The 55945-nt window shown below is 64.5% G+C and carries 53 protein-coding genes and 4 pseudogenes; 36 read left to right on the top strand and 21 right to left on the bottom strand.

What is annotated here, in order from left to right; translation table 11 throughout:
• The first annotated feature begins 288 nt into the window (after positions 1 to 288).
• The 5 genes and pseudogenes from AC1DQ3_RS24160 to AC1DQ3_RS24140 all read left to right on the top strand — a co-directional run.
• On the top strand, positions 289 to 1083 hold the full coding sequence (locus AC1DQ3_RS24160; RefSeq protein ID WP_477122687.1) for a transporter substrate-binding domain-containing protein: 795 nt from the start codon (positions 289 to 291) through the stop codon (positions 1081 to 1083).
• Between the two features lie 128 nt (positions 1084 to 1211).
• A complete protein-coding gene (locus AC1DQ3_RS24155; protein WP_477122686.1) occupies positions 1212 to 1871 on the top strand; it encodes an amino acid ABC transporter permease in 660 nt (219 codons plus the stop codon).
• Between the two features lie 18 nt (positions 1872 to 1889).
• Positions 1890 to 2540, top strand: coding sequence for an amino acid ABC transporter permease (locus AC1DQ3_RS24150; protein WP_477122685.1), 651 nt, complete (start codon positions 1890 to 1892; stop codon positions 2538 to 2540).
• 13 nt (positions 2541 to 2553) lie between these two features.
• Complete coding sequence (locus AC1DQ3_RS24145; protein ID WP_477122684.1) at positions 2554 to 3318, top strand: amino acid ABC transporter ATP-binding protein; 765 nt, start codon at positions 2554 to 2556, stop codon at positions 3316 to 3318.
• Positions 3319 to 3459: 141 nt separating this feature from the next.
• Positions 3460 to 3924, top strand: a pseudogene (locus AC1DQ3_RS24140) (sodium:solute symporter family transporter); the annotation flags it as partial.
• Between the two features lie 158 nt (positions 3925 to 4082).
• Here the strand turns inward: AC1DQ3_RS24140 and AC1DQ3_RS24135 are convergent.
• Entirely contained in the window at positions 4083 to 5816 is a 1734-nt protein-coding gene (locus tag AC1DQ3_RS24135; protein WP_477122683.1) for a bifunctional protein-serine/threonine kinase/phosphatase, read from the bottom strand.
• 1 nt (position 5817) lies between these two features.
• Complete coding sequence (locus AC1DQ3_RS24130) at positions 5818 to 6630, bottom strand: formate/nitrite transporter family protein (RefSeq protein WP_477122682.1); 813 nt, start codon at positions 6628 to 6630, stop codon at positions 5818 to 5820.
• A 672-nt stretch (positions 6631 to 7302) separates the two neighbouring features.
• Here AC1DQ3_RS24130 and AC1DQ3_RS24125 point away from each other — a divergent pair.
• From AC1DQ3_RS24125 to AC1DQ3_RS24085, 9 genes and pseudogenes are all read left to right on the top strand, one after another.
• Positions 7303 to 7617: pseudogene (locus AC1DQ3_RS24125) on the top strand (IS630 family transposase); the annotation flags it as partial.
• 146 nt (positions 7618 to 7763) lie between these two features.
• Positions 7764 to 8585: a DNA-binding transcriptional regulator gene (locus AC1DQ3_RS24120; RefSeq protein ID WP_477122708.1), complete on the top strand. Its 822-nt coding sequence runs from the start codon at positions 7764 to 7766 to the stop codon at positions 8583 to 8585.
• A gap of 516 nt (positions 8586 to 9101) precedes the next feature.
• Complete coding sequence (locus AC1DQ3_RS24115; RefSeq protein WP_477122681.1) at positions 9102 to 10964, top strand: bifunctional 3-(3-hydroxy-phenyl)propionate/3-hydroxycinnamic acid hydroxylase; 1863 nt, start codon at positions 9102 to 9104, stop codon at positions 10962 to 10964.
• A 2-nt stretch (positions 10965 to 10966) separates the two neighbouring features.
• Entirely contained in the window at positions 10967 to 11926 is a 960-nt protein-coding gene (locus AC1DQ3_RS24110; protein ID WP_477122680.1) for a 3-carboxyethylcatechol 2,3-dioxygenase, read from the top strand.
• A gap of 20 nt (positions 11927 to 11946) precedes the next feature.
• The gene (mhpD, locus tag AC1DQ3_RS24105; protein ID WP_477122679.1) at positions 11947 to 12732 is read left to right on the top strand and encodes a 2-keto-4-pentenoate hydratase; all 786 of its coding nucleotides are present in this window, start codon (positions 11947 to 11949) and stop codon (positions 12730 to 12732) included.
• A 24-nt stretch (positions 12733 to 12756) separates the two neighbouring features.
• On the top strand, positions 12757 to 13743 hold the full coding sequence (locus AC1DQ3_RS24100) for an acetaldehyde dehydrogenase (acetylating) (RefSeq protein WP_477122678.1): 987 nt from the start codon (positions 12757 to 12759) through the stop codon (positions 13741 to 13743).
• A 2-nt stretch (positions 13744 to 13745) separates the two neighbouring features.
• On the top strand, positions 13746 to 14780 hold the full coding sequence (gene dmpG / locus AC1DQ3_RS24095; RefSeq protein WP_477122677.1) for a 4-hydroxy-2-oxovalerate aldolase: 1035 nt from the start codon (positions 13746 to 13748) through the stop codon (positions 14778 to 14780).
• A 115-nt stretch (positions 14781 to 14895) separates the two neighbouring features.
• Positions 14896 to 16179, top strand: coding sequence for a 3-(3-hydroxy-phenyl)propionate transporter MhpT (mhpT, locus tag AC1DQ3_RS24090; RefSeq protein WP_477122676.1), 1284 nt, complete (start codon positions 14896 to 14898; stop codon positions 16177 to 16179).
• A gap of 29 nt (positions 16180 to 16208) precedes the next feature.
• Positions 16209 to 17078, top strand: a complete 870-nt coding sequence (locus AC1DQ3_RS24085) for an alpha/beta fold hydrolase (protein WP_477122675.1) — start codon at positions 16209 to 16211, stop codon at positions 17076 to 17078.
• A 242-nt stretch (positions 17079 to 17320) separates the two neighbouring features.
• Here AC1DQ3_RS24085 and AC1DQ3_RS24080 read toward each other — a convergent pair whose 3' ends face one another.
• The 14 genes from AC1DQ3_RS24080 to AC1DQ3_RS24015 all read right to left on the bottom strand — a co-directional run bounded on the left by AC1DQ3_RS24080 (position 17321) and on the right by AC1DQ3_RS24015 (position 31002).
• Entirely contained in the window at positions 17321 to 18184 is an 864-nt protein-coding gene (locus AC1DQ3_RS24080; protein WP_477122674.1) for a fumarylacetoacetate hydrolase family protein, read from the bottom strand.
• Positions 18185 to 18368: 184 nt separating this feature from the next.
• The gene (locus AC1DQ3_RS24075) at positions 18369 to 18791 is read right to left on the bottom strand and encodes a PaaI family thioesterase (protein ID WP_477122673.1); all 423 of its coding nucleotides are present in this window, start codon (positions 18789 to 18791) and stop codon (positions 18369 to 18371) included.
• Between the two features lie 15 nt (positions 18792 to 18806).
• Positions 18807 to 19577, bottom strand: coding sequence for an enoyl-CoA hydratase/isomerase family protein (locus AC1DQ3_RS24070; RefSeq protein ID WP_477122672.1), 771 nt, complete (start codon positions 19575 to 19577; stop codon positions 18807 to 18809).
• Positions 19578 to 19592: 15 nt separating this feature from the next.
• Positions 19593 to 20255, bottom strand: coding sequence for a 4-carboxy-4-hydroxy-2-oxoadipate aldolase/oxaloacetate decarboxylase (locus AC1DQ3_RS24065; protein WP_477122671.1), 663 nt, complete (start codon positions 20253 to 20255; stop codon positions 19593 to 19595).
• A 2-nt stretch (positions 20256 to 20257) separates the two neighbouring features.
• Positions 20258 to 20920 carry an RraA family protein gene (locus AC1DQ3_RS24060; RefSeq protein WP_477122670.1) on the bottom strand — a complete coding sequence of 221 codons (663 nt, stop codon included), beginning with the start codon at positions 20918 to 20920 and terminating at the stop codon, positions 20258 to 20260.
• A gap of 5 nt (positions 20921 to 20925) precedes the next feature.
• On the bottom strand, positions 20926 to 21588 hold the full coding sequence (locus AC1DQ3_RS24055) for an RraA family protein (protein ID WP_477122669.1): 663 nt from the start codon (positions 21586 to 21588) through the stop codon (positions 20926 to 20928).
• 28 nt (positions 21589 to 21616) lie between these two features.
• The gene (locus AC1DQ3_RS24050) at positions 21617 to 22615 is read right to left on the bottom strand and encodes a DODA-type extradiol aromatic ring-opening family dioxygenase (RefSeq protein ID WP_477122668.1); all 999 of its coding nucleotides are present in this window, start codon (positions 22613 to 22615) and stop codon (positions 21617 to 21619) included.
• 13 nt (positions 22616 to 22628) lie between these two features.
• Positions 22629 to 23834 (bottom strand): CaiB/BaiF CoA transferase family protein, encoded by a 1206-nt coding sequence (locus tag AC1DQ3_RS24045; RefSeq protein WP_477122667.1) that lies wholly within the window; start codon positions 23832 to 23834, stop codon positions 22629 to 22631.
• Positions 23835 to 23860: 26 nt separating this feature from the next.
• Positions 23861 to 24307 (bottom strand): Zn-ribbon domain-containing OB-fold protein, encoded by a 447-nt coding sequence (locus AC1DQ3_RS24040; protein WP_477122666.1) that lies wholly within the window; start codon positions 24305 to 24307, stop codon positions 23861 to 23863.
• A gap of 2 nt (positions 24308 to 24309) precedes the next feature.
• Positions 24310 to 25473: a thiolase domain-containing protein gene (locus tag AC1DQ3_RS24035; protein ID WP_477122665.1), complete on the bottom strand. Its 1164-nt coding sequence runs from the start codon at positions 25471 to 25473 to the stop codon at positions 24310 to 24312.
• A gap of 43 nt (positions 25474 to 25516) precedes the next feature.
• Positions 25517 to 26494, bottom strand: a complete 978-nt coding sequence (locus AC1DQ3_RS24030; protein WP_477122664.1) for a Bug family tripartite tricarboxylate transporter substrate binding protein — start codon at positions 26492 to 26494, stop codon at positions 25517 to 25519.
• Positions 26495 to 26536: 42 nt separating this feature from the next.
• Positions 26537 to 27664 carry an acyl-CoA dehydrogenase family protein gene (locus tag AC1DQ3_RS24025; protein ID WP_477122663.1) on the bottom strand — a complete coding sequence of 376 codons (1128 nt, stop codon included), beginning with the start codon at positions 27662 to 27664 and terminating at the stop codon, positions 26537 to 26539.
• Positions 27665 to 27678: 14 nt separating this feature from the next.
• Positions 27679 to 28887: an acyl-CoA dehydrogenase family protein gene (locus AC1DQ3_RS24020; protein ID WP_477122662.1), complete on the bottom strand. Its 1209-nt coding sequence runs from the start codon at positions 28885 to 28887 to the stop codon at positions 27679 to 27681.
• Positions 28888 to 28896: 9 nt separating this feature from the next.
• The gene (locus AC1DQ3_RS24015; protein ID WP_477122661.1) at positions 28897 to 31002 is read right to left on the bottom strand and encodes an acetate--CoA ligase family protein; all 2106 of its coding nucleotides are present in this window, start codon (positions 31000 to 31002) and stop codon (positions 28897 to 28899) included.
• 552 nt (positions 31003 to 31554) lie between these two features.
• Between AC1DQ3_RS24015 and AC1DQ3_RS24010 the strand changes: the two genes are divergently transcribed.
• The 10 genes from AC1DQ3_RS24010 to AC1DQ3_RS23965 all read left to right on the top strand — a co-directional run bounded on the left by AC1DQ3_RS24010 (position 31555) and on the right by AC1DQ3_RS23965 (position 41753).
• Positions 31555 to 32262 (top strand): GntR family transcriptional regulator, encoded by a 708-nt coding sequence (locus AC1DQ3_RS24010; protein WP_477122660.1) that lies wholly within the window; start codon positions 31555 to 31557, stop codon positions 32260 to 32262.
• Between the two features lie 12 nt (positions 32263 to 32274).
• Complete coding sequence (locus AC1DQ3_RS24005) at positions 32275 to 32676, top strand: RidA family protein (RefSeq protein ID WP_477122659.1); 402 nt, start codon at positions 32275 to 32277, stop codon at positions 32674 to 32676.
• Between the two features lie 5 nt (positions 32677 to 32681).
• On the top strand, positions 32682 to 33686 hold the full coding sequence (locus AC1DQ3_RS24000) for an amidohydrolase family protein (protein ID WP_477122658.1): 1005 nt from the start codon (positions 32682 to 32684) through the stop codon (positions 33684 to 33686).
• 2 nt (positions 33687 to 33688) lie between these two features.
• Complete coding sequence (locus tag AC1DQ3_RS23995; RefSeq protein WP_477122657.1) at positions 33689 to 34927, top strand: Rieske 2Fe-2S domain-containing protein; 1239 nt, start codon at positions 33689 to 33691, stop codon at positions 34925 to 34927.
• A 37-nt stretch (positions 34928 to 34964) separates the two neighbouring features.
• Positions 34965 to 35948 (top strand): tripartite tricarboxylate transporter substrate-binding protein, encoded by a 984-nt coding sequence (locus AC1DQ3_RS23990; RefSeq protein ID WP_477122656.1) that lies wholly within the window; start codon positions 34965 to 34967, stop codon positions 35946 to 35948.
• Positions 35949 to 35973: 25 nt separating this feature from the next.
• On the top strand, positions 35974 to 37257 hold the full coding sequence (locus AC1DQ3_RS23985) for a Rieske 2Fe-2S domain-containing protein (protein ID WP_477122655.1): 1284 nt from the start codon (positions 35974 to 35976) through the stop codon (positions 37255 to 37257).
• Between the two features lie 50 nt (positions 37258 to 37307).
• Positions 37308 to 38276: a PDR/VanB family oxidoreductase gene (locus AC1DQ3_RS23980; protein WP_477122654.1), complete on the top strand. Its 969-nt coding sequence runs from the start codon at positions 37308 to 37310 to the stop codon at positions 38274 to 38276.
• Between the two features lie 51 nt (positions 38277 to 38327).
• Positions 38328 to 39125 (top strand): crotonase/enoyl-CoA hydratase family protein, encoded by a 798-nt coding sequence (locus AC1DQ3_RS23975; RefSeq protein ID WP_477122653.1) that lies wholly within the window; start codon positions 38328 to 38330, stop codon positions 39123 to 39125.
• An 8-nt stretch (positions 39126 to 39133) separates the two neighbouring features.
• Complete coding sequence (locus tag AC1DQ3_RS23970; RefSeq protein ID WP_477122652.1) at positions 39134 to 40501, top strand: 3-hydroxyacyl-CoA dehydrogenase; 1368 nt, start codon at positions 39134 to 39136, stop codon at positions 40499 to 40501.
• Positions 40502 to 40682: 181 nt separating this feature from the next.
• The gene (locus AC1DQ3_RS23965) at positions 40683 to 41753 is read left to right on the top strand and encodes a porin (RefSeq protein ID WP_477122707.1); all 1071 of its coding nucleotides are present in this window, start codon (positions 40683 to 40685) and stop codon (positions 41751 to 41753) included.
• A gap of 64 nt (positions 41754 to 41817) precedes the next feature.
• On the opposite strand, the gene AC1DQ3_RS23960 is transcribed toward AC1DQ3_RS23965, so the two are convergent.
• A complete protein-coding gene (locus AC1DQ3_RS23960) occupies positions 41818 to 42597 on the bottom strand; it encodes a GntR family transcriptional regulator (RefSeq protein ID WP_477122651.1) in 780 nt (259 codons plus the stop codon).
• Positions 42598 to 43144: 547 nt separating this feature from the next.
• Between AC1DQ3_RS23960 and AC1DQ3_RS23955 the strand changes: the two genes are divergently transcribed.
• The 5 genes from AC1DQ3_RS23955 (at position 43145) to AC1DQ3_RS23935 (ending at position 46582) form a co-directional block, all read left to right on the top strand.
• Positions 43145 to 44245 (top strand): saccharopine dehydrogenase family protein, encoded by a 1101-nt coding sequence (locus AC1DQ3_RS23955; RefSeq protein ID WP_477122650.1) that lies wholly within the window; start codon positions 43145 to 43147, stop codon positions 44243 to 44245.
• Positions 44242 to 44718 (top strand): DUF2269 family protein, encoded by a 477-nt coding sequence (locus tag AC1DQ3_RS23950; protein ID WP_477122649.1) that lies wholly within the window; start codon positions 44242 to 44244, stop codon positions 44716 to 44718. The genes AC1DQ3_RS23955 and AC1DQ3_RS23950 overlap by 4 nt, the downstream gene beginning before the upstream one ends.
• Before the next feature lie 449 nt (positions 44719 to 45167).
• Positions 45168 to 45767, top strand: a complete 600-nt coding sequence (gene wrbA, locus AC1DQ3_RS23945) for an NAD(P)H:quinone oxidoreductase (RefSeq protein ID WP_477122648.1) — start codon at positions 45168 to 45170, stop codon at positions 45765 to 45767.
• Positions 45768 to 45815: 48 nt separating this feature from the next.
• Complete coding sequence (locus AC1DQ3_RS23940) at positions 45816 to 46262, top strand: ester cyclase (RefSeq protein ID WP_477122647.1); 447 nt, start codon at positions 45816 to 45818, stop codon at positions 46260 to 46262.
• Positions 46259 to 46582 (top strand): hypothetical protein, encoded by a 324-nt coding sequence (locus AC1DQ3_RS23935; RefSeq protein WP_477122646.1) that lies wholly within the window; start codon positions 46259 to 46261, stop codon positions 46580 to 46582. The genes AC1DQ3_RS23940 and AC1DQ3_RS23935 overlap by 4 nt, the downstream gene beginning before the upstream one ends.
• 259 nt (positions 46583 to 46841) lie before the next feature.
• Here the strand turns inward: AC1DQ3_RS23935 and AC1DQ3_RS23930 are convergent, their stop codons facing one another.
• Positions 46842 to 47735, bottom strand: coding sequence for a pirin family protein (locus AC1DQ3_RS23930; RefSeq protein WP_477122645.1), 894 nt, complete (start codon positions 47733 to 47735; stop codon positions 46842 to 46844).
• A gap of 98 nt (positions 47736 to 47833) precedes the next feature.
• Between AC1DQ3_RS23930 and AC1DQ3_RS23925 the strand changes: the two genes are divergently transcribed.
• Entirely contained in the window at positions 47834 to 48739 is a 906-nt protein-coding gene (locus AC1DQ3_RS23925; RefSeq protein WP_477122644.1) for a LysR family transcriptional regulator, read from the top strand.
• Between the two features lie 304 nt (positions 48740 to 49043).
• On the opposite strand, the gene AC1DQ3_RS23920 is transcribed toward AC1DQ3_RS23925, so the two are convergent.
• Positions 49044 to 49607, bottom strand: a complete 564-nt coding sequence (locus AC1DQ3_RS23920) for a PadR family transcriptional regulator (RefSeq protein ID WP_477122643.1) — start codon at positions 49605 to 49607, stop codon at positions 49044 to 49046.
• A gap of 274 nt (positions 49608 to 49881) precedes the next feature.
• Between AC1DQ3_RS23920 and AC1DQ3_RS23915 the strand changes: the two genes are divergently transcribed.
• The 6 genes and pseudogenes from AC1DQ3_RS23915 to AC1DQ3_RS23890 all read left to right on the top strand — a co-directional run.
• The gene (locus tag AC1DQ3_RS23915) at positions 49882 to 50787 is read left to right on the top strand and encodes an NmrA family NAD(P)-binding protein (protein WP_477122642.1); all 906 of its coding nucleotides are present in this window, start codon (positions 49882 to 49884) and stop codon (positions 50785 to 50787) included.
• Positions 50788 to 50813: 26 nt separating this feature from the next.
• The gene (locus tag AC1DQ3_RS23910) at positions 50814 to 51170 is read left to right on the top strand and encodes a YciI family protein (protein WP_477122641.1); all 357 of its coding nucleotides are present in this window, start codon (positions 50814 to 50816) and stop codon (positions 51168 to 51170) included.
• A 204-nt stretch (positions 51171 to 51374) separates the two neighbouring features.
• The gene (locus AC1DQ3_RS23905) at positions 51375 to 52646 is read left to right on the top strand and encodes an MATE family efflux transporter (protein ID WP_477122640.1); all 1272 of its coding nucleotides are present in this window, start codon (positions 51375 to 51377) and stop codon (positions 52644 to 52646) included.
• Positions 52647 to 52790: 144 nt separating this feature from the next.
• Positions 52791 to 53000, top strand: coding sequence for a hypothetical protein (locus AC1DQ3_RS23900; protein ID WP_477122639.1), 210 nt, complete (start codon positions 52791 to 52793; stop codon positions 52998 to 53000).
• A gap of 89 nt (positions 53001 to 53089) precedes the next feature.
• Complete coding sequence (locus AC1DQ3_RS23895; RefSeq protein ID WP_477122638.1) at positions 53090 to 53548, top strand: hypothetical protein; 459 nt, start codon at positions 53090 to 53092, stop codon at positions 53546 to 53548.
• Positions 53549 to 53570: 22 nt separating this feature from the next.
• Positions 53571 to 53868: pseudogene (locus AC1DQ3_RS23890) on the top strand (MarR family winged helix-turn-helix transcriptional regulator); the annotation flags it as partial.
• A gap of 184 nt (positions 53869 to 54052) precedes the next feature.
• Here the strand turns inward: AC1DQ3_RS23890 and AC1DQ3_RS23885 are convergent.
• Together AC1DQ3_RS23885 and AC1DQ3_RS23880 are read right to left on the bottom strand one after the other, a co-directional pair.
• A pseudogene (locus AC1DQ3_RS23885) lies at positions 54053 to 54289 on the bottom strand (3-hydroxyacyl-CoA dehydrogenase); the annotation flags it as partial.
• Between the two features lie 130 nt (positions 54290 to 54419).
• On the bottom strand, positions 54420 to 55862 hold the full coding sequence (locus tag AC1DQ3_RS23880) for an MmgE/PrpD family protein (protein ID WP_477122637.1): 1443 nt from the start codon (positions 55860 to 55862) through the stop codon (positions 54420 to 54422).
• Between the last annotated feature and the right edge of the window lie 83 nt (positions 55863 to 55945).

Below are 55945 nucleotides of genomic sequence, written 5' to 3'. Positions count from 1 at the left end.
GTTCCGCTTGCCCGCACCAAAGTGGTCCGGGCCTGCACAATGATGAAACCATCATTTCATTGGTTTGGTGCCTATGAAACCGATGTTTCAGTATTGGCGGCCTTTCATGCAAGGGCAATGCCAAGTCAGTGGCGCTATCGGCGAGGCGTCCGCCAAGTGTTTGATTTCAAGGCAATGCCGTCGAAAGAATCCCATCGTATTTGCTCGCGCAGCCGGCATCGCCAACAGTGGCACGCAACTTGCTGTTCAGTCCCTCGTGTTCCCCGACCGACTGATAAAGGTGTTTTTATGAAACGCAGACAGTTCACCGCCATCGCCAGCCTGATCGCAGGCGCCGCACTCATCGCGATGGCACCCGCCAAAGCCGACGATTCGCTGAGCGCCGTGATGGGCAAGAAGTCGATTGCGATCGGCATCCCGACCGACTTCGCGCCGTATGGCTTCATGGGCACCGACCTGAAGCCGCAGGGCCTGGACGTGGCCGTGGCGCAGATGATCGCCGACAAGCTCGGCGTCAAGGCCGATCTCGTCCCGGTGAGCACGCCGAACCGCATCCCTTACCTGCAGACCAAGAAAATCGACCTGATCGTCTCGGCGCTCGGCAAGAACGCCGAGCGTGCCAAGGTGATCGATTTCACGATCGCGTATGCGCCCTTCTACCAAGCGGTGTTTGGTCCGAAGGCAATGAGCATCAAGAGCTTTGCCGATCTTGGCGGCAAGACCATCGCGGTCACGCGCGGCACCATCCAGGACGATGTGCTGCAGCAAGTGGCGCCGCCCACGCTGAAGATCCAGCGCTTTGAGGACGACAACTCCACCGTGGCCGCCTTCGTCTCGCAGCAAACGCAACTGCTGGCCACCGGCGCGGCCGTGGCTGCCGCGGCGATTGCGAAGAACCCCAAGGTAGAGGCCGAGTACAAACTGCTCCTCAAGGATTCGCCCAACTTCATCGGTGTGCGCAAGGGCGAAACCGCGCTGCTGGAGAAGGTCAACGAGATCCTGCGCAAGGCAAAGGCGGATGGCACGCTCAATGGCTACGCGCAGCGCTGGCTCGGCCGCGGCATGGGCGAATTGCCGGACTGATTGCAAACGGGTGAACGGGAAAGCGGATCGCATCGTTTCCGGCCCCGTGCACGAGCCCCATGTTACTGGCGCACTGGCCTGCCTCGCAGGTCAGTCGCCGAAGACAAAAAACTCTCTAGCTGCACTGCATGATCTCCTTCGACTTTGCGCCGGTTCTCTCGCAGTGGCCCATGCTGCTGCGTGGCCTGTTGCTGACGATTTTCCTGACGGTGTTCTCCGGGGTCCTCGGTACGCTCGTGGGCATCGGCTGCGCCTGGGCGCGCATCCATGGCACGGCGTGGCTGCGCGCACTGGTGGGCGGCTATGTAGAGGCAATCCGCAATACGCCGTACATCATCCAGCTGTTCTTTATCTTCTTCGGCCTGCCTTCGATTGGCGTGCGGATGCCGGCGGAAGTGGCGTGCGTGCTGTCGATGACGCTGAACCTCGGCGCCTATGCATGCGAGATCATCCGCGCCGGGCTGGAGTCCACGCCGCGCGGGCAGATCGAAGCCGCGCAGAGCCTGGCGCTCAACCGCTGGCAGATCTTTACGCGCGTGGTGCTGCCGCCTTCGCTGTCGCGCGTGTGGCCGGCGCTGGTGAGCCAGGTCATCATCGTGATGCTGGGCTCGGCGGTGTGCAGCCAGATTTCCACCGAAGAGCTTTCCTATGCGGCCAATATGATCGCCAGCCGCACGTTCCGCAACTTTGAAGCCTATATCGTTGCCACCTGTGTCTACCTGGGCCTGGCCGTGGTGCTACGCGAGATCCTGAACCGGGTCGGTCCGCACTTCATCTTTGGCCGCTGAGATCGGGAGGCATACACCATGGTCGATTTTTCCTTGTGGGACATTTTTCGCAATCTGCTGCTGGCGCTACGCTGGACAGTGGGGCTGTCACTGATCGCCTTCGCCGGTGGCGGCGTCGTTGGCATGCTGCTGCTGATTGCGCGCATTGCGCGCCTGCCTGGCGCCATGCGCGGCGTGGCGCTTTACGTGCAACTGTTCCAGGGCATTCCGCTGCTGATGCAGTTATTCCTGTTCTACTTCGGCCTGGCGTTGCTGGGCATCGAGACCTCGGCGCTGTTCGCGGCGGCATTGTGCCTCACGCTGTATGCCAGCGCCTATCTCACCGAGATCTGGCGCGGCTGCATCAACGCCATTCCCAAGGGCCAGTGGGAGGCCTCCGCCAGCCTGGCGATGAATCTGCGTGAGCAGCTTCAGCACGTGATCCTGCCGCAGGCCGCGCGCGTCGCGGTGGCGCCCACGGTGGGATTCCTGGTGCAGGTGATCAAGGGCACCGCGCTGGCCTCGGTGATCGGCTTCGTGGAAGTCACCAAGGCTGGCCAGATGATTTCCAACGCCACCTTCCAGCCCTTCCTGGCTTACGGCTGCGTCGCGCTGCTGTACTTCGCCCTGTGTTTCCCGCTGTCGTTGTGGAGCCGCCGCCTTGAGCGCCGCCTGCAGCCCAAGCATTGAGTCCCGTCAGCCCATGTCCAAGCAAACCGAAACCACCAAGCCCTTCTCCCTCGTCGATATCCAGGGCCTGCGCAAACGCTTCGGCGCCAACGAAGTGCTCAAGGGCATCGACCTGCAGATCGGGCGCCGCGAGGTGGTCTGCATCATCGGCCGCAGCGGCTCGGGCAAGAGCACCTTGCTCCGCTGCATCAACGGGCTGGAAAGCTTCGATGAAGGCGCGCTCAGCGTGGATGGCCAGGCACTGCGGCATGGCGACGCCCCCGCCATGCGCGACCTGCGCCAGAACGTTGGCATGATCTTCCAGAACTTCAACCTGTTCCCGCACCTGAGCGCCGGACAGAACGTGATGCTGGCGCCTACGCTGGTGAAGGACACACCCAAGTCCGAGGCCGGCAAGCGTGCACATGCACTGCTCGAGCGCGTGGGCCTTGGCGACAAGTTCCACAGCTTCCCCGACCAGCTATCCGGCGGACAACAGCAACGCGTGGCAATCGCACGCGCGCTGGCCATGGACCCGGCCGTGCTGCTGTGCGATGAAGTCACCTCAGCACTCGATCCGGAACTGGTCGGCGAAGTGCTGAGCGTGGTGGAAGGCCTTGCGGCGGAAGGCATGACCTTGATCATGGTCACGCATGAGATGAGCTTCGCCCGCAAGGTCAGCGACCGAGTGGTCTTCATGCATCATGGGAAGGTGCATGAGATGGGGTCGCCGGAGGAAGTCTTTGGGCAACCGAAGACGCCGGAACTGAAGCAGTTCCTTTCGGGCCTGCATGGTTGAGCACGTGCCGATCCAGTGCTGACCTGGTGCCGGTCACTGCGGGAAAATCATGGTTCAGTATGGGCAGTGCTTATTCTCCGCAGTGAACCATCAGGGTCCTGATCGACATCAAGAACTCCTGGAAAGCCGCGCAGGAATCTGGCCAGGCCAGAGGCTGAACTGCGTGTATCGCGTATCACGACCGTCATCCTCGGCCTGGTCGCGGTGGTCCTTGGCATTGTCTTCGAGAAGCAGAACATTGCGTTCATGGTGTCGCTTGCCTTCGCCATTGCTGCCTCGGCCAACTTCCCGGTATTGTTCATGTCGGTGCTGTGGAAGGGCTGCACCACGCGAGGCGCGACAGTAGGCGGCTTCATGGGACTGTTCTCGGCGGTGATTCTCACCATCCTGTCGCAGGCGGTCTAGGTCGACGTGTTCCACTACAAGAGCGCGCCATTCCCCTACACGTCCCCGGCATTGTTCTCGATGAGGATTGGCTTCCTTGGCATCTGGATCGTCTCTATCACCGATAAGTCGGCAAGGGCGCGCCTGGACAAGGCCGGCTTCGAAGCCCAGCAACTGCGCTCCGAGACCGGGATCGGTGCAGTCGAGGCGGCAGGCCATTGATGGAGGCCACGGCGGCTCCGATGTGATACTTGGGCAAGTAGGCAGAGCGAACTCGGCGGCCTTGCCCTTTGTTATCTACTAAGCTTCCAGTACTCCGGGACGCGCTCGAGGGGCGCTTGGACCGGTCATCTTCTCTGGGTAGCGAGCCATATACGCTCTCAGTGACCCGTCAGCCGCAATCCCAGCAGCAACAAGACCGAGACGGCCAGCAGCAACGTTAGCGATTGCCAGAAGCGCACCGGATCGCGCTCAAGAAGCGGAATCGGTCGGCGACTCAGGTATTGATGTCCGGGGGCATAAAGGTCCTGGATAAACTCGGACAGTGTTTCCTGGCGCTTTCGCGCGCAGGGATGCAACGCTCTGCGCAGCACAGCGTCGGTCCACGGGGGCAACTCCGGGCGCCGCTCACGCGCAGGGAGATAGCGGAGGCGCCGGAGATCACCGGGGATGCGCACGCGCGTTACCTGAAGGCCGTAAGGTAATTGCCCGGTCAGCATCTGGTAGGTGAGCACCGCCAGCGAGAACAGGTCGGACGCGGTGCTACCGCTCAGTCCAAGGAAGTACTCCGGGGCGGCATACTGCAAGGCGCCGACCGGTGCCTGTTCGTGCCGGGTGCGTCTACCTTCGGTCAGCCCGGCTACATGTACTGCTGCAAAGTCGATGATCTTGACTGTGCCGGTGCGGTCTATCATCACGTTCTCCGGACGCACGTCCTGGTGCAGCATTTCCCGGTGATGAAAGGCCTGCAGCCCTTTAGCGACTTGTTCTACGATCCGCCGTACGGTGTCGAAATTGGGAGACGGATGGTCTGTCATCCATTGCGCCAGTGTATGCCCCTCAACGTATTCCATTGCAACGTGCAGATACTGTCGCGGACGATCGGCTGCGTGAGGCTTGAGCACATGCGCGTTATCGATCCTGCGTGCCACCCATTCCTCAAGCAGAAAGCGGTCAAGGTAGTCGGGATCTTCGCGCAGATCGACGGAAGGTGTTTTCAGCGCAACATGCCGGCCAGTGCGTTGGTCCACTGCCAAGTGCACGTGGCAGCGTGAACTCGCGTAGAGTTCGCGCACGATGAGATAGCCATCGAAGTGCATCCGTGGCTGCAACGCAGGTGGCAGGATCAGGCGCTGGCGTTCGGTATGAAGATCCTGGGCGTCGACATCCGGCAATGCATCCACTCGAACCAACTGGACAGTGACGTTATCCTCGCTGCCTCGCGCCAACGCGGTGGACACAAGCATTGCAGAGGCAGCATCGAGGTCATCGGAATACGCTGCGAGGGCTTGATGCACGGCTACGCCATCGAGGTATTCATACGCGCCATCGGTCGCAAGAACATACACGTCGCCGACCTCGGCTTGCCACTTGCGGTAGTCGATCTCGACGTTGGGCGCCACACCGAGCGCACGGCCCAGGTAAGACTCGACCGAAGACAGGTGGACGCGATGGTCTTCCGTGAGCTGTTCCCAGGCCTGCGCATGCAGTTGGTAGATGCGCGAGTCGCCTACATGAAGCATGTGTACCTCGTGCCCTTTGAAGATGAGGGCGCTAAAGGTGCAGATGTAACCGCGATCCCTGTCGAAGCGAGCGTCACTGCGCTGGGTCTGTGCGTGCAGCCAGGAATTTGTTGCCATCAGCACGCGTTGCGCGGACCTGCGCACCGTCCACGCCTCGCATGTGCAATAGTAGTCGTCCAGAAAGCTGCGGACGGCGGCGGCACTGGCTACCTGGCTGACCGCGCTACTGCCGATGCCGTCGGCCAGCGCAACGGCGATGCCCTTGGTGCTGAGTCGCGGATCGGTAGGAAGCGCTGCGCCATGGAAATCCTGATTGACGCGCTTGCGCCCGGCCTTTGAATGCTGGCCGACTGAGACGCGCAAGATGCTCATTTCAAGCCAGGGCGCGCTTGGGTGCGGTCTTATAGTGGGTTGAGTACAACGCCGCTCCGACAAAGGTCAAGCCACCGACAATGTTGCCGAGCACGGTTGGAAGTTCATTCCAGAGCAGGTAGTCCATCAGCGTGAACTTGCCGCCGAGAATCAGGCCGGAGGGGAAGAGGAACATGTTCACGACGGAGTGTTCGAAGCCCATATAAAAGAACACCAGTATGGGCATCCACATAGCTATGACCTTACCCGAAACCGAGGTTGACATCATGGCGGCGACGACGCCAGTGGACACCATCCAGTTGCACATGACGGCGCGGATGAAGAGCGTCAGCATGCCCGCAGCGCCATGGGCGGCATAGCCAACAGTGCGGCTCTCGCCGATGTTGCCGATCTTCAGTCCGATCGCGTTCGGAGCCTCAGTGAAGCCGAACGTGAAGATGATGGCCATGAATACGGCTACAGTGAGCGCGCCCGCAAAATTGCCGCAGAAGACAAGTGCCCAGTTACGCATGACGCCGCCCCAGGTGGCGCCTGGGCGCTTATCGAGTACGGCGAGCGGCGCCAGCGTAAAGACACCGGTCAACAGGTCAAATCCTAGCAGGTAGAGCATGCAGAATCCCACCGGGAACAGCAATGATCCGATCAGAGGATTGCCGGTGTTGACGTTAACACTGACCGCGAAAGCGGCCGACAACGCCAGGATTGCGCCAGCCATATAGGCTCGGATGAGGGTGTCCCGCGTGGACATCATGAGCTTGGATTCACCAGCATCAACCATCTTGGTGACAAATTCTGCGGGAGCTAGATAAGCCATCGCACATTCCTTTGAACGGTGAGGTCAAAAAAAAAGCGTCCGCATACGGGCAGCAGCATAAGGCTGCTACCCGGATGCGGACGCCGTTGTCCACGAATTCCGGTCCCCCGCTTTGCCGACAATTGGGGCCGGCACCAAGCCGCCCTTGGCCTGATGCTTAGCGGGTACGCATCTTCCGTGCCTGGGCGTGTTGCGGCCGTTTGCTCATCTTCCGGGCGCTTGCGCTGCAGGACACGCACGGCTCTAGTGCGGGCGCACGAGGTATGCTCAGTCCTGGTGCGGGCCCAGCCGAGCCGGTGCTGCGAAGTTGGGCACAACTAACCTCGTCTTAACCACGGCCCGGCAACGACCGCGTCGCACCCAGTCAAAGCTGAACGAAGTGTCGTTCAAGTTTCTTTTTGTTCTTGCGGCCGCATGAATAATTGAAACTATTGAGCAATGCGGGCCCCCCAGGATCGACATTGGGCAATGTCGTGGAGTCCACAGCAGATCGCGAACAGGTTGCGCATCGACTTTCCGGATGACGAGTCGACGCGAATCTCACACGAGGCGATTTACCAGGCTCTGTACATTCAAGACCGTGGGGCATTGAGGCATGAACTGAGTATGTGCCTTCGCTCTGGACCGCCGCTACGCGTCCCTCGCGCCCGAACACGCGCGCGAGGCAAGAAGTGGAGCACGCGCAAGATGGGCGCCGAGTTGGGCGTGAGCGCCAGCACCGTCATGCGCCATTGGCACGCCCACGGCTTGAAGCCGCACATCGTGCGCGGCTTCAAGGTCTCGCGCGATACGAAGTTCGTCGAGAAGCTCGAGGATATCGTTGGCCTGTACATGCCGCCACCCGAGCACGCGCTGGTGCTGTGCTGCGATGAGAAAAGCCAGGTGCAGGCGCTGGATCGCACACAGCCCGGGCTGCCGCTGAAGAAGGGGCGCGCAGCCACCATGACTCACGACTACAAGCGCAACGGCACGACCACGCTGTTTGCAGATGGCAGACGTTGTGCCGATTCAGCACGATGTGGCCATCGGTGGCGGTTGCATCGTCCGGGTTTGCGCGCTGCCGATTGCATCCCGGCAAAAAAAAAGAACAAAATGCGCAAAGAGTGCACAAAGTTGATTTGAAAGGATTATTTATGCCTGCCGACCGAACTTCGCCCTACGCCAGCGTGCGCGGACTCAGCCGCGGCTTGGATGTGCTGAAGGCGCTGAACCGGATGGAAAGCGGGCGCGGCACCGCCCCGCAACTGAGCGAGCAGACCGGGCTGCACCGCACTACGGTCAGGCGCCTGCTGGAGACGCTGATAGCGGAAGGCTTCGTGCGCCGCAGCAAGTCGGACGACAGCTATCGCCTGACGCTGCAGGTCAGGGCCTTGAGCGAAGGCTTCAACGACGATGAGTGGATTTCCACTATCGCCGCGCCGCTGATGGGCGAGTTGCTGCAGCGCGTGCTGTGGCCGTCCGACCTGACGACGCCCGACGGCGACGCTATGATCATTCGCGAGACCACGCACAGGTTCAGCCCCCTGTCCTTTCACCGGGCGATGGTGGGAAGGCGCCTGCCGATGCTGTCGACGGCCGCCGGACGGGCCTATTTTGCGTTTTGCGGCGACGGGGAACGGGAAGACATCCTCAACCTGCTGCGCTCAGGCCACGGAGGCGATGAGCAGGCGGCGCTGGCCAACAACACCGCCTATGTCCGCAAGTTGGTCGAGCGCGTGCGCGCGGATGGCTTTGGGTCGAATCGCGGCGACTGGCTGGAGCAGCGCAAGATCGGCGCGGTTGCCGTGCCGATCCGGCACGCGGACAGCGTGCGCGGCAGCCTCAATGTGGTGTATCTTGCGCGCGCCCTGACCGAGGACGAGGCGATCAAGCGCTTCGTGGCACCGCTGCAGGACATTGCGAACCGCGTGCAGGAAACGATGGTTCTCCCCGCGTCGGCACGGAAGACATCCTAGGCAAGTCGCCCACGACGGCGCCAAGCGGACGCTTGCGGATAAAGGCTGCCCAGAACTGCATGGTGCGAGACATTTTCGTCCGGTAGTAGGCCGCGACCATCGTTGCTAGCAGCGCGCCAAAGCGCGTCCGCTCTCCATGGAATTGAGTGCCTGCGGTACCTGCAGCCTGCGCGAGAAGGCCCCGACGTTTGCGCGCTGATCAGCATAAAACGCTTATAAATCAAGGATGTGCATTCCTTGCACATTTTGAAGATTTTTTTGAGCGCGTGTCAATCGATGCATAGACTCTCTCCAAAATCACGAACTTCAACGGAGACGCCCCCCATGTCCAGCTACCCTGCAGCCCGCGTCGGCAAGTCCCTGCCCGACGCCTGAGCGGCTTACGGCCACCGCCACCCTGATCTTCAACCCAGGGCGGCGCCAGCGCCGGATCCGCCGCTTCCCGAACTGATCGACCTGCATCCAGTACGCGCTTGGCGCGGGGGCGCGCTCGCCCTTTTTGCCAGAAGGAGACCTATGACCACCACGGCCAACCCGGCGGAGACAGCCGGCAGTCCATCCAGCACAGCCCCCCTGGATACCGACGTCGCCATCATCGGCGCCGGCCCCGTCGGGCTGATGATGGCCAACATCCTCGGCCTGCAAGGCGTTCGCGTGACGGTGATCGAGAAGCTCGACGAGATCATCGACTACCCGCGCGCCATCGGCCTCGACGACGAAGCCCTGCGTGTGTTCCAGGCGGTCGGGCTGGCCGACACCCTGCTGCCGCACACCACGCCCGACCACTGGATGCGATTCGTCACGAAGGACGGGCACTGCTTCGCCTCGATAGAGCCGCGCACCGACGAATTCGGCTGGTCGCGCCGCAACGCTTTCCTCCAGCCCCTGGCCGACCGCGTGCTCTTCGAAGGCCTGCAGCGCTTCGAGCACGTGCAGGTACTCTTCGGGCTCGGCATCGAGTCGTTTGCGCAGGATGCCTCCGGCGTCAGCATCACAGCGCGCAGCGCCGACGGCCGGAGCCGCGTCTTCCGTGCCGGCTACATGGTGGGCGCCGACGGCGGCAACAGCCTCGTGCGCCGCGCACTGGACGTTCCGTTCGAGGGCCGCACCAAGCCGAACCAGTGGATCGTCGTCGACTTGCGTAACGATCCTGTCGGCTCACCCCACATCTACATGCATTGCGACCACGAGCGCCCGTACGTGTCGGCGGCCCTGCCGCACGGCATCCGCCGCTTCGAGTTCATGGTGATGCCGGGCGAGACGGAGGAAGCGCTCTCGAAGCCCGCAAACATGGCCGCGCTGATCAGCAAGGTGGTGGCCGATCCGGACAAGGTCGAGTACATCCGCAAGCGCGTCTACACGCACAACGCGCGGCTGGCCGCGACGTTCCGGGCGGACCGCGTCCTGCTGGCGGGCGACGCCGCGCACATCATGCCGGTCTGGCAGGGCCAGGGCTACAACAGCGGCATCCGCGACGCCAACAACCTCGGCTGGAAGCTCGCCATGGTGGCAAAGGGGCAGGCCGACGCGCGCCTGCTCGACACCTACACCGTCGAGCGCCGCGCCCACGCCCGCGCCATGATCCACCTCTCCGAGGTAGCGGGCGACATCTTCGCGCCGACCACCCGCTTCGGCGCCCGCTTCCGCGACGCCTTCGTGCGCAGCTTCAACGTGCTGCCGGCGGTCAAGCGCTACTTCATCGAGATGCGCTTCAAGCCCATGCCCCGCTACGAGGAAGGCGTGGTGCTGCTGCCCCCGCCGCGCAAGACCGGCGGCTGGCTGGCCCATGTGCTGGAACGTTCAGGCAATTCCGCCCCCGGCCGCCTGCTCGGGCTGATGAGCGAGAAGCGCGACTCGTTCCTCGGCCGCCTGGCCTATGGCCGCGACCCGCTCGCCGCGTCCCCGGTCGGCCGCCTCTTCATCCAGCCACGCGTGCGCACCGCCGACGGCCGCCTGGTGCTGCTCGACGACGCCATCGGCAACAGCCTCGCCGTGATCGGCTGGGGCACGGACCCGACCTTCGGTCTGACCGCACAAGCCCGCGAAATCTGCGAACGGGCCGGCGTGCGCTTCGTGCTCGCCAAGCCGGACGTGCAACTCCACCATGCCGACGACGTGCCGCAAGGCGTCATCCCCATCGGCGATGCGGCCGGCCGCCTGAAAGACTGGTTCAGCCGGGTGCCCGAGTCCGTGGTGCTGCTGCGTCCCGACCGCTTCGTCGCCGGCGTCTGCACGCCGCAGCAGGTCTCGGCCGCCATCGTCGAGCTGGCCGGGAAACTGGGCATGGCCGACATGCCGGCCGCGGGCGCCACGGCCCAGGCACCGCTGTCGCGACCGACGCGCGGTCCCCTCGAAATCACACAAGCCGCAGGAGCCTGAGCATGCCGATTCACCTGGAATGTCTGTCGCATACGCCGTTGCATGGCTACTTCGACCCCGCGCCTGACGTCGTGGCCGAGGTCGAGCGCGTGCAGGCCGCGGCGCGTGAGCGCGTGCGCGCCTTCGATCCCGAGTTGATCGTCCTCTTCGCGCCCGATCACTACAACGGCTTCTTCTACGACATGATGCCGCCGTTCTGCATCGGCGCCGCCGCGCAGGCCATCGGCGACTTTCGCAGCATGGCCGGTACCCTGCCCGTGCCCGGCGACCTCGCCCTGGCATTGGCCGAAAGCGTGCTCGCGGCGGAGATCGACGTGTCGCTCTCGTATCGGATGCAGGTCGACCACGGCTTCGCCGATGCGCTGCAAGCCCTGGCCGGCGGGCTCGACCGCTACCCGGTCATCCCGGTCTTCATCAACTCGGTCGCGCCCCCGATGGCCACCCTGCGCCGAGCCCGCCTGCTGGGCGATGCGATCGGCCGCTTCCTTGCCCGGACGGGCAAACGCGTGCTGGTGGTGGGTTCCGGCGGCATCTCGCACGAACCTCCGGTGCCAGAACTGATCGGCGCGACGGAGGAAGTCGCCGAGCGCCTGATCGCCGGGCGCAATCCGTCGCCGGAATCGCGAGCCGCCCGGCAGGCACGCACCCTGGCCGCCGCCAAGGCGTTCGCGGCCGGCGACAGCTGCCTGCATCCGCTCAACCCGGAATGGGACCGCGCCTTCCTGAACCGTCTCGCCTCGGGCGAGCTGACCGCCGTCGACGGCATGACCAACGATGCCATCACCAGGGAAGGCGGCAAGTCGGCGCACGAGATCCGCACCTGGGTCGCGGCCTTTGGCGCGCTGGCGGCCACCGGCCCTTACAACGCCTCCCTCGACTACTACCGCGCCATCCCGGAATGGATCGCGGGCTTCGCCACCATGCATGCCGTGCCGCGCGCCACCCTTGCGGCGTCGGCCTGACCGATATCAAGGAGACCCGGATGTCCGACCAGAACATCAACGCCATCGCCACGCGCCTGCATGAAGCCGAGGCGACGCGCCAGACCGTCGCCCCGGTCCGTGGCGATATCGCCATCGACGACATGGCCACCGCCTACGCCATCCAGCAGGCCAACGTCGACGCCCGCGTGGCGAACGGCGAACGCATCGTCGGCCGCAAGATCGGCCTGACCTCCGTTGCCGTGCAGAGGCAGCTCGGCGTGGATCAGCCTGACTTCGGCGCGCTGTTCGCCGGCATGGCCTACGGCGACAGCCAGCCGATGCCGCTGTCGCGCCTGATCCAGCCAAAGGTCGAGGCGGAGATCGCGCTCGTACTGAAGCACGACCTGACCCACGAACAGCACACCTTCGCCGACATCCTGCGCGCCACGGCCTATGCGCTGGCCGCCATCGAAGTGGTCGACAGCCGCATCCGGAACTGGGACATCCGCTTCGTCGACACCGTGGCCGACAACGCCTCCAGCGCCCTGTTCGTGCTCGGCAGCCGCCCGGTGCCCCTGTCGGCCATTGACCTCACCGCCTGCGCGATGACGCTGTCGCAGGACGGCGAGGTGCTGTCGCGCGGCAACGGCGCCGCCTGCCTGGGCAACCCGCTGAACGCAGCAGTGTGGCTGGCCGACCGGATGGTTCGGCTCGGCACCCCGCTGCGTGCCGGCGATGTCGTACTGACCGGTGCGCTTGGCCCGATGGTGCCGGTCACGCGGCCGGGCACGTTCACCGCCGAAATCGAAGGGCTTGGCGGCGTCCGTGCGACGTTCGCCGAATGACACGCGAATAACAAGGACAATCACATGGCTTCCAAAAAACTCAAGGCAGCGATCATCGGCTCCGGCAACATCGGCACCGACCTGATGATCAAGATCCTGCGCAACAGCAAGCATCTGGAAATAGCGGCGATGGTCGGCATCGATCCCGCCTCCGACGGGCTGGCGCGGGCCGCCCGGCTGGGCGTGGCCACCACGCACGAAGGCGCCGAGGGCCTTGCCCGCCTGCCGGTGTTCGACGAGATCGACTTCGTCTTCGATGCGACCTCGGCCGGCGCACACGTGAAGAACGACGCACTGCTGCGCCAGCGCAAGCCGGGCCTGCGCATGATCGACCTGACGCCCGCCGCCATCGGCCCATACTGCGTGCCGGTGGTCAATCTCGACGCCCAGCTGGACGCGCGCAACGTCAACATGGTCACCTGCGGCGGCCAGGCCACCATTCCCATCGTGGCGGCCGTGTCCCGTGTGGCGAAAGTCCACTATGCCGAGATCGTCGCCTCGATCAGCAGCAAGTCGGCCGGCCCGGGCACGCGCGCCAATATCGACGAGTTCACCGAGACGACGTCGAAGGCCATCGAGGTGGTCGGCGGCGCGGCCAAGGGCAAGGCCATCATCGTGCTCAACCCGGCCGAGCCGCCGGTGATGATGCGCGACACGGTCTATACCCTGTCGGACCTGGCCGAGCGCGAGAAGATCGAAGCCTCGATCGCCGACATGGTCCGCGCGGTGCATGCCTACGTGCCCGGCTATCGCCTCAAGCAGACCGTGCAGTTCGACGAGATCCCGGCCAGCGCGCCGCTCAACATCCCCGGCCTCGGCCGCTTGCACGGACTGAAGACCTCGGTGTTCCTCGAAGTCGAGGGCGCCGCCCATTACCTGCCTGCCTATGCGGGCAATCTCGACATCATGACCTCCGCCGCCCTCGCCACCGCCGAGCGGATGGCGCAATCGCTGCTGGCCACCGCTGCGTCCACTGATGCGTCCACTGAAGCGATCACTGAAGGAGCCTGACCATGAGCACCCCCGGCAAGAAACTCTACATCTCCGACGTGACGCTGCGTGACGGCAGCCACGCGGTACGGCACCAGTACTCCATCCGCAACGTGCAGGACATCGCCCGCGCGCTGGACCGCGCCAAGGTCGACAGCATTGAAGTCGCGCACGGCGATGGCCTGCAAGGGTCGAGCTTCAACTACGGCTTTGGCGCGCACAGCGACCTCGAATGGATCGCCGCCGTGGCGGACGTGGTGGAGCACGCGAAGATCGCCACGCTGCTGCTGCCCGGCATCGGCACCACGCACGACCTGAAGGCAGCCTACAACGCTGGCGCGCGCGTGGTCCGCGTCGCCACGCATTGCACCGAGGCCGACATCTCGAGGCAGCACATCGAGTACGCGCGCGAACTTGGCATGGACACCGTGGGGTTCCTGATGATGAGCCACATGACCACGCCGGAGAACCTCGCCGTCGAGGCGAAGAAGATGGAAAGCTACGGCGCGACCTGCATCTACGTGGTCGACTCGGGCGGCGCGCTGTCGATGACCGACGTACGCGAGCGCTTCCGTGCGCTCAGGGGGGTGCTGAATCCCGAGACGCAGACGGGCATGCACGCGCACCACAATCTGTCGCTCGGCGTGGCCAACTCCATCGTCGCTGTCGAGGAAGGCTGCGACCGCGTCGACGCTTCGCTGGCCGGCATGGGCGCGGGGGCGGGAAATGCGCCGCTGGAGGTCTTCATCGCAGCCGCCGAGCGGCTGGGCTGGAACCACGGCACCAACCTCTACACCCTGATGGACGCCGCCGACGACATCGTGCGCCCGCTCCAGGACCGTCCGGTGCGCGTGGACCGCGAGACGCTCGCGCTCGGCTACGCGGGGGTCTATTCCAGCTTCCTGCGCCATTCGGAAGTGGCGGCGAAGAAGTACGGCCTGAAGACCGTCGACATCCTGGTCGAACTGGGCAAGCGCCGGATGGTCGGCGGCCAGGAAGACATGATCGTCGACGTCGCGCTGGACCTCAGCAAGCGCGCGCTCGAAGCGCAACAGTGATCCGACGAGCGGCGCGCCCGGAGCACGCCGCTCGTCCCCACCGACTAACGACCGCGAGAGCACGCCGCCTATCGGCACCAAGAGCGTCCCGCATCGACCCACCTGGAGACTACCCATGAACACGATGACACGCCCCGGCGGCAGCGGCAAAGCTGCCGCGACCGGGAGCCTCACCACCATCGGCCTGTGCCTGGCCATCGCCTTGCTCGAAGGGCTCGACCTGCAATCCGCCGGCGTGGCCGCGCCGCGCATCGCCAAGGAGTTCTCGCTGTCCGTCGCGCAGATGGGCTGGGCGTTCAGCGCCGGCGCCATCGGCCTGCTGCCGGGCGCGGCGCTGGGCGGACGGCTTGCCGACCGTCTCGGGCGCAAGCGCGTGCTGATGCTCTCCGTCGCGCTGTTCGGGTTGTTCTCGCTGGCGACGACGCTGGTCTGGAACTTCGAATCCCTGCTGGCCGCGCGCGTGCTGACCGGGCTCGGGCTGGGCGCGGCGATGCCGAACCTGATCGCGCTGTGCGCGGAAGCGGCCTCACCCCGCCGCCGCAACACAGCCGTGGGCGCCATGTACTGCGGGATGCCGTTCGGTGCCGCGCTGGCGGCCGCCATTGGTATCGTCAGCCCGGGTGATGATGGCTGGCGGCACATCTTCTACGTCGGCGGCTTCGGCCCGCTGCTGACCCTGCCGCTGCTGGGCCTGTGCCTGCACGAATCGGCGCAGTTCGTCGCGGCGAAGGCCAAGGCCACGACGACGGCAGTGAGCGGCGCTGCCGATACGGGCTTCGCCGATGCCCTCTGGCGCGGCGGCCGCGCCCGTGCCACGATCGCCCTCTGGACCAGCTATCTGGGCACGCTCATCGTCCTGTATTTCCTGATGAACTGGCTGCCGTCGATGGTGTTGTCGAACGGCCTGAGCCGCGTACAGGCCGGCGTGGCGATGATGATGTTCAACATCGGCGGCGGTATCGGCGCGGTGGCCATCGCGGGGATGATGGACCGCTTCAGCCGGCAGCTCACGGTCATCGCCATGTACGTGGGGATCGGAGTGGCGCTGGCCGCGCTGGCGGGCGCGCGCGGCAGCGTCTCGATGGCGTGCGGGGCATTCTTCTGCGCCTTGTTCCTCGTCGGCGGCCAGTCGGTGCTGTATGCGCTGGCGGGCCAGGCGTATCCCACCGAGGTACGCGGGACCGGGGTGGGCGCGGCGGTCGCCGTGGGCCGGCTCGGCTCGATCCTCGGGCCCCTCATCGCCGGGCAGCTCTTCGCGATCGGCCAGAGCGCGTCGATGCTCGTCGCCTCCAGCATTCCCCTCATCGTCGTGGCCGCTGTCGCAGCCCTGACCCTGGTGGGCGGCTTCTCATCCCTGAAATCAGGCCCCTCCCTCCCGGGCGTCCAGCCCAAGCCCTGAATCCATCTGCCTCAGCAAGGAAACACATCATGCAATCCACTGCACAAGCCATCACGGAAGACTCGACCAGCCGCTTTGTCACCGTCAGGGACGGCGATGCCGAGTTCCGCATCCACTACAACGACACCGGGTCCGGCACGCAGACCGTCGTCATGCTGCACGGCTCCGGTCCGGGCGCCAGCGGCTGGGCCAACTTCAACCGCAACATCGAGCCGCTGGTGGCAGCCGGCTACCGCGTGCTGCTGGTGGATTGCCCGGGCTGGAGCAAGAGCGATCCGGTGGTCAGCACCGGGTCGCGCTCGGAACTGAACGCCCGCGTGCTCAAGGCCGTGCTGGACGCCCTCGACATCGGGCGCGTGCACCTGCTCGGCAATTCGATGGGCGGCCACAGCGCCGTGGCGTTCGCGCTGGCCAATCCGCAGCGCGTCGGCAAGCTGGTCCTGATGGGCGGCGGCACCGGCGGCCCGAGCCAGTTCGTGCCGATGCCGACCGAGGGAATCAAGCTGCTGAACGGCCTGTATCGCGAGCCGACCATCGAGAACCTGAAGCGGATGATGAATGTGTTCGTCTACGATCCCAGTTCGCTGACCGACGACCTGATGCAGGCCCGCCTCGACAACATGCTCGCCCGCCGCGACCACCTCGATAACTTCGTCAAGAGCATGCAGGCCAACCCAAAGCAGTTCACCGACTACGGCGCCCGCCTGGGCGAGATCAGCGCGCCCACGCTGGTCATCTGGGGCCGCGAGGACCGCTTCGTGCCGATGGACGTCGGCCTGCGCCTGATCGCCGGCATTCCGCATGCGCAGATGCACATTTTCAACCGCTGTGGCCACTGGGCACAGTGGGAGCACGCCGAAGCGTTCAATCGGATGGTAGTTGACTTTCTAGCCAACTAACCGGCACCAGGTCGCGGCACATCATGTAAAGAGGCGGGGATGCCCGTCTCGGTGGACGAGCTTCGGCCCGGTATCGAACATGGATGCGTGATCGCACTGTGCGACACCGCCACCAAGCGCGAACGGCTGCACGCGGTGCGCTGCCGCTGGCTCTTCATGGTTCTGTATCCCGGCGGCCTGCGCGCGGCGGAAGTGGTTGAGACACGCGTGGGCGCCTTCGACATGACTCGGCGACCCACGCGTCAGCATCTTTCCGGGATCTCGGATCGCACCGGGTTGCGCAGCACGCCCAGTTTGCTCACCTCGACTTCCACCACGTCACCGTCCTTCATGAAGACAGGCGGCTGACGCCGCGCGCCAACCCCGCCGGGCGTGCCGGTGACGATAACATCGCCGGGAGACAACGTGACGAAGCTGGAACAGTACGCGACCAGCTCAGGGATGGCGAAGATCAGCATGTCCGTGGTGGCACGCTGCATGACTTGTCCGTTGAGGCGGGTTTCCAGCATGAGAACCTCGTTCTCACCGATCTCGTCGCTTGTCACCAATGTCGGGCCGAAGCCACCGGTGCTCTGGAAATTCTTGCCCGGCCCCCATTGCGAGGTGTGCGTCTGCCAGTCGCGGATGCTGCCGTCGTTGTAACAGGCGAAGCCCGCGATGTAGGAGAAGGCCTGGTCCTCGGGAATGCGGCGGCCACGCTTGCCGATGACCACGGCGATCTCGCCCTCGTAGTCCAGCCGCGCCGACTCCGGCGGCAGCAGGATCGGCTGGCAGTGACCCACCTGCGACTCGGCCACGCGCAGGAAGATGGTGGGGCGCTCGGTGCGTTCCTTCTGCGTTTCGCGGACGTGCTCTGCATAGTTGAGGCCGGCGCAGAGGATCTTCTCCGGGTCGGCCACCACCGGCCGGTACGCGTCGAGGGCGTCTGCGGCCGACAAGTCGGCGGCATACCTGCCGGCCTCGTCGATCAGTGCGTCGACGGGCTGCCGGCGCAGCGCCTGGCCCAGGTCGCTCAGCCCAAGCCTTGCGCCGAGGTCAATCACGCCGCCGCCAGCGACGGCGCCGAAGCTGTTCCGGCCCTGGTGGGTGAAACTGATGAATTGCATGGGGTGTTTCCTGATTCAGGCTGTTTATGCCTCGATACGCTGCCCGGCCGCAGATGCGTCCGCACGAGTCATCAAGGCGAACTTGTAGTTTTCCCCCCTCTCCTGCAAGCGAGCGGGGGGGGGAACTACCGGTCATTCTTGATCTTGCATCCTGGAACGCATGTCTCCTCGATGCAATGCGCGCTCACGCCTGCCGGACCAACATGCAGGTAGCCGTGGCGGTTGCCACCACCTGGCCGTCCTGCCGCAGTTCCCCTACCACGTTGCAGACAGTGCGGCCGCGCCGCTCCAGGCGCGCCCGCCCTTTCAGCGGGCCGGCCTGCGCCGGCCTCAGGAAGGAGAGATTCAGGTTCAGCGTGGCGCAGAACTCGCCATCGGCCAGCGTCGCGGTGACCAGCATCGCGGTCACGTCGTCCAGCATGGCGCCCAGCATGCCACCCTGCACCTGGCCGGCCGGATTGAGGAATGCGCCGGTGGCAAGGTAGTCGGATTCCAGCGTGCCCGCCTCCAGGTCGGCGGAGCGTACTACGCCGCCAAGCAGTCCGGCAACAGCCGGGGCGGGTGCCCGCCCGCGCTGCATGCGCGTGAAATAGTTGCCGTCGCTCATCGTGTGCATCCCAAATCAACGGCCGGCAAAGCGCGGCGCGCGCTTCTCCCGCCATGCCAGTGCACCTTCGCGCAGGTCTTCGGAAGCATCGCCCGCAGCGATGTCTTGTGCCAGCTCAGCGGTATCGAGCTCGCCACGGGCGATGCGGTTCAGGTGTTTCTTCATGCCAAGCAGCGCCAGCGGTGCCATGCCGGCCAGGCTCTCGCTCGCCTGTGCCGCAAGCGCCTGCAGTGCCTGCTGGCTGTCCTCCAGCCGGTCCAGGTACCCGCAGGCCAGCATCGCGGCCGCATCGAACTTGTCGGCCATCAACAGGATGCGCTTGGCCGTGGCCAGGCCCAGCCGCGTGACATAGCGCTCCAGGCCGCCGCGGTAGAACAGCAGGCCCAGGCGCGCGGCCGGGACGGACATCTCGGCGCCGGCGGCGCCGAAGCGGAAGTCGCACGCCAGCGCCAGGTCGGTGGCGCCGCCGTACAGGCCGCCGTGCAGCACGGCAATGGTGACTGGCCGCGCCTGTTCCAGCGCGTTGGCCAGTGCCTCGAAGCGGGCACCGACATCGGCCCCGCCGAGGCGGCCGATATTGAAACCACTGCAGAAGTGCCGGCCCTGCCCTTCGATACGCAGCACGCGGACACGGATGTCACCGTTCACCGTCTCCAGGTACTCGCGCAGCAGCTCGAGGTCTTCGGGTTCGAGGCGGTTGGCCACCTCGGGGCGGCGCAGCGTGATGACGGCGACGTGCCCGTCGACTGCCAGTTCGGGCGGTTGTCCTTGCGGGATCTCGGTCATGGTATCTGGCTCCGCTCAGTGAAAGCCGTAAATCCGCATGGTGGTGTCGCCCGCCTCCACCCGCTTGAGAATGGCGGCTTCGCTGGCCTCGCGGTCCTGGGCCTTGTCCACGACCTCCCCGGCGCGGGCGCGCGACACCACCACTACGCCGTCCCGGTCGCCCACGACCAGGTCTCCTGCTTCCACGCGGGCGCCGCCGATCAGCACCGGCGCGTTGAGCCAGCCGATCGCGCCATAGTCCTTGCCCGTGCCGCGGATACACAGGCCGCGCGCGAACACCGGGAAGCCGATTTCCTCGAGCAACACGCCATCACGCACACATCCGTCGATGACCAGCCCACCAAGCTGCTTCACCTTGGCTGCGGTGGTCATGATCTCGCCCCAGTAGCCGTGCTCGTAGGCGCCGCTAACGTGCACCACCAGCACGTCGCCCGGTTGGGCGATGTCGAGGGCGCGGTGCAGCCACAGATTGTCGCCGCCAGGCGAATGGACAGTCAGCGCCGGTCCGCAGATGCGGAATCCCGGCGCCACGGGCTTGATGGCCGGCGGGATCACGCCGATCTTGCCGCCGGCCTCGTGCAGCGTGGCGGTGGGCAGCGCCCGCGCCGCATCGACAACTTCGGGGCTGACCCGCTCGAATTCACGAATCGTGGTGCTGGCTGCGTCGTGTTCCGCCATGATCAGGCTCCCTTGGTCTGCAACTGGTGGTAACGAAACTGGCTGCGCGCTTCGTCCAGGCGCATTCCGCCACGTACGGCTGCGCGGATGGCGCTCTCCGCCTGCTCGATCTGCTCGGCGGTGTCCAGCACAGCGGCCTCGTGCTCGCGAGGGATGACTACCACGCCGTCAGCATCGCCGCGCAGGATATCGCCCGGCTGCACGCGCGCGTCGCCGATATTGACAACCACGTTGGTCGCCTCCACCTGCACGCGGTCCTTGCCGGTGCGCATCCAGTGGTCCTTGCTGAAGACGGGGTAGCCGAGCTGGCGGCAAAGGGCCACATCGCGGCACACGCCATCGATAACGGTGCCGGCAATGCCGCGGCGGTGCGCGATCTCCGTGAGGATGTCGCCCCAGACCGTGGCGTTGTCGCGGCCACCGTTGTCGAGCACGAGGATGCTGCCCGGCGGCACGTCGTCGATATAGTCACCCACAGTACCCGGAGGATTGGATGCCGGACCGTACAGCAGCGTGTAGGCACGGCCTGCCATGGCGAAAGCCTCGCCGCGCGCCTTGATGCGGTAGCACTGGCCGGCGATGCCGTGCTTGTCCAGCGCGTCGCTCAGCGTGGCCGTGTCCAGCTTGCCGGCGCGCGCGACATTGATGTCCTGTTGTTCGCTCATCTCTTTCAACCTTTCAGCATGTGTTCGTAGTTGCCGCCCATGACTTCCCCGATGAGCGTGCCGGCCAGGATGGCTTTCGCCATCACAGCCTCCTTGCGCACGATGGCTTCGGCCGTCTCCAGCACGCGCTCGATGTCGCGCGCGGCAACGAAGATCACGGCACTGCGGTCCGCCACCACGTAGTCGCCGCCTGCCACCGTCACGTTGCCGATCTGCACCGCGACATTGGTGCCCTGCTCCACCACGCGGCTGCGCGCGGTAAAGGCGGTCAGCGCGCGGCTGAAGACGGGAAAGTCGAAATCGATCGCCTCGTCGATATCGCGCACCGGCCCGTCCGCCACGATGCCGGCAACGCCGCGCACTTTGGCCCCCAGCGACAGCAGCCCGCCCCAGCTGCCGGCCTCCACGCCGGTGCGCTGCTCGACGACGATGATGTTTTCCGGGCCTGCCTGCTCGATGGCCGTGCAGCCGAGGTGGCGGGCCGGTCCGGGCGGCGGCGCGCCAGTTCCCAGCTTGACGGTGATGGCCCGTCCGGCAATGCGTCCGGCGCCGGAGCGCTGCGGCAGGCCGGTCACGGTGCCCGGCAGCTGTAGCTTGTCGAGCGCGTCTGACACCGCGCAGCAGTCGAGCCGGCGCAGGCGTTGTACGTAGGATTCGGATTCACTCATGGTCGTTGGCATGGTCTGGTTTGGCAGTTCAGTCCAGGGTGCGCCAGGCCGCAAAGCACAGCCCGGTGCCGGTCAGTGCAGGTGTGCGGTAGCCCGGCACATAGGAAACCCATTCGAGGTCGAGGTCACGCACTGCCTCCACAGCGATCAGCCAGTTGCGGATTTCCGAGCTGCCCGCCTGGAGCTGGCGCGGGTCCAGCGACGCCAGGAACGTGGTGTCCTTCCTGCGGATGGCGTCGATGATGGCGGTATCCAGCTCGGCATCCACCACGAAGTGGCTCAGGCCGCCAGAGGCCAGCACACCCACGCGCAGATCTTCGGGATAGGCCGCGATCAGCTGCCGCAGCGCGGCGCCCAGCTGGATGCAGCGGCGTGGCGTGGGCTGGTTGGGTGGATCGAAGGTGTTGACGATGACCGGCACCACCTGCAGGTCCAGCCCCTGCAGGTAGCGCCTGTGGATGAACGAGAATGCATGGCCCTCGAACTGGCCGCGCTCCAGCCCGTCCATGGCGGTGATGTCGAAATCGCGGTCGCACAGCGCGCGGATCAGCCAGCGGCCCATGGCGGCGTTGACCGGGTAGTCGCGGTCGGCATCGGGCTCCTGGCGGGCCATGCGAGCCTTCTTGTACCAGCCGTCGGACGGACTCAAGTCGCGCTTTGCATTGCGGATGGTCTCGCCGTAGTAAATGGCGAAGGCGGGGTTGTTGGTGGTGCGGAACAGCTCGGTCTGGTCATCGCCCACCACCAGCAGCACATCAAGCCGGGCGGCACGGATGCGCTCGCGCAGCTCGTCCATGGCCGCTTCGGCCTGGTCGTAGCGCTCGCCCATGCGCTCGGGGGTCACCATTGGCTCGGCATCGGGCGGAGCTACGGCCAGCAGCGCCTCGTAGGTGGTCGGGTTGCCGGCCCGGTCGAAATAGTGCGGATTCTTCGGGTCGACCTGGCGGAAGCCGTGTTGCCAGTCTTCACGCTGGCAAACCAGCATGATGCTGTGGGAAGAGCCGAAAGCGGCGACTAGTCTTGCCATGGGTATGTCCTTGTCAAACGACGTATGCGGCGCGCAGCTCGGCGACTTGGGCTGCGCTGTAGCCCAACTCGCGCAGGATGTCGTTGGTGTCGGCACCCTGCTCCGGGGCGGGCCGCGGCATCTGCTCGCGGGGATAGCGAGATAACCGCATGGGCTGGCCCACCAGCGCCACCTCACCCAGTTCGGCGTGCTGCATCGGCCAGGCCACGCCAAGGTGCTGCACTTGCGGGTCGGCGAACACCTGGTCGATACGGTGGATCGGGCCGCACGGCACGCCGGCCTTGAGCAGCCGCTCGGTCCACTCCGCGGTGGTGCGCGCGCTCAGCGCGGCTTTGATGGCCGCGTTGACTGTGTCGCGGTTCTGCACGCGCTCCGGATCGGAACGCATGCCGGGTTCGTCGATCAGGTGCGGCATCTCCAGTGCGTCGCACAGCCGCGTCCACATGTTCTGCCCGATCGCTGCGATGTTGAGGTAGCCGTCCTTGGTGGCGAACACGCCGGTCGGCACGGTCAGGGGATGCTCGTTGCCGCTTTGCACCGGGACCTTCTTGTCGATCAGCCATTGCGCCGCCTGGAAGTCGAGCATGGCAATCTGCGCTTCCAGCAACGAGGTCTGCACCCACTGGCCCTCACCGGATGCTTCGCGCTCCAGCAGTGCCGTGAGGATGCCCAGTGCGCAGAAGTGCCCCGCGCACAGATCGGCAAGCGGTATGCCAACCCGCATCGGTCCCTCCCCTGGCTTGCCGGTCACGCTCATCAGGCCACCCATGCCCTGGGCAATCGAGTCGAAGCCCGGCCAGCGTGCATAGGGACCATCCTGCCCAAAGCCGGAGATGCTGGCATAGACCAGGCGCGGGTTGATCACGCGCAGCGCCTCGGGGCCGATTCCCAGGCGGTCCTTGACGTCGGGACGGAAATTCTCGATGAACACATCGGCGCGCCGGACCAGCTCGTGCAGGATCGTGAGCCCCTCGGGCGACTTCATATTGAGGGTCAGGCTTTCCTTGTTGCGGTGCAAGTTCTCGTAGTCTGCACGGTTGTGATCGCGCCCGCCGATCATGTCGTCGCCACCTGGCGCGCCGGGTGGGATCTCAAGCTTGATCACGCGCGCGCCCATGTCCGCGAACAGCCGCACAGCGGTCGGGCCGGCACGCACACGCGAGGCGTCGATAATGGTGAACCGGGACAACGCACCCTTGCGCTCGGACTTGTCCTGCATGGATATCTCCTTCATGGACGCTTCTCTCAGGCAGCGGTGAACATGGGAACGGCGTGTCCGCCTTCGCTTGGCTTGAACACCACCTTGACGCGCTGGCCGATGGTGACAAGCGCAGGATCGCAATCGACCAGGTTGCTCATCAGCGTGACGCCTTCATCCAGGGTCACGAAGGCCAGCGTGTAGGCTGCTTCGCCGCGGCCCATGGTGCTGAACGAATACACCGTGCCGGTGCCGGCCGCGCCGGTCCATTCGGTCCGGTCGCTCAGGCAGTGGGGGCAGATGTCCCGCGGGTAGAAATGCGTCTCGCCACAGTCGGCGCAGGTCTTGACCAGCAGACGGCCTTCGTCGGCAGCGTTCCAGAAGGGCAGGCTCTCGGGCAGCGCCCGCGGCGCCGGAATCCTGCGCGGACCGGATGGCGCAGTTGGCGCCGTAGCGGACTTGGCAGCCGGCGTGGCCTGGGATGTGTTCATCATCTTCAAACCCTTTCCAGAATGAGCGTCGCAGCGGTATGGCGCGAGGCGAGCGCACCGCCAATACCACTGGCAATCGCCAGGTCGCAGTGCTTCACCTGCACGGCGGGATGCGCCTCGCCGCGCAATTGCCGCACCGCTTCGATGACTTTGGTGACGCCGCCCCGGTTGGCCGGGTGGTTGTTGCACAGTCCGCCACCATCCGTATTGAAGGGAAGCCGCCCCACGCCGGAAATCAGACCGCCATCCGCGACGAACTTGCCGCCCTCGCCCTTCTTGCAAAATCCCAGGTCTTCAAGCTGCATCAGCACCGTGATGGTGAAACTGTCATAAAGGGAGGCGTACTTGATGTCGGCGGGCGTGACGCCGGCTTCGGCAAACGCAGCGGGGCCCGACCAGGCGGCGGCCGACCATGTCAGGTCGATCTTGCCGCCCATCCCATGCTTGGGCGCCTCGCCGGTGCCGCGCACCTTGACCAGCGGGCGCTTGAGCTGCTTCGCGATCTCAGGCCGCGCCACGATCAAGGCGCCGCCGCCATCGCTCATCACACAGCAATCGAGCCGGTGCAGCGGGTCCGAGATCATCGGCGAGTTCACAACGTCTTCCACCGTCACCACGTTGCGCAGCATGGCGTGCGGGTTGTGCTGGGCATGATGGGACGCCGCCACCTTGATCCACGCCAATTGCTCGCTGGTGGTACCGAACTCGTACATATGGCGCTTGGCGACCATGCCGTAGAGGTTCTGCGTGGCCGGGCCGAAGGGCAGCTCGAAGGCAAGCTCCGGCGCGTCGGCATCGGGCGCTTTCAACGACAGCGCGGCACCGGCGGCACGTGGCCTGCCTGCCAGCGTGATCAGCGCCACGTTGCAGCGGCCGGCCGCGATGGCTTGCGCCGCGTGCGCAACATGCAGGATGGGCGCCGAGCCACCGCACTCAGTGGAATCGACGTGCCGCACATTGAGCCCCAGGTACTCGACCATGGTCGTGGTGCCAAGGCCTGGCGCATCGCCAGCGCAGAAATAACCATCGATGTCGCTCTTGCTCAGGCCGGCGTCTTCCAGCGCGCCCTTGGCTACGTCCGCGTGCAGCCGTACAACCGACAGGTCATCGGCCTTGCGGGTGGGATGCTCGTATGCCCCCACGATATATGCGCTTCCGTTCAGACTCATGGCGTTCTTCTAATTTCGGTGAGATAGCAGCCGCGGGATGCGTTCACTGCTCGGGGGTGAAGCCGCTGGCCTTGATCACGGGCCCCCAGTAGGCCAGTTCCTTGCGCTGGAGCCGGTCGAGCTCGGCGGCCGGGTGGAAATCCGCGTTCAAGGAGGTTTTGCGCAGCATGCTGCGAACCTCCGGCATGGCCAGCACCTGTTTAAGCGCGTCCTGCATGCGCTCAATCTCGGCCTTGGGCGTTTTGCCCGGCGCCCACACGCCGGCCCAGGCGTCGCCCGACGCAACGTTGACGCCCTGCTCCATGACGGTCGGCACATCCGGCATCACGGGTGAGCGCTTGTCGCCGAACACGCCGATCACCCTGACCTGGCCGCTGCTCTGGTGCTGTGCGATGTCGCCCGCGGTCATCACCGCAGCCGGCAACTGGCCACCCAGCAGGTCCGTGGCCAAGGGGCCGTTACCGCGATACGGCACGACGTTGAGTTGCACCCCGGCCGCCTTGCCGAACTGCAATCCGGTGAAGTGGGTCTGGCCACCGAGCCCCGCCGTGCCGAACACGCCCTCCTTCGGATGGCTCTTGACCCACTCCACGTACTCCTTGACATTGGTGGCGCCGGTTCGGGTGCTGACGGCCAGCGCCAACGGATAGGACACCACGACTGCCACCGGCGCCAGGTCTTTGAGCAGGTCGTACCGGAGCACCGATGGTGGATAGAGCAGGCTCGGGAAGATGCTGGTTGCGTTGGGCGCGACCATATACGTGAGCCCGTCCGGCGCACTGTTCTTCAGCACCTCGGTGGCCATCCGGCCACCGGCGCCGGGCCTGTTCTCGACGATCACCGTCTGGCTCAGCACACTGTGCAGTTTGTCGGCGAGCACGCGTGCCACGGTGTCCGTCGAGCCGCCGGGCGCAAAGCCCACCAGCAGGCGAATGGGAAGCTTGCTCTGGGCCTGGGCACCAAACGCCAGTCCCAGGGCGGCCACGCAGAACGTAGTCTTGATGGATCGGATGAAAGCCATGTCTTGTCTCCTGTCTGTCGTTTTTTCGGGGAATGCTCGGCTCTACGGCCGTTGCGCAAACCTTTGCAGATGATGCGACGTGTCGCCGAAGAGCTGGTTGATGACCAGCAGCCGCTTGGCGTAATGGCCAGCGCGGCATTCGTCGGTCATGCCCATCGCACCGTGCAGCTGGATCGCCCATTGGCCCACCTGACGCCCGGCCTGGCCGATCACGACCTTGGCGGCAGACACCAGCCGGCGGCGCTGCGCGGGGTCGTCGGCATCCACGGCCATGGCGGCGGCACAGGCCATCGACTTGCTCTGTTCGAGCGCGATCAGCATGTCGGCCACGCGGTGCTGGAGCACCTGGAACTTGGCCAGCGTCGAGCCGAACTGCTTGCGCGTCTTCAGGTGCTCGGCAGTGAGATCGATCAGCGCTTCCAGCGCGCCGGCCGCTTCGGCGCACAACACGGCGCTGGCGCGGTCGATGGCGGCTTCGATCAGCGGCGACGCGCGCCCAGCCTCGCCAAGAAGGGCATCGCTGCCGACCTGCACGCCATCCAGCACGATATGAGCGGCATGGCGGCCATCCAGCGTGGCGAAACCATGCACCGCTACGCCGGGCGTCTTCGCGTCGACCAGGAACAGCGTCAGTCCGTCATCATCGGCAACGTCTCCCGCAGTACGCGCAAGCACGATGAATGCATCGGCGTCGCCGCCTTCGAGCACCAGCGTCTTGCGGCCCTCGATGCGCCAGCCATCGGCGCTCGCCTGGGCCCGGGTGCGCACCCGGGACAAGCTATAGCGCGAGTCGGCCTCACTGGCGGCAAGCGCCAGCTTGTACCTGCCGGATGCCACCTCCGGCAGCCATCGGCCGCGCTGCCGCGCCGTCCCCGCCTGGTCCAGCAACTGCCCGGCCAGCACCACGCTCGACAACCAGGCACCGCCGCCGAGGCACCGCCCCAGTTCCTGCGCCACCAGCATCAGTTCAACCGTGCCCTGGCCGCTGCCGCCGAATTCGCTGTCGAAAGGCAGGCCCAGCAGGCCCAGCTCGGCCATGCTGGCCCAGCGCTGGGCGCCAAGCTCCGGTGCTTCCGGATTGCCGCGCAGGTGCGCGGGGTATTCGCCATCGCAAAAACGGCGCACCGCGTCTTGCAAGGCAATATGATCATCGGTATATGAGAAATCCATGGTCCGGTTCTGGTTCAGGCCGCGAGAAAGGCCTTGCTGATGAGGTTGCGCTGCACTTCATTGACGCCGCCGTAGATGGACAGCTTGCGCGAATCGAGATAATTCGCCGCCAGTGCCGCCAGCGAGGGCGGACTGGCTGCATCGGCCGCCGTGCTCTGCTCGTAGCCGGCCATACCCAGCAGCGCCGCTTCGTCAAAGGGCACCGCGTGCGGCCCCGCCACTTCAACCAGCAGCTCATGGATCGCCTGGCGCAGTTCGGTGCCGCGCACCTTCAGCATCGATGCCTCCACACTTGGCACCCGGCTGCGCTGGTTGGCCCCGAGCAGGCGCAGCGCGGTGTACTCCAGCGCCATCAACTCGATCTCGAACTGCGCGAGACGGGACTGCAGGAGCGGGTCGTCGCCCAGGCCCTGCTCATCGGCGAGTGCTCGAGCGCGCGCAAGCTGCTGCTTGCACGACCCGATGCCGGCGATACCGGTGCGCTCGTGGCCGAGCAGGTATTTGCCGTAGGACCAGCCTTTGTTGACTTCGCCCACCAGGTTCCCGACCGGCACCCGCACATTGTCGAGATAGCACTCATTGAGGTCGGTGCCGCCTTCCAGCATACGGATCGGCCGTACTTCCACGCCGGGCGAAGCCATGTCGATCAGCACGAATGAAATGCCCTCTTGCGGCTTGGCTGCGTTCGGGTCGGTCCGCACCAGCGCGAACATCATCGAGCACCAGTGCGCGTATGAGGTCCAGACCTTGTGACCGTTGACGATAAAATGCCTGCCGTCGGGCTCCAGCACCGCCGTGGTACGCACCGCCGCCAGGTCCGAACCCGCACCAGGCTCCGAAAAGCCCTGGGCCCACCAGGTGTTGCTGTGGCGGATGTCCGGCAGGTATTTCGCCTTCTGTTCCGGCGTACCGAATGCGATCAGCACAGGTCCCAGCATCTGGATGCCGCTGGCGATGATGCGCGGCGCACCGCCGAGCAGCGTCTCCTCGTCGAAGATATAGCGCCGCAAGTGACTCCAGCCGGGGCCGCCGTGTTCGACAGGCCAGCCAGGCGTGATCCAGCCGCGCGCCTCGAGGATGCGGAACCAGGTCACATAGTCGGCGTGCTCAAGCCGCAGACCGAGTTCCACCTTGCGCTTGATATCGGCCGGGAGCCGGGCCTTGACGAAGGCGCGCACCTCCTGGCGAAAGGCTTCGTCGGCGGCGGAAAATTCTAGTTGCATGGGGATTCCTCAAGCGGCTGGGTTGCAGACCACCAGCGCATCGAGCGCCAGCACGCGGTCGCGATAGGCAACCAGCGGATTAATGTCGATCTCTGTAATCTGCGGACTGGCCCGCATCTGCTCGCCGACCAACGCCACTACGCGCGCCACCGCCGCCACGTCTATCGCTGCCGCGCCGCGGATTCCCGTTAGCATGGACGCGGCTTTCAGACGCCCGAGCTCCTCTACGATGTCGGCCTCGGCCATATCGGCGGGGATCAGCCGCACATCCTTCAAGGCTTCGATCCACACGCCGCCCAGTCCGACCAGTACCACGGGCCCCCAGTCGGCGTCGCGCTTGGCGCCCACCACGAGTTCCAGTCCGCGCGCGCCCATCGCTTCGACCAGCACGCCGTCGAGCTGCAGGTCGGGCCTGTGCGATGACACGTTCGCGTGCAATGCCTGCCAGCCTGCCCGCAATGCCGCCTCGTCAGCCAGGCCGACGATCACGCCGCCGACATCGCTCTTGTGCGGCAGCGCGCTGGCTTGCGCCTTGATGACCACCGGGTAGCCAATCCGCGCGGCGATGCGTACTGCCTCGTCGGCGCTGCCAGCCAGCGCCCCCTCGGGCACCGCGATACCCGCAGCCGCCAGCCACGCCTTGCCCTGGTATTCCGCGAACACACCGGACGGCGGCACGGGAGCCGGGAGCGGCAACGCGCGCGCCGCACCCTGGCTGGCACGCGCGGCACGCTGCATGGCCTCGCCGTAAGCAGCCACGCGCGCCAAGGCGCGCAACGCCCGGTCAGGCGAGCGGAAGAAGGGCACGTCGCTGGCGCGGATCGCATCCACGAAGAACGGCTCGATCGGTCCGTTGTCGCCGGTGATCACCAGCACCGCCGGCTTGGCCGCCTGCGCGATGGCCGGCAGGATATGCTCGGCTTTATCGCGCTGCGCCACCTCCGGCCCGGCCGGGATGCTCAGCACAATGCTGCCGATGTGCTCGTCGGCCAACATGGCGAGCAGGATCTCGCCGATCAACCCAGGCTGGCGCACGCCGATCGTGGTGTAGTCCAGCGGGTTCTCGGCTACCGCATAGCCGGGCAGCATCTCGGTGAGGCGCTGCGTCGTGGCGGCAGTCAGGGCAGGCAGTTCGAGGCCAATCCCGTCGCAAAAATCCAGCGCAATATTCTTCATGGCGCCGGACCCGGTCATAAAAGCCGGCCCGCCACTGGGCGGGACCGGGAAACGCAGCAAGATTGCCGCTGCGTCAAAGAGCTCATCCAGGGAATCCACCAATACCACCGCCTCGCGCGACAGTGCGGCCGAAGCGGTGGCATGATCACCGGCAAGCGCGCCGGTGTGCGACTGGGCCGCCTCGCGCGCCCTTGCGCTCCTGCCCGGCATCAGCATCACGATGGGCTTGCCGGCATCGCGTGCCTGGCGCGCCAGTTGCAAAAAGAGTTGCGGCCGGCGCACCTGCTCTGCATAGACCGCAATGACTCGCGTCTGTGGATCGGCGATGTAATGCGCGAGCACGTCCTCGATGCCGACCGAGACCTCGTTGCCGGTCGACACGGTTGCCGTCAGCGGCAGGCCGCGGCCAATCACGGCATCGCGCAGGTTGGCAGCCATGGCGCCACTTTGAGCAACCACGCCGATGCCCGGGCGCCCGTTGCACGGATAGGGCTGCACCGGCTCGAAGGTGACGGGTACGCCGGCCTCGAAGTTTGTGAAACCCATACAGTTGGGTCCTAGCAGCAGCATCCCGGCATCACGCGCCACAGCCCCAAGCTCATCCTGCCTGGCCCGGCCTTCCTCGCCCGCTTCGGCATACCCGGAAGCAAACAGCACTGCGGCATGCGTGTGGCGGCCAGCCAGTCCACGCACGGCCTCAAGCACACCGGACTCCGGAATCGCCAGCACCGCCAGATCGATCCCCTCAGGCAGCTCCCCCACCGTCTTCACGCAAGCGCGGCCGTTGATCTCGCTGCTGCTGCGGCTGACCAGGTGGATGGCGCCCGTATAGCCGAAGCGCTCCAGATTGGCTAACACGAAACCGCCGAAGGAACGTGGGTCTGCGGACGCGCCGACGATGGCGATCGATCGCGGCTTGAGGATACGGTCTACCGGCATGGCGACGGGACCGGAAAGATCGCGGACTGATGCTGGACTGCGCATGGCAATAAGGCCTTTTGAGATGGAGTTCCGGACGTGACCAGGAAGGTCCCAACCGAGGTGTTTGATCATTGTGGCATACCAACGCACCACTTTCAATACACCAGATACAACAATTGAAATCCATAACTCAGTGATTTCCCTGAGTGAAGCTGGCTCGTAGCGGTGCCCGACCCGGCAGTCACTGCTTGAATTCGATCGATCTTGGCACAGATCCCGCAGCATCGTGAAGTCCTTTATTTATAAGGCATTCCCGTAAAATCCAGGGTGCCTGCAGACGCCTTCGGAAGTACCGGCGGCTTCTCGTTCCAGTGTTGTTTGCTACCGGCAACTCAGCATCAATCGGCCGTTTTCCCGAGACCCGGGAAATATTCCATTTGCATACCACAACGCTGTTGTTGTATATTTTTTGCACCACCGGTGTAAGTGCCGGCCGTGGCCCTCAATGCAGACCGTTTGATGACTTCAACCTCCATTCACACTCGTCCTCTCCCCAGTGAGGGAATGGCCTTGTCCGCGGCAGCCGATCCAGGGCCGCGCGCAGGCCTCGCCAAGGACATTCGCGCCACCCTGGAGGAGGAAATCGAAAAGGGCACCCTTCCGCCTGGATGCGCGCTGGATGAGCGAGCGCTGGCGGTCCGCTTCGACGTGTCGCGCACGCCTGTCCGCGAAGCCTTGCAGCAGCTTGCGGCACGCGAACTGGTCAACATCGCGCCGCGCCAGTGCGCAACCGTGGCGCGGCTTTCCATCAGCAAGGTGCGGGCAATGCTCGAATACGTGGGGGAACTTGAGTCGCTGTGCGCCAGGCTCGCCGCCCGGCGCGCCGACGAAAGCCTGCACGCCGCGCTCGACGCGGGCATTCACCACTGCCGGCAAGCCGCGGAGACAGGCGGCCAGCAGACCTATGCGGCCGCCAATGCCCTGTTCCACGAGGCAATTTACGCAGGCTGCCGCAATACGTATCTGGCCGAGCATATCCGCCAGGCACGCAGGCGCCTGCAGCGCTACCGCACGCAGGACTTCCTGAACAAGAGCCAGATCGCCAGGTCCCTGCGCGACCACCAGGAGATCACGCGCGCCATCCAGGCCGGCGACGAACTGCAGGCAGGCGCGGCGATGCTGTTGCATGTGCCCGCTGGCACCACCGGTTTCGCCGAGTTCCTGGCCACTGTGCCGATGAACTTCTTCGCAGGCGAAACCAGTACCGACAGTCCCTGACAGAGGCATTCCATGACACGTACGCTCCGCTCGCTCGATGTCCCCGGCCTGGCGCACAACGCGCCGATCCCGGCCGGCGCTCGCGTGGGCAACATCATCTGCTCCTCGGCGATTGCCGGGAAGGATCCCGACACCGGCAGACTCCCGGCAGATGCCGCCGCGCAGGCGGAACTGGCTTTCTCGAACCTGCAGCAGCTGCTTGAAGCCGGGGGCGCGACCCTCGCGGACCTGGTCAAGCTCACCGTCTACGTGAAGGACAACAGCGTGCGCGAGGCGGTCAACGGTGAATGGCTGCACTATTTCCCGGACCCCCTCGACCGTCCCGCGCGGCACATCGTCGTACACGACCTCCAGCACGGCATGTTGCTACAACTTGAATGCATGGCCGTTGTGGCCAGCGAAACCAAAGGCTGAACCTCATGATCATCGATTCCCACGCGCATATCGTCATGCCCCCCGAAAGCTTCCGTTACATGGCGGAGCTGGTGGGCGGCCGGGCCAACCCGTCAACCACGCCGAGGGTTCCTGATGCTTCCGTGCGCAAGGTGGCCGAAGAACTGGTTCAGAGCATGGACAAGGTCGGCACCGATGTGCAGTTCATTTCGCCGCGTCCCTACCTGCAGATGCACTCGGTCAAGCCCGGCCGCGTGACCGAGTTGTGGTCGCGCCATTGCAACGACCTGATCGCCCGCTTCGTGGCGCTGTTCCCGGACCGTTTCCGCGGTGTTGCGGGATTGCCCCAATACATGAACGAATCGCCGGCGCTGCGCGCAGTGCCCGAGCTGGAACGCTGCGTCAAGGAACTCGGCTTTGTCGGTTGCCTGATCAACCCCGACCCGACCGAAGGCGAAGGCCCCACGCCCCCCGGCCTGGGCGATCCGTTCTGGTATCCGCTCTACGATGCCATGACCCAACTCGACGTACCGGGCCTGATCCACTCGGCCGGCAGCTGCAGCGCGCGCGAGTCCTATACCCTGAAATTCATCAACGAAGAGAGCATTGCCATCGTCTCGCTGCTGGGCTCCAAGGTCTTCGACACATACCCGGGCCTGAAGATCGTCGTGGCACATGGCGGCGGCGCGATTCCCTACCAGATGGGACGTTTTCGCGCATGGTCGGTCCGCAAGGGCGATACGGTGAGCTTCGACGAACAGCTCAAGCGCCTGTACTTCGACACCTGCAATTACTCCAAGGAAGCCATTGAGCTGCTGCTCAAGGTGGCCGGCACCGACAACGTGCTGTTCGGCACGGAAAAGCCCGGCACCGGCAGCGCGCGCGACCCGGTCTCCGGACGCGACTACGACGACATGAAGCCGGTGATCGAGAGCATCGACTGGCTCAGCGAACAACAGCGCCGGAACATCTTTGAGTGCAATTGCACCCGCGTCTACTCGCGCGCTTTCCGCAAAGACGAGGAGTGCTGAACATGGCCATGACCCGCGAAGACAACGAACTGCTCACCCGCGTGGAGAACGGCGCGCCAATGGGCGAGATGATCCGCCAGCACTACTGGATCCCGGCCGTGCCCTCCGCCAAGCTGGTGGCGGACGGCGCGCCGGTGCGCGTGCGGCTGCTGGGCACCAACTACGTGGCGTTTCGCGCCACCGACGGCCATGTTGGCCTGCTCGACGAGCAATGCCCGCACCGCAAGGCTTCCTTGCTGATGGGCCGCAACGAAGACAACGGCCTGCGTTGCATCTTCCATGGCTGGAAGCTCGATGCCGGCGGCGAGGTCATCGAAGCGCCGAACCACATGGGCGATCAAGCGCAATTCTGCAAACACGTGCGTGTCAACCGCTATTGCGTGGAGGAGCGCGGCGGCATTGTCTGGGTGTGGCTGGGCAAGGGCGAGCAGCCACCCAGGTTTCCCGACCTGCCGTTCACCCGCCTGCCGGAAGACCAGCGTTCGGTCACCAGCCAGGAAGTGCCGACCAACTGGGTGCAGGGCGTGGAAGCCTCGATGGACTCGTCGCACGTCGGCGTGCTGCACGAATCCACCACACAGATTACCGCCGGCGCGGGTAACGAACGCCTGCACATGACCCAGGCGCTGGCGCCGCGGCTGGAGTTCGAGGACATGCCTTACGGCTACCGCTACGCAGCCGTTCGTGCCCTGCCTGACGACAAGGTCTATGCCCGCGTCAACAACTTTGTCATGCCTTGGTACGGCATCGTCTGTGCCCCCGATGCCAAGGGCCCGGGCACGGTGTTCTTTTCGACGCCGGTGGACGACGTCACGCACCGCGCGTGGTTCGTGCATTTCAACCCGCACCGGCCACTGGGCATGACCGTGATGTCGGCCACGCCCGATGTATGGGGCTTCCCGCCGCTCCCGCCAGGAGGGCCCGAGAACAACTGGGGCCAGAACCGCGACCTGATGAAGCGCGGCCATGCCACCGGCTTCCCGCAGCACCTGGGCACTGAGGACTTCGCCATGTTTATTGGCCAGGGTCCGATCGTGGACCGCACCACCGAACAGCTTTGCTCGGCAGACGGCGCGGTGCTGCGGGTGCGGCAGGCTCTCCTCAAGTCCGTGCGCGAGTTCACGGCGGGCAAGACGCCGACGCTGGCCGATAACCCGGATCTCGACTACGCCAAGGCGACCTCCGTGGGTGGCGTGCTGCCGGCAGGCAGCGACTGGCGCACGCTCACGCAAACGCCCTGAGCCGTCCGCCCCGCCACAAGAAAAAACGGAGACAAGCATGACAAGCTACCGCCGACGCCGGCTCCTGCTGGCGGCGTGCGCGGGCCTCGCCGCGCCTGCCGCGGCGTATGCCGGCATGCAGGGCAAGCCCGTGATCCGCATCCTGCTTGGGCTGCCCCCCGGCGGCGGCACCGACGCGATCGCCCGTTACTTCGCCGACTGGTTGCCGCAAATCCTGGAGCAGCCGGTCATCATCGAAAGCCATGTCGGCGTTGGCGGCCGTCTCGCCGCGGACGTGCTGATGGGGGCGAAGCCGGACGGCCTCACCTACATGATCGCCCCCAATGCCACGCCGACCTTCCAGACACTGGTCTTCGGGCCGCAGCTCAAGTGGAACCTCTGGCGCGACTTTGCTCCGGTGGCCGGCCTGGTCTCCTACCCGTTGGGGATGGCGGTACGGATGGATACGGGCGTCACCAATGTGCACGAATACGTGGATTGGGTCAGAAAGCACCCCGGTGACGCCGTCTTTGGCACGCCGGGACTGGGCGGCATGAACCACTTCCTCGGGATGCAGTTTGCCAAGGCGGCTGGCATCGCGCTGTCGGTGGCGCCCTACAAGGGCACGCCGCCGCTGATCAACGACCTGGTAGGCGGCCACGTACCCGCCGCCGTGACGCTGCTGGACGACATGCTCAAGTACCACCGCGCCGGCAAGGTGCGGATGATCGGCATTTTCAGCGCCAAGCGCTCGCCTCTGGCTCTGGATATCCCGACCATGGCCGAGCAAGGCATCAACGTGACTTCCGGCGACGGCTGGACCGCCATGTGGGCGCCCGCCGGAACCCCAGGGACCGAGCTGGAACGGATGCAGCAGGCGTTGCGCAAGATTCTGTCCATGCCGCAAACCACTGAGTTCCTGACGAAGCGCCTGGCGGTAGTGCCGGACTTTCTCGACGCCCAGGACATGGCCCGCCGGCAGCGCGCGGAGCTGGCGACCTGGGAACCCATCATCAAGGCCTCCGGCTTCAAGCCGGAATAGCCGATTTATCTGCAGGAATACGCCAATGCTTAGCGAGGAAAAGAATCGTCAGCTGACCCAAGTGGGGCCAGACACGCCAATGGGCGAAGTGTTGAGGCGACACTGGCACCCGATCGCCGGCATCGACGAACTGGACCGCAACCCCATCAAACCGGTGCGCCTGATGGGTGAGGACCTGGTGCTCTACAAGGACCTGAGCGGCACCTACGGCCTGGTTGACCGGCATTGCGCGCACCGCCGCGCCGATCTGGCCTACGGCTACGTCGAGCAATGCGGACTGCGCTGTCACTACCACGGCTGGCAATACGACCAGCAGGGCCGCTGCGTAGATCAGCCCTTCGAGCAAATGGTCGACCCGCATTGCAGGCTGAAAGCGCGCGTGCGCCTCAAGGCCTACCAGGTCCAGGCCAAGGCGGGCATGCTATGGGCATATATGGGTCCACAGCCGGCGCCCCTGCTGCCGGATTGGGAGCCGTTCAGCTGGCGCAACGGCTTCATCCAGGTGGTCTTTGCCGAGGTGCCCTGCAACTGGCTGCAAGCACAGGAGAACTCAATCGATCCCGTGCACTTCGAATGGATGCACGCCAACTGGGGGCGGCGGCTGCGCGGCGATTCCGCAGGCTACGCGCCACGGCACCAGCGGCTCGATTTCGAGGAATTCGAGCACGGCTTTCTCTACAAACGCATCAGCGAAGACACGGACGAGCACCATCCGCTTTGGACCATCGGCCGCGTCTGCCTGTGGCCCAACGGTTTCTTTCTTGGCGACCACTTCGAATGGCGTGTTCCCGTCGACGACGAGAACATGCTGAGCGTGACCTGGTCCTTCATCCGCGTGCCACGCGAGGCCGAGCCCTACGAGCAAGCCGTGATCCCTTCGTGGACCAGTCCGATCCGCGACGCGCGCACCGGCCGATGGATCTCAAGCCATGTCATTAACCAGGACATCATCGCCTGGGTCGGCCAGGGCCGTGTCACCGACCGCAGCCAGGAGAACCTCGGGGCCAGCGACCGCGGCATCGCCATGATCCGCCGCCGCCTGCTCGACGATATCGACGCCGTGGCGCAGGGCCGGGATCCCAAGGGGCTGATCCGCGATCCGCAGGCCAACCATCGCGTGATGCTGCCCTGCGACTCGCGCGCCTTCTTCCTGGAGGGCCTGGCGCTGGAGCAGTACGCCAGCCATCCGAAGTGGAACAAGCTGTTGTTCCACTTCATTTTTCACGCCGGCCAGCCAGACGAGGTCAAGCGCGCCTACGAGGCAGCCACGGGCGTGAAGCTCAAGGACATTGACGTGGTCGAGATCTAGCGAGGGCCATCCGCCATGAATCCATGCAGGCCCACCCCCGGGAGACACCCATGAGCATTACCGAGACACTGCAAGTCAGGGTCAAATCCATTACCTGGGAAGCGGAAGGCATCCTCAGCTACGAACTCTGGCCGGTAGCCCCGCACATGGTGCTCCCGCCGTTCGAAGCCGGGGCGCACATCGACTTGCATCTGCCCAACGGCTTGATCCGCAACTATTCCCTGTTCAACTCGTCGCAAGAACGGCATCGCTACCTGATCGGCGTCAACAAGGACCCGCAGAGCCGCGGCGGCTCGCGCTATCTGCACGAAGTGCTGCGCCCGGGCAACACCCTGACCGTCAGTGCGCCGCGCAATAACTTCCCGCTCGATGAAGCGGCCTCGTCGAGCGTCTTCATTGCCGGCGGCATCGGCATCACGCCGGTACTCGGCATGATCCGCCGCCTGCAGACGCTGGGCCGGCCGTGGCAACTCTTCTACGCGGCACGCACACGCAAGAATGCCGCCTTCGTCGAGACCCTGCAGGCACTGCGGGACGATGCCGGGGCCACGCTCCAGCTCAGCTTCGACCGCGAGCCCGGCGGCGGCATGCTCGACATCCCCGCCATCACCGCCGCGCTGCCGGCCGGCGCCCATGTCTACTGCTGCGGCCCGCTGCCCATGCTGGACGCCTTCGAGCAAGCCACCGCCGGCCTGCCGCCCGAGCGAGTGCACAGGGAATACTTCGCTGCGCGCGAGAGCGCCGCCACCTCAGGCGGCTTCACCGTCGAACTGGCGCGCAGCGGCCGCAGCATCGAGGTAGCCAGCGGACAGACCATTCTCGACTGTCTGCTCAATGCCGGCATCGAGCCGCCCTACTCGTGCCAGGAAGGCATCTGCGGCACCTGCGAGGTACGCGTGCTCGAAGGGTTGCCGGACCACCGCGACCTGGTGCTCAGCGATGCGGAAAAGGCGTCGAATCAACGCATGATGATCTGCTGTTCTGGCGCAAAGAGCAGCAAGCTGCTGCTGGATCTCTAGTCCTGCAGCACTCACCAAGCCCCCATATCCCTACTCAATGGAATTGCAAATATGAGCGCCGAACTCGTTACCTACGAACTCGAAGGCCCGGTCGCACTGATTGGCCTGAACCGTCCCGACAAGCGCAACGCCATCAATGAGGACGTGGTTTGCGCCCTGCGCGACGCCGTGGTACGCGCCGGCGAGGAAGCCGACGTTGGCGTGCTGTTTGGACATGGCAGCAACTTCTGCGCAGGCCTGGACTTGAAGGAAGCGCTAGCGCGTGCGGCCGGCGAAGCCCCGCGGCCGCGCAAACGCCGGCGCCATTCATGGCACGAGGTGTTCGACATCATTGCCCGCGGCCCCATCCCGTTCGTTGCCGCGCTGCATGGCGCGGTGGTCGGCGGCGGCCTCGAACTGGCCACGGCGGCGCACATCCGCGTGGCGGACGAATCGGCGTTCTTTGGGCTGCCCGAAGGGCAGCGCGGCATCTTCGTCGGCGGGGGCGGCACGGTGCGCGTGCAGCGGGTGGTCGGCTACACAGTCATGGCCGACATGATGCTGACCGGCCGCCTGCTAACGGCGGCCGAAGGCGAGCGCGAGCATATCGTGCGCTACGTTGTGCCGGCGGGCGAGGCGCTGGATAAGGCGCGTGAGCTGGCAGCGAAGATCGCGCAGAACACGCCCGACACCAACTGGCGCATCACCAACGTATTGCCGCGCATCAACGACCTGTCGCACGACGACGGCCTGTTCATGGAGTACCTGAACTCCAACATGGCGCGCTCCCCGGAAACCGCCGAGCGCCTGCGCGAGTTTGTCGAAGGGCGGGCCAAGCCGCTCGTCGCCCCCGGAACCCAACTGGACTGAATATGACCATGACCGCTACGTCTCCTGGCGATGACACCCGCGCACAGCCCGACACACAAGCGGAGCGCGATGCCGCTGCAGCCCATATCCGCTTCGCCGAGGCCGAGGCGGCGAAGATTCCCGACATCCCTGCCAGCATGCCGCTGCGCCCGATCGACAGCGTGGCCGTGATCGGGGCCGGAACCATGGGCGGCGGCATTGCCATGGCGCTCGCCAATATCGGCGTACCGGTGACCCTGATCGACAGCGGCCAGGACGCCCTGGATGGCGGCCTGCGCCGGGTGCGCGACAACTACGCCGGCAGCGTGTCGCGCGGTCGGCTGGAACGGTCTGAAATGGACCGGCGCATTGCCCTGATCAGCGGCTCGATCGACATGGCACCAGCAAGGCACGCGGACCTCGTGATCGAAGCCGTCTTCGAGGACCTTGCGCTCAAACAGCAGATATTCCGTCGGCTCGACACCATCGCCAAACCGGGGGCGATCCTCGCGACCAACACCTCCGGGCTGGACGTCGATGCTATCGCCGCGGTCACGCAACGGCCTCGGGATGTCGTAGGCGCCCATTTCTTCAGCCCGGCGCATGTCATGCGCCTGCTGGAAGTCGTGCGCGCGCAGCGAACCGCTCCGGACGCCGTCGCCACGCTGATGGATCTCGGCCGGCGCATGGGCAAGATCTCCGTGCTCGCGCGCATCTATCCCGGGTTTATCGGCAATGCGCTGTTTCGTAACTACACGCGCGAAGCCCACTTCCTGCTCGAGGACGGTGCGTTGCCCCACCAGATCGACCAGGCCCTGACGCGCTTCGGCTATGCCATGGGCATCTTCGCCGTGCACGACATGGCCGGCAACGATGTTGGCTACCAGACCCGCAAGGCGCAGATGGCGACACGGCCCGACGATCGGCGCTGGAACGACCTGATCATGAAGCTGACGGAGATGGGACGGCTCGGGCAGAAGAGTGGCGCCGGCTGGTACCGGTACGAGCCGGGCAGCCGCACGCCGCTGCGCGATCCGGTAGTCGAAGACTTCATCGTTCGGGAGTCGGCCAGGCTGGGTATCGCGCGCCAGCCGATTTCCGAGGAGGAGATCATCAAACGCTGCCTCTACGGCATGATCAACGAAGGCGCGAAACTCCTCGAGCAAGGCATCGCACTGCGCCCGAGCGATATCGACATCGTATACGTCACAGGCTACGGATTCCCGGCGCGCCATGGCGGGCCGATGTACTACGCCGACCGCATCGGGCTGGCCAAGGTCCATGCGGACATCAAGCGCTTCCACGAGCAGCATGGCTACTGGTGGCAACCGGCTCCCCTGCTCGAGCGCCTGGCGCGAGAGAACGGGCGTTTTGCCGATCTACAAATACGCACCTGAAAACAAGGCGGCATGGCCGGCGCCATAGGCGCGCGGCGGTGAATTCGTATTCATATAACAACATTAACGTATACCACTAACTGTTAATTACATACCAATGTGCAATTATGGAATCCGACATCGCGAATTCGCCAATACGGAAACCAAAGCGCAACCTGGATTAATACGGAGGAGAAGGTTCATGAAGAAATGTATCGTCGGCGTTGGATGCGCCATCGCAAGCATGGCGGCAATTGCCCAGTCATCGGTCATCCTGTATGGGGTCGTTGATGCCAATATCGAGTACACCAATCACAACCTGGGCAGCGGTGCCAACGGCCATTCGAAGGTAGCGCTGAATTCGGGGGGGCTGTCCCCGAGCCGCTGGGGCTTGCGTGGCGCCGAAGATCTCGGCGGCGGAAACAAGGCGATCTTTGCCCTGGAAAGCGGCTTCAACATCGACACAGGTACATCCGCGCAGGGCGGCCTGCTGTTCGGACGCCAGGCATGGGTGGGGCTTGCGTCCGGCAAGCATCAACTGACGCTCGGGCGGCAATACACGTCGCTCTTCCTGATCATGGCGAACTACTCGCCCACCGCATATGCCACGCTGTACGAGCCAGTGACGCAAATTACCGGAGGGTCGCTTCGAGAAAACAATATGGTGAAGTACCATGGCAGTTTCGGCCCGCTGACGACCGAAGCGCACTGGAGCTTCGGCGAGCAACCCGGGTCGACGCAAGGCTCGGCCGGCTATGGCGCGGGCGTTGATTATTCGTTCGGATCAGGCGGCATCGCCATCGCCTACGACAATGTAAATGGCCCTGCGACCGGCGGCAACTACACGCGGGCCCAGAAGGCAGCCGTCGGCGTGCGTTACCAGGTCACACCGGGTTTGCTCGCCCAGGCCGCCTACCGCTATGGGAAGAACGACGCGCCGGCTGCCGGTACGGTCGCGCGTGACGATATCTTCTGGTTCGGCCTGAATTACCAGGCGACGCAGGCACTGGTATTGACTGGCGTCGTGTACTACGACAACCTGCGCTCGCTGCGCACGGCAGCCGGCAGCACTAACCCCAGCAACCCGTGGCAGCTCACGTTCATCGCGGACTATTCCCTGTCCAAGCGCACCGACGTTTACTTGAGCGCCGCGTACACGAAAAACGCCGCGCTGAATTTCGAGAACTTGAACGGTGCCACTGCTGCGTATCAGATCGCCGCCAATGAGCACAATCAGATGGGGGTTGCCATCGGCATGCGGCATAAGTTCTGAGTGCGGCTCAGGCGCCCGGCCGGAGCGGCTTTCCCGGCTGTGCCCGCCCTGCGGGCATGCGGAATCAGCTGGCAGTGGAGCGGCTCAGGCCGCGTCTGGCCCTGGGCTTGGCTTCGCCTTCCTCGGAAGTGCCGCCACCCCTCGGCCGCTTGGTGCCGGACGTTGCAGCGGAAGGCGAACCGCCCTGCCCAACCTCGCTTTCGAGGTAGCTCGCCGGCAGCGTGGAGAGAAACTCGGAAAATCCTGTGGTCCCGACCGGCGCATGCTGGAGCATGGCGTCATGCGCTGCAATTTCGTCGCCATGGAGAATCGCATCAGCCAGTTTCTGATGGTCTTGCAAGGCTTTCTGCCGTTGCGCCGGCGTCAGGAAAATCTTTGGCCGATAGCGCTGCATCAGACGCCGGATGCCGTGAATCTGCTGGGCAAGGTATTCGTTGTGGCTGCCGGAATAGATCAGGTCATGGAACGTGGCATTGGCCTCGGCAAATCGTTTCCCATTGTTATCGTTGGACGCCTCGGCGCACTGCGCCATGCTCGCCTCGAGCAATGCCCGTTGCTCGTCGTCCATCCGCCGCGCCGCGAGCTTGGCCGCGACGGCCTCGAGCTCGCCTAGCAACTCCAGCGTTTCACGCAGTTGCGTGATCGACAGCCGCGACACGAAGACGCCAACGCGGGGCGCGATGCGCACGAGATTCTGTGCCGCAAGCTGCTGCAAGGCCTCGCGCACCGGCGTACGGGATACACCAAAACGCTCAGCCAGCGTGCGCTCGTCCAGCAGCGCCCCCGGCGGTAGCGTACCGCTCTCGATCTCGGCTTCGATGGCAGCCTTGATCTCGGCGGCCATGCTCTGTTTTGGTTGTAGCGTCATAGAGAATATTGGTAAGCGAAAACTGCAGGAGATATCTCATACTGCGCGAACCAGACAAGGCATCCTGCACGGCTCATGCGTTCGAGAGGTCAAATCTGCATCTGAGTATACCAAATGCTGCCGTTGGCATTCCAATCGTCGATATGTGGGTGTTGCATAGCGCTCCGCGCGCTCTGTCGTGGTCCCGAGCTGCGATGGCAACCGTCGATAGCCTTCGTCGCCCTAGGCAGGCTCCAATTCCATAAGCGCCGCACAAAGCACTACCGCAATCCTTCTGGAATCCTGGACAATGGCGTTCGCAAGCCATTTCCATGGTCTCATTTCTGACCTATTTTTGCGCCGAAGCACTTCAAGCGTCAGGGTTGAAAGCCTGCCCCCTGCGGCCGGCTTTGACGGCATGAGCGGCGGCGGCGAAGCGGTAGCGACTGACCTTTGAGAGATTGCAAAGCCATCGTGCAATCGCGCCATGGATTGGATCAAGATGGCAGTTTTGGCTCAGCGTTAATCATCGGGCGATTGAATTATGCATACTGTACTTGTTTTGGGCGGCTATGGATTCTTTGGCGCCCGCATCTGCCAAGCGCTGGCCGGAATCGATGAAATCCGCTTGTTGATTGCCGGGCGTGATGGTGTTCGGGCACATGAGGTCGCCAGCAGGCTGGGGCTGGCTGCGGAGCAGGGGTTCGCCCTCGACGCCCGCTCGCCATCACTTGCCCGCCGCTTCCTGGATCTGAACGTCGACACCGTCATTCATACGGCGGGCCCTTTTCAGGGGCAGGACTATGCGGTGGCGCAGGCAGCTATCACAGCAGGGGCGAATTATATTGATCTTGCCGATGGGCGCGAGTTCGTGGACGGAATTACATGCCTTGATCAAGCTGCACGAGATCGCGGCGTATTTGTGACCAGCGGGGCAAGTTCATTGCCTGCGCTCTCTTCCGCCGTGGTCGAACGCTACTTGAAGCAGTTCACCCGGCTTGATTCGATACGCCACGGCATTGCCTCGGGCGCCCGCGCGCCTGGTCTCGCCACGATGCGCGGTGTATTCGGATACTGCGGAAAGGCCTTCTCACGACTGGAGGGTGGCAGATGGGCACTCACGCGCGGCTGGTTGGACCTTGTACGCTATCGCTTTCCGGCGCCAGTGGGTACTCGGCTTCTGGGCAGTTGCGATGTTCCGGACTTGGTGCTATTCCCACGCCGCTATCCTGGTGTGCAGACTGTCACGTTCCATGCGGGCTTTGCCAGCGCCTCCGGTCACCTGTTCGTGTGGACCGCCTCGCAACTGGTCAGGCTGGGCCTGATTTCAAGCCTTGCATCGCTCGTCGCACCGCTGCATCGAATCAGCCGGTGGCTGGAACCCCTGATCAGCGACAAGGGCGGAATGTTCGTTTCGCTGGAAGGGACTGCTGCTGACGGAGAACCACTTCGGATCGACTGGCACCTGGTCGCCGCCCGGAATCACGGTCCACATATCCCTTGTGGGGCTTCCGTTGCCTTGGTAAGGAAGATTGCCAGGGGAGAAAGGCTCGCCAGCGGCGCAATGCCATGCGTCGGATTGCTGTCAGTAGAGGAATATCTGGATGCACTGCAAGGTTTTGACGTGCGCGAGGTTACGACATGAGCGGCTATCTGCTGGTCAAGTGGCTTCATGTCCTGAGCGCGACGGCACTCTTTGGCACCGGAGTTGGCATAGCTTTCTTCAAATGGATGGCGGATCGCAGCGGTGATGTGCGGGCTATCCGCATCACGACAGAGCGAACGGTTCTTGCCGACTGGATATTCACTACGCCTGCGGTTCTCATACAACCGGCAACAGGCTTCGCCATGGCGTACTATGCCGGCTATCCCATGTTTGGCGGATGGATAGGCTATGCAACTTGCCTCTACCTGATTGCCGGCGCATGCTGGCTGCCAGTGGTCTGGCTCCAACTGCGGATGCGTGATATCGCGCGGGCGGCGGACGCGAGCAACGCACCGCTGCCTCTCCAGTACTGGGCCTACGCAAGAATCTGGTTCTGGCTTGGTATCCCGGCATTCACGGCATTGCTGATCGTTTTTTGGCTGATGGTTAGCAAACCGAGCTTCGCCGGATGAAAAAGCCTCCGCTTCCGGCCGGAACCGTATCGATCCGGACAGCACACCCACTGCGGACCCGACTGGTCGACACAGCTCACGCGCGGTGTGACGCAGGTCCTGATGCCTGACAAGCCAGACTTCGTGCGGCGCCGCCCGCGTGCGCTTTGGCCACACCCTTGCCAGCCCCTCCTTCTCGCCGATACCGATACCTTGTGGTCTTGAAGGCGTTTCGACACGCCGTCATGGCACCTCGATGCAGCCTCGATGCCGACTTGCGGCTTCCGCCGAAGCCTCGGCACGGGGGAAGTCCCTTCCATTCGACTACCCCTGCACCCCCTCGCCGAAGTCATTGATCCATCTACCCATTAGATGGATCTCATCGAAATAAAGAGGCTACCTGGATGGATAGGTGGGCACTAGGATTCAACGCACACGGCTCGCGGAGCCGCGCCACCAGGAGAGTCCGAATGACCAAGGTTCTTGTTCTGTATTACTCATCGTATGGCCACATCGAAAAAATGGCCGATGCCGTAGCCGAAGGCGCGCGCGCAGCCGGGGCTCAGGTTGACGTCAAACGCGTGCCCGATACCGTGCCGGAAGACATTCCCAGGAGCGCTCACTTCAAGCTCGATCAATCCGCTGCGATTGCCACCGTTGCCGAACTCGAGCACTACGACGCGATCATCGTCGGCACCGGCACGCGCTTCGGCCGCATGTCCTCGCAGATGGCGTCGTTCCTGGACCAGGCAGGTGGTCTCTGGGTACGCGGCGCGCTCAACGGCAAAGTCGGCGCGGCCTTTTCGTCGAGTGCGACACAGCACGGCGGCCAGGAAACCACCCTCTTCTCCATCATCACCAACTTGCTGCACTTCGGCATGACGATCGTGGGCTTGCCGTATAGCTATCAGGGTCAGATGAGCGTGTCGGAGATCGTCGGCGGGGCGCCCTATGGCGCAACCACCGTCGCCGGAGGCGACGGCTCGCGCCAGCCTGGCGAGATTGACCTCGCCGGCGCCCGCCACCAAGGGGAGCTTGTGGCGAAGACGGCGGCCAAGCTTCGCGCCTGATAACGACACCCCCCCGCAGCAAGCGTCCCCCTTCAAACCGAGCAAATCATGCAACTACAAGATATCGGCGAGATCGCCAAGTCCATCGTGCGTCGCAATACCGAGGAAGTCCAGGGCGGCGGTGACTGGGCACTGTTCGATGCGTTGTTCTCGGACGACTTCCTGGACCATACTCCGCAACCGAATTGCACCCCTGACAAGGCCGGCGCATTGGGCCTGTATCGCAAGTTGCGTGAGGCGTTCCCCGATTTTCACGCCGAAATCCACTGGCAGCGCGCAGACGGCGATGTGGTTACCACCTACAAGACCTACCGCGGCACGCACAAGGGCGATTTCCTCGGTGTCGCGCCGACGAACCGCGCGGTGCAGTTCGAGACGGTCGACGCCATGCGTGTGCAAGACGGCAAGATCATCGAGCACTGGGGTGTCGCCAATCTGTTCTCGGTGCTTCAACAACTCGGGGCATTGCCCATCGGTTCGGGAGAACCCGCGTGAACACCAACATCCTCGCTGGCAAGGTTGTGGTTGTGACCGGTGCGGCCAGTGGCATCGGCAAGGCAGTTGCCGTTCAGGCCGCCCGCCATGGCACCGGGCATGATATCGACGCAGATCCTTCTGCGCACTATCTCATGACACATCACCTGTTCCAGATCTTTACCTATACCAGCGAGGCCAGGCCCCGGCTGATCGCGGAGCGAATCTACGATGACCCGGAGAGCTACAGCTACGAAAAACTGGCGCCGGCGGAAGTCGTGACGCCGGAGATGGCCCGGGCACAGTTGGCACCATTCCTGGCACGTGCGACGCTTGACTAGGCCCGGTGGCAAATATCGCGTTTTTATTTCCGGGTATTCGGATATTCGCCTTATAGGCAAACGCGCACGGTGTGCCGTGCACCACCGGACTGACGCCTGCCAGGCATTGAATGGCGCGTTTATACCGTACGTGGAAACACCGGAACTCAAGGCAGCGAACTTGTGCCCCGACGTCCCGGGTTCAGAGACCTTGCGGTGATTGCGCCGCAAGGGCCGCCATTGCTGGTGTCTTGCGGCAGCTTCTTGCGGCAGCTTCGGCTTACGGCAGGCGCCCTTCTGCACGCAGTTGCCGGCCGATCCTGGCTATCTCGGCTTCGCCCTTGCGCAGCGCCTCGTCGGAGGTATGGACGGAGTAATAGCCAAGCGACAGGTCGTGCGGATGCGGGACCCCCGAGGCAACGATGAAGTCCGCATCCGACTGGGCCGTGAATTCGAGCGGGTCTTCCGACGGGGCGAAGACAACGAATTCGTTGTGCACGAACGCATCGCCGACGGCCAGCGTGCCGCGATTGGCATGTGCCCAGGCCACCGTGTGGCCTTCCGGCGGCTGGTAGCGCCAGCGCTCGCCGGCGGCCAGGCGCACGTGCTGCAGCGCCACGCCGGGCGGCGCGGCAACCGGGCTGTGCGTGCCGGACTGGTTGCCGAGAATCACGCGTGCCGGACCCGTGCGCGGAATCGACGAAGCGGGGATGTACTGGCTGTGCGGCAGGCCATTCTCGAGACTGCGCGGCAAGGCGACCCAGAGCTGATAGCCCTGGAACCTCTTGCCCTTGGCGGGACTGGCACCGTGCCAGATACCATTTCCAGCCCGCATCCACTCCACGCTGCCTGAATGCAGCACGCCGGCCGCACCGGTCGTGTCCTCATAGTTCAGCTCGCCTTCGATCAGCACCGTGAGCGTGGCGATGCCAGAATGCGGGTGCAGGGGGAACAGCGCGTCGCCGGAAGGCGCGAAGTCGAAGTAGTCGAGAAAGACAAAGGGCTTGATCAACGCCCCGACGTCTCCCGGGCTGACGATCCGCGTGACGGGGCCATGCTGGCGGCCCTTGGTACGCAGCACGATGGGACGGACGGCCGCCGCTTGCGGCTGCGCCGTGGCGTACCGGGTCTCGCGCGCTGCCGTTGCGCGCCCGGTCTGCGTTGCGAATTTCATGAAAGCTCCTTCGGTGATGGCATGACCGAAGGTTAGGTGCTTGACATCTATATCGGTAGCCTATATTTATCGATGAAAACCATCTATGGATTAGATATATGCTCGATGGTGTCTCGCTGGACCAGTTGCGCACATTCATTGCCGCGGCCGACGAGGGCAGCTTCTCCGCTGCTGGCCGCAAGCTGCGCCGCGCACAGTCGGTGGTGAGCCAGACGCTCGCCAACCTCGAAAGCCAGATCGATGTGCAGCTGTTCGATCGCAACGGACGCTACCCACGTCTTACCGAGCAAGGCAGCGCGCTGCTGGCACAGGCACGGATGGTGGTAAGCGGCATGGATGGTTTCAAGTCAAAGGCGCGCGCGATTGCGGAGGGGCTTGAGCCGGAACTGTCGGTGGTGGTCGATGTCATGTACCCGATGGCCTCGCTGACCGTGGCGGTCGGCGAATTTCGCGATGCGTATCCGCACACGCCGCTGCGCCTGTACGTCGAGGCGCTGGGTGCGGTCCTGCAGCCGGTGCTCGACGGCATTTGCCGGCTCGGCATCAGCGGGTCGATGCCCGCGGTTCCGGAAACGCTCGACGCGGAAAGGCTGCTCGATGTGCCGATGGTCACCGTGACCGCGCCAACGCATCCGCTGGCAGCGCACAAGGGCTTGATCCGCCAGCGCGCATTGGAGCCGCACGTCCAGCTGGTCCTGACCGACCGCACCACCCTGACCGAGGGCAAGACCTTTGGCGTATTCGCGCCGCTCACCTGGCGTCTGGCCGACCTGGGCGCCAAGCATGCCTTCCTGCGCGCCGGCTTCGGCTGGGGGCACATGCCGCTTGCCATGGTGCAGGAGGATCTCGATGCCGGCACCCTGGTCCCGTTGCGCCTGGAGAGCTTCCAGCCGAGAACGCCGCCCATTGCCATGTTCGCCGTCTACCGCAAGGACATGCCACCCGGCCCGGCCGGCCGCTGGTTCCTCAACCGGCTGACGCAGCCCCTGGCTGCGTCGGACTAGGCGTCACGGCAGGCGCGCTTCGAACCCGGAGGTAAGCAGCCTCTTCCAGGGGAGGCACGCGGGAATGCCGGCGCCGGCCGGCGCTCGTGGGCAAACGCTCGTTGGCAGTGGCCGGCTGTAGCAATTCCTTGCGTGCGACGGCTAAGCGCTTGCATCTGGCGCGATCCGCTGCCCTCGAACAAACACCACAATTTCGTTCACCAGTCCCGCCGCATTACGCTGCTCAAGTACCGAATTGGGCGGGAACATCTGGCGGCGCTTCAGGCGTCAGGTAGCGTGGCACCGGCCTGAATTCGGCCGGACATCAGGCCGGCCTGCGAGCGATCATTTCCGCCACCTCGTCACACCACGCGATATAGGCCTGTTCCGCCAGCACGCCGCGGCGCGCCACCAACAGCGGTCCAAGCTGATGCTCGGTCAGCGCGGCCTGCCTTGCGAGAAAGAATTCAAGCTGGACCTGGTGGTCCGCACGCACCTCGCGGATCTGCTGCAGCGCTGTCTCGCGCGGCAGCAGATCGAAGCACAACACCCGCAGTATCTGTTCGTCCTTGATGGCCGGGCGCGGTGAACCATTCGCCACCCAGGCCGTCAGCTTCTCGCGTCCGGCAACGGTCATGCTGTAGATCGAGCGTTCCGGCCCGCGCGTTCCCGGCAAGCGCTCCGATTTGATGAGTCCATCCGTCTCCAGTTCTCGCAAGGCCGGGTACACCGAGCTGTGCTCAACCGACCAGCAATGCTGGCCCGCCATCTGCAGCCATTTGGTCAGTTCATAGCCCGAACGCGGCTGGCTATGTATCCCGGCAAGAAGAACATGCTTCAGCGGCTTTTCCTTGCCCGCCCTGGCTTCCTTGAGATCACTCACTCGCATTGCTCCTTGATTGCGTCAACGCGCACGCGGAATGACTATGTTTTTTTTGACATAGTCAAAAAACCGTGGCACTATGTATTTTTCCACATACCTGATTCTACCCTATTCCCCGGGCGGCGACCGCGCCAGACGTCGCAGCGTTGACCGGATGCCGACAGTCCGTCGTGTCGCCTTCTCTGAGCGCCAAGGTTGCCTGGTCGACGCGGCGCCGGCCGGTGCCGACAACATCAGCTGCAGCGGCTTCATTTTGCTCATTCATACAAGGAAGAAAATCATGTCCCAAGAAACCATCCTCGTCACCGGCGCCGCCGGCAGCGTCGGCTCGACCGCGCGCGCGGCCATCGCCATCCTGCTGGAACAAGGCCATCGCGTACGCGCCATGGTGCGCAAGCTGGACGCGCGCGCCGACATGCTGCGTGAACTGGGCGCCGAAGTCGTGGTCGCCGACATGCTCGACATCGTTAGCGTGCACGCGGCCATGCGCGGCTGCTCAGTGGTGTATTTCACGATGTCGGTTACGCCCGCATACCTGGAAGCAGCCGCCACCGTCGCGGTCACGGCCAAAAGCCTGGGTGTGAAGGCCTTCGTCAATCTGTCGCAGATGACGCTGTCGCAGATGAGCGAGACAGAGACCACCGGCAGCCCGCAACAGCAGCAGCACTGGCTCGCCGAGCAGATGCTGCGCTGGTCCGGCCTGCCGGTGGTCTACCTGCGTCCGACCGCTTTCTTCGAAGGCTTGTTCCTGCCGGCGGCCAGGGGCATCCGCGACGACAACGCGATCCGCCTGCCGTTCGCCGACGGCAAGACCTCGCCGATCGCCGCTGCCGACGTGGGGGTTGCCGCCGCTGCTGTGCTGGCCAACCCGGAGCCGCATATCGGCAAGATCTACGAACTGACCGGCCCCCAGTCGCTGACGATGGCCGAGATCGCGCAGGAGTTCAGCGGCGCTCTGGGCCGCACCATCCAATACGTCAACGTCCCACCGCAGATCTGGGAGGCCAAGCTCCACGAGTTCCAACAGCCGGCGTATCTGATCGCACACCTGGTCATCATGGCCCAGCTGCATCGCGACAACCGCTACAACCGCATGACCGACACCTTCCAGCAGTTGGTCGGCCGTGCGCCGATTTCCGCCTCCGAATTCGCTCGCCGCCACGCGGCCGCGTTCACGCCTGCCTGATCCTCACTTTCAAAAAGGAAACAACGATGGAATTTGTTCTCGCTTTTCAACAGCCACCGAACAGCTATGAAATCCACGCCGATCCGCTCAAAGGGCAGCAAGTCTCGCTCGCGTGGAAACAGTATATGGGCGCCATGGCGGCTGCCGGCGTCATGCGGGCCGGCACGCAGCTCGATCCGCGCAACGCCAGCACCGTGCGGGTGCGGGACGGCCAGCGCCAGGTTCAGGATGGCCCATCCCGGGAAGGGCACGCACTATTTGGCGGCTATGTGGTGATCGATGTCGAGACGCGGGAAGAGGCTTTGAATTGGGCTGAACGCAGCCCCAGCTCATCAGCCGGATACACGGAAGTCATCCCGGTCCTGCCGATCATCCGCGCGTAGGCGCGCATAAGCGCTTGCATATGGCACTGTCATCGCCCGGCCATTGTCGGGCGGTCTCTTCTTCTTGGCATACAAAAAATCATGTCCGCTACTCTTGCTAGTCAGGCCGAGAAGAATTCTCCGCCTCCTGACATCCTTCCGGCCAACCCTCCGGCCAACAGACTGCTCCACGGTCCATTGTTGTCAAACTTGATCCGCCTTGCCTTGCCGACAGTCGTCGTGCTGTTCATGACGACCTTGCTCGGTGTCGCCGAGACTTATTTTGTCAGCGCACTGGGCGTGAAAGCGATCGCCGCAGCATCAATGGTGGTTCCCGTCATGCTGCTGATGGCCACGATATCGAGTGCCGGCATCGGCGGCGGCGTGTCGTCGGCCATCGCCCGCGCCACCGGCGCCCGCCGCCAGGATGAGGCGGAGAGCCTGGCCTGGCATACGGTGGTCATCGCCGCCATAGCAGGAGGACTGTTTTCCCTGATGATGGTGTTGGCCGGCCCGGCGCTGTACCGCAGCCTTGGCGGCAGCGGGTCATCGCTGGACCAGGCGGTACGCTACTCAAACATCCTGTTCGGAGGCGCGATCCCGTTCTGGATACTGATGCTGCTGCAGGCGGCGTTGCGCGGCGCCGGCAACGTCAAGGTGCCGGCGATGATCATACTGGGCGGCGCGGTCTCCGGCCTGATACTGTCGCCCGTGCTGATTAACGGCTGGCTGGGCGCACCGCGCATGGGTGTGGCGGGCGCCGGCGTTGCCCAGGTGCTATGCAATATCGCCGCGCTGAGCGTCGTGGTCGTCTACATGCGTTCGTCCTCGTCGACGCTGCGCCTGCGCCGCTATCCGCTGCAGCGCAAGCATTTCAGTGCGATCCTCCGTGTCGGCTTGCTGTCGGCGATCAACGCCGTCATGTCAGCCACGTCAGTCACCGTGCTGACCGCTGCAGCCGGTGCCGTGAGCGTCGCCGCCATCGCCGGCTACGGCATTGCCTCCCGCCTCGACATGCTGCTGATGCCGGTGATGTTCGGATTCGGAACCGCCGCGATCACGCTGGTGGGCACGAACCTGGGTGCAGGCAACGTGGCGCGTGCCCGGCGCGTGGCGATCGTGAACGTACTGTTTGTTGCCGGCGTGGTTGGCCTGGTCGGACTGCTTGTCTCGCTCTTCCCGCAACGCTGGCTGGGCCTGTTTACCAGCGATAGCGCCGTTATGACGGTCGGCGCGCAATACCTGCATGTGGTAGCGCCTTTCTATGCGGTGCTCGGCGTGATTTTCGAGCTCTACTTCGCAGGTCAGGGGGCGCAACGCATTCTCTGGCCGATGACCGCGAGCGTGGTGCGCTTCGCATTTGCGCTGGCCGCGATGGTGCTGGTCATGCAAGGCTACGCGAGCCTGCACACTGCTTTCGTGCTGGTGGCCGTCAGCATCGTCGTGGCAGCGACCATCAGTCTGATCGGATTTCTGCGGACCCGCTGGGACCGTTAGACACCAGGGCATTGACCATCCCGCTCAACTGGTCGCACATGCCCGGGGACGTCGACCGGCGCTTGCAAGTATTCGTGCAGCCGCTGGTCAACAGATCATGAGTCTTGCGCTTTGCAAGTTTCCTACTCAACCAAGGAGTTTCAGATGATCCGCACACGCATGCTAATACTGGCGATTGCAGCCGCCGCTTTCGCCCCTGCCGCCAACTTTGCCTTGGCTACGGTCAATGACCACGCCGGAGGGCCACCTGTCGGCACAGTGCAGCCGAACGGCAATGCCCGCAGCGAACTCGCGGGCGACCCGCTGGACAATGCGCGCGAAGCCGGCGGCACACTCTACGGGTATCGCGTCTGAGGGCGCGTTTGAAGACTGGTCATGTGCGGACCGCCCGAGTTCAGCTACGAGAGGACATTGAGATCAATCGAGGTGCGACGGAGGCATGAATGGAGATAGGTGGCCTTGGGAATTTGGCAGTTGCATTGGACGCGGCGCTCGATAGGCCGGCTATCCTGCTGCGGCTGCTTCGATGCAAGCTGCGGTGGTGGGCGAAGTATCTGATCGCCCTGTTGCCGGTTTCCCTCACATACCTCGGCTGGTGGCTGGCGGCCTTGCTCGAGCCGTTCTTCAACTGCAAGGGCAACCCCAAATACCTCTACGACTGCCACGGGCTCGGCATCGACTTGACCTGGCATTCTGGCTTCGGCTTCTTCATGATGCTCGCGTCCATCTATATTACGACTCGGCTCTCATGCTGGCTCGTTATTCGCACGGTTGCGGAGGAATTCGCCATACGCGACCACCGCAAATCACCGACACGACGGTACGGGTGCTGCGGCCGCATTCTCCTTCGCCCGCAGCATGGCGACGTTCTTCCTTCGAAGTCGCCTTACAGCCCTGATTGAGTCATTCGGGCTCGGAAGCTCAATGGCCGAGTCGGGTTGTGAAAAGCCGATCAGGACTGCGCGACAACGGCAGTTTGCGAAGGGCGCGTATGCCGGTGCGCCGGCCGACCGCGCTATTGTGCTTCGGTTGGGCAGGAACGACGGCGCGCTGATGAGCGAGGCTGCCGCAGCGCTGGATCTGCGGCGCACCCGGGATGAGCGGTCTGGCTGACCGGACCGAAAGGGCGGGCCTTATCGAGCGCCGGCCGGACGAGCCCGATCGCCGTGCATCGCGCCTATGGCTGACGGAGGCAGGACGCTCCGCTGATCAGCGGGGTAGAGGTTTAGGAATGTCCTTGCGGCCTCGGGATCGCGGCAGTTCAGCCAATCATCCCGGCTTGCCATCGGCAACACAACAACCGAGCGCTTTTCCTTCCCTGGCGCGTGCATGCGCTTCATCAAAGGGGGGTTGTCTGCGTTGACCGTGATCATGGTTTCTCAATAGCGGTAACTGTTCCCAGAAGCCAGCGCAATGCCCTCCTCGAGAATCCGGGCGCCTTCGTTGACCATCGCCACCATGACGCGACGCACGATCTCGCCGTCGTCGTAGGCGCTCGGCGTGATGCCTGCGCGCTGGCGCTAGGCCTCGATGATGGCTTCGACTTCCGGGTCGTGCACGCCGGTCCGGGCGCCTTCCGGATACCGGTACCAGCCGCGGCCGGTCTTCTGTCCGAACCAGCCTTGCCCACACAGACGGTCTGCCTCCGCAGGTCGATGCTGGTCCCAGCGCTGCAACATCTGAAATCGAAGCACCCGTCCGATTGCGCACAGCCAATACAGAGTCATGATGCTTCGCGGGACGGCGCGTCGATTGCTCATCCGATCGACGTGCTTATTCGAATGGAGGCCTGACCGGTGGTGCCAGCAATTTCAGCAAGACGCCAACATCCGGCTGCTCTTCAATCGTTAGGATAAAATCTTCGATCGCCTTCTGACGGGGCGCGTCGATCAACTCCGACGTGAGTTCGCGGTACTTCAGCGCCACTCCGGCGTTTGACTGGGGCGACTCGATGGCTTTGGAAGCTGTGCGATTGGTTTCGATGCGCTGGCCGTCCTTGAACGTCACAACCAATCTTGTACGTCCGCGGCCCTTCTGCCCGCCAGCGTCGAACAATGGCTCGTGACGCACGGCAATACGTGGCAACAGATTCCATACATCATCGCGGTCAATCCTCGAAGGCGTGAACTGCTTCACCATGGCAGCGCCATCCAGGACGGCAACTGCGAGCGCGTACCCGATGTTCATCTGCGCGCCGATCGGCGTCAGCGGACGCTGCGGCGGCCACCACCCGTGGTGAAACGTCGCATGCGTGACGCTTACTTCAATACTCTCGATTTCCTCGGCGCGAAGCGGCCGCTGCGCCGCGGCATCGAACAACGCATCGAGCGGGGAATGAATGCCGCCCATTGCAGCATAGGGCTTGATGACCATTCTCTCGACCTCCCACCGCTTGCCGAGCACATCGGTCACCGCCGAAATATCGGGCGCATGGCCTTCGCCAAACGTCGACAAAAAGCCGCCATAGGGGCGCTCGTAGATGCGCTTGATGCCGGTGTAGCCCCCCGCTGCCAGCATCGCCGCATAGAGGCCGTTGCGGCACGAGAAGCCATGGTGCATACGCTTGCAGTCCGCCTCGTACTGCGCGGCCATCAGACCCGCCGACTGGGTTCCGGCCATGCCCAGCGCGTCTTCGAATTGCGATGCATCGAGGCCATAGAGCTTGCCCGCGGCCGCGGCCGCGGCATGCGTGCCGAACACGGCGCCAGAATGCCATCCGCGCGACAGCATCTGACCGCCGTGCAACGCCGTTCCCACGCGCGGACCCACCTCGAATCCGGCCATGGCAGCTTCCAGAAATGCCTCTCCGCTGACATTGCCGAGTTCCTCTGACACCGCCCACAGCGCCGGCAGAACCAATGCGGCGCTGTGCAACGGGGCAATCGGGTGATAGTCGTCGAGTTCGAAGCCCTGGATGAAAGTCCCATTGAGCAATGCGGCGGCAGGAGCGCTGGTTGTTTCGCCCCAACCCACGATCGTGCAGTCACCCTTGCCTTCAAACGCGCGCACCAGCCCTGCCGCTTTTCGCGACCAAGGTAGCTGCGCGCCAACCAGCGCGCACGCGATGCCGTCAAGGATGACGGCCTTGGCCCGTTCGCGTGCCGATGCGGGTGCGTGCGCCAGGCGGAAATCCGAAAGCCAGGTCGATAGAACCCCGGTGGCACCCGCGGGATCTGTGGGTAGGCCGGTCGCTGCGGAGGTAGGTGCGTCAGTCATAGTAAGGTGCCGCGGATGAACGAGATTTCCTGGCCTCGCGCGAGTCGTCGCGAGAGGCCGCTGTTGGCGTTGATCAGTGACCC

The organism is Cupriavidus sp. 01T418 (assembly GCF_056398885.1).
This window is presented reverse-complemented; position numbering and strand designations above follow the sequence as displayed.

Bases quoted from the DNA above. Each gene is read 5' to 3' on its own strand.
- AC1DQ3_RS24000 (WP_477122658.1), top strand. From the start codon at position 32,682: ATGATCATCGATTCCCACGCGCATATCGTCATGCCCCCCGAAAGCTTC.
- AC1DQ3_RS23970 (WP_477122652.1), top strand. From the start codon at position 39,134: ATGACCGCTACGTCTCCTGGCGATGACACCCGCGCACAGCCCGACACA.
- AC1DQ3_RS23990 (WP_477122656.1), top strand. From the start codon at position 34,965: ATGACAAGCTACCGCCGACGCCGGCTCCTGCTGGCGGCGTGCGCGGGC.
- AC1DQ3_RS24030 (WP_477122664.1), bottom strand. From the start codon at position 26,494: ATGGCTTTCATCCGATCCATCAAGACTACGTTCTGCGTGGCCGCCCTG.
- AC1DQ3_RS23965 (WP_477122707.1), top strand. From the start codon at position 40,683: ATGAAGAAATGTATCGTCGGCGTTGGATGCGCCATCGCAAGCATGGCG.
- AC1DQ3_RS24110 (WP_477122680.1), top strand. From the start codon at position 10,967: ATGCCGATTCACCTGGAATGTCTGTCGCATACGCCGTTGCATGGCTAC.
- AC1DQ3_RS23980 (WP_477122654.1), top strand. From the start codon at position 37,308: ATGAGCATTACCGAGACACTGCAAGTCAGGGTCAAATCCATTACCTGG.
- AC1DQ3_RS24155 (WP_477122686.1), top strand. From the start codon at position 1,212: ATGATCTCCTTCGACTTTGCGCCGGTTCTCTCGCAGTGGCCCATGCTG.
- AC1DQ3_RS24100 (WP_477122678.1), top strand. From the start codon at position 12,757: ATGGCTTCCAAAAAACTCAAGGCAGCGATCATCGGCTCCGGCAACATC.
- AC1DQ3_RS24130 (WP_477122682.1), bottom strand. From the start codon at position 6,630: ATGGCTTATCTAGCTCCCGCAGAATTTGTCACCAAGATGGTTGATGCT.
- AC1DQ3_RS23960 (WP_477122651.1), bottom strand. From the start codon at position 42,597: ATGGCCGCCGAGATCAAGGCTGCCATCGAAGCCGAGATCGAGAGCGGT.
- AC1DQ3_RS24145 (WP_477122684.1), top strand. From the start codon at position 2,554: ATGTCCAAGCAAACCGAAACCACCAAGCCCTTCTCCCTCGTCGATATC.
- AC1DQ3_RS24050 (WP_477122668.1), bottom strand. From the start codon at position 22,615: ATGGCAAGACTAGTCGCCGCTTTCGGCTCTTCCCACAGCATCATGCTG.
- mhpD (WP_477122679.1), top strand. From the start codon at position 11,947: ATGTCCGACCAGAACATCAACGCCATCGCCACGCGCCTGCATGAAGCC.
- AC1DQ3_RS24120 (WP_477122708.1), top strand. From the start codon at position 7,764: ATGCCTGCCGACCGAACTTCGCCCTACGCCAGCGTGCGCGGACTCAGC.
- AC1DQ3_RS24075 (WP_477122673.1), bottom strand. From the start codon at position 18,791: ATGAGCGACGGCAACTATTTCACGCGCATGCAGCGCGGGCGGGCACCC.
- AC1DQ3_RS23925 (WP_477122644.1), top strand. From the start codon at position 47,834: ATGCTCGATGGTGTCTCGCTGGACCAGTTGCGCACATTCATTGCCGCG.
- AC1DQ3_RS23895 (WP_477122638.1), top strand. From the start codon at position 53,090: ATGGAGATAGGTGGCCTTGGGAATTTGGCAGTTGCATTGGACGCGGCG.
- AC1DQ3_RS24135 (WP_477122683.1), bottom strand. From the start codon at position 5,816: ATGAGCATCTTGCGCGTCTCAGTCGGCCAGCATTCAAAGGCCGGGCGC.
- AC1DQ3_RS23920 (WP_477122643.1), bottom strand. From the start codon at position 49,607: ATGCGAGTGAGTGATCTCAAGGAAGCCAGGGCGGGCAAGGAAAAGCCG.
- AC1DQ3_RS24150 (WP_477122685.1), top strand. From the start codon at position 1,890: ATGGTCGATTTTTCCTTGTGGGACATTTTTCGCAATCTGCTGCTGGCG.
- AC1DQ3_RS24005 (WP_477122659.1), top strand. From the start codon at position 32,275: ATGACACGTACGCTCCGCTCGCTCGATGTCCCCGGCCTGGCGCACAAC.
- AC1DQ3_RS23915 (WP_477122642.1), top strand. From the start codon at position 49,882: ATGTCCCAAGAAACCATCCTCGTCACCGGCGCCGCCGGCAGCGTCGGC.
- AC1DQ3_RS24065 (WP_477122671.1), bottom strand. From the start codon at position 20,255: ATGGCGGAACACGACGCAGCCAGCACCACGATTCGTGAATTCGAGCGG.
- AC1DQ3_RS24035 (WP_477122665.1), bottom strand. From the start codon at position 25,473: ATGAGTCTGAACGGAAGCGCATATATCGTGGGGGCATACGAGCATCCC.
- AC1DQ3_RS23930 (WP_477122645.1), bottom strand. From the start codon at position 47,735: ATGAAATTCGCAACGCAGACCGGGCGCGCAACGGCAGCGCGCGAGACC.
- dmpG (WP_477122677.1), top strand. From the start codon at position 13,746: ATGAGCACCCCCGGCAAGAAACTCTACATCTCCGACGTGACGCTGCGT.
- AC1DQ3_RS24115 (WP_477122681.1), top strand. From the start codon at position 9,102: ATGACCACCACGGCCAACCCGGCGGAGACAGCCGGCAGTCCATCCAGC.
- AC1DQ3_RS23985 (WP_477122655.1), top strand. From the start codon at position 35,974: ATGCTTAGCGAGGAAAAGAATCGTCAGCTGACCCAAGTGGGGCCAGAC.
- AC1DQ3_RS23940 (WP_477122647.1), top strand. From the start codon at position 45,816: ATGCAACTACAAGATATCGGCGAGATCGCCAAGTCCATCGTGCGTCGC.
- AC1DQ3_RS23995 (WP_477122657.1), top strand. From the start codon at position 33,689: ATGGCCATGACCCGCGAAGACAACGAACTGCTCACCCGCGTGGAGAAC.
- AC1DQ3_RS24060 (WP_477122670.1), bottom strand. From the start codon at position 20,920: ATGAGCGAACAACAGGACATCAATGTCGCGCGCGCCGGCAAGCTGGAC.
- AC1DQ3_RS23955 (WP_477122650.1), top strand. From the start codon at position 43,145: ATGCATACTGTACTTGTTTTGGGCGGCTATGGATTCTTTGGCGCCCGC.
- AC1DQ3_RS24070 (WP_477122672.1), bottom strand. From the start codon at position 19,577: ATGACCGAGATCCCGCAAGGACAACCGCCCGAACTGGCAGTCGACGGG.
- AC1DQ3_RS24085 (WP_477122675.1), top strand. From the start codon at position 16,209: ATGCAATCCACTGCACAAGCCATCACGGAAGACTCGACCAGCCGCTTT.
- AC1DQ3_RS23975 (WP_477122653.1), top strand. From the start codon at position 38,328: ATGAGCGCCGAACTCGTTACCTACGAACTCGAAGGCCCGGTCGCACTG.
- AC1DQ3_RS23900 (WP_477122639.1), top strand. From the start codon at position 52,791: ATGATCCGCACACGCATGCTAATACTGGCGATTGCAGCCGCCGCTTTC.
- AC1DQ3_RS24160 (WP_477122687.1), top strand. From the start codon at position 289: ATGAAACGCAGACAGTTCACCGCCATCGCCAGCCTGATCGCAGGCGCC.
- AC1DQ3_RS24025 (WP_477122663.1), bottom strand. From the start codon at position 27,664: ATGGATTTCTCATATACCGATGATCATATTGCCTTGCAAGACGCGGTG.
- AC1DQ3_RS23910 (WP_477122641.1), top strand. From the start codon at position 50,814: ATGGAATTTGTTCTCGCTTTTCAACAGCCACCGAACAGCTATGAAATC.
- AC1DQ3_RS23880 (WP_477122637.1), bottom strand. From the start codon at position 55,862: ATGACTGACGCACCTACCTCCGCAGCGACCGGCCTACCCACAGATCCC.
- AC1DQ3_RS24080 (WP_477122674.1), bottom strand. From the start codon at position 18,184: ATGCAATTCATCAGTTTCACCCACCAGGGCCGGAACAGCTTCGGCGCC.
- wrbA (WP_477122648.1), top strand. From the start codon at position 45,168: ATGACCAAGGTTCTTGTTCTGTATTACTCATCGTATGGCCACATCGAA.
- AC1DQ3_RS24055 (WP_477122669.1), bottom strand. From the start codon at position 21,588: ATGAGTGAATCCGAATCCTACGTACAACGCCTGCGCCGGCTCGACTGC.
- AC1DQ3_RS24015 (WP_477122661.1), bottom strand. From the start codon at position 31,002: ATGCCGGTAGACCGTATCCTCAAGCCGCGATCGATCGCCATCGTCGGC.
- AC1DQ3_RS24045 (WP_477122667.1), bottom strand. From the start codon at position 23,834: ATGCAGGACAAGTCCGAGCGCAAGGGTGCGTTGTCCCGGTTCACCATT.
- mhpT (WP_477122676.1), top strand. From the start codon at position 14,896: ATGAACACGATGACACGCCCCGGCGGCAGCGGCAAAGCTGCCGCGACC.
- AC1DQ3_RS24020 (WP_477122662.1), bottom strand. From the start codon at position 28,887: ATGCAACTAGAATTTTCCGCCGCCGACGAAGCCTTTCGCCAGGAGGTG.
- AC1DQ3_RS24040 (WP_477122666.1), bottom strand. From the start codon at position 24,307: ATGATGAACACATCCCAGGCCACGCCGGCTGCCAAGTCCGCTACGGCG.
- AC1DQ3_RS23950 (WP_477122649.1), top strand. From the start codon at position 44,242: ATGAGCGGCTATCTGCTGGTCAAGTGGCTTCATGTCCTGAGCGCGACG.